General features: G+C 71.9%; 49 protein-coding genes and 1 pseudogene (1 of these 50 only partly in view). 28 read left to right on the top strand and 22 right to left on the bottom strand.

Annotated features, from left to right (window positions below; genetic code table 11):
- Positions 1-328: 328 nt before the first annotated feature.
- Both ACX27O_RS20890 and ACX27O_RS20885 read left to right on the top strand, forming a co-directional pair.
- Entirely contained in the window at positions 329-1,081 is a 753-nt protein-coding gene (locus ACX27O_RS20890; protein ID WP_030336891.1) for a YebC/PmpR family DNA-binding transcriptional regulator, read from the top strand.
- Positions 1,082-1,196: 115 nt separating this feature from the next.
- Positions 1,197-1,817, top strand: a complete 621-nt coding sequence (locus ACX27O_RS20885) for a ribonuclease FAU-1 family protein (protein WP_358126484.1) — start codon at positions 1,197-1,199, stop codon at positions 1,815-1,817.
- A 116-nt stretch (positions 1,818-1,933) separates the two neighbouring features.
- Here ACX27O_RS20885 and ACX27O_RS20880 read toward each other — a convergent pair whose 3' ends face one another.
- From ACX27O_RS20880 to ACX27O_RS20850, 7 genes are all read right to left on the bottom strand, one after another.
- The gene (locus tag ACX27O_RS20880; RefSeq protein WP_030336895.1) at positions 1,934-2,995 is read right to left on the bottom strand and encodes an ABC transporter permease; all 1,062 of its coding nucleotides are present in this window, start codon (positions 2,993-2,995) and stop codon (positions 1,934-1,936) included.
- Positions 2,992-3,885: an ABC transporter ATP-binding protein gene (locus tag ACX27O_RS20875; RefSeq protein WP_030336897.1), complete on the bottom strand. Its 894-nt coding sequence runs from the start codon at positions 3,883-3,885 to the stop codon at positions 2,992-2,994. Before ACX27O_RS20875 ends, ACX27O_RS20880 begins: the two co-directional genes overlap by 4 nt.
- 81 nt (positions 3,886-3,966) lie before the next feature.
- On the bottom strand, positions 3,967-4,683 hold the full coding sequence (locus ACX27O_RS20870; protein ID WP_030336898.1) for a response regulator: 717 nt from the start codon (positions 4,681-4,683) through the stop codon (positions 3,967-3,969).
- Positions 4,680-6,005 (bottom strand): sensor histidine kinase, encoded by a 1,326-nt coding sequence (locus ACX27O_RS20865; RefSeq protein WP_030336900.1) that lies wholly within the window; start codon positions 6,003-6,005, stop codon positions 4,680-4,682. Before ACX27O_RS20865 ends, ACX27O_RS20870 begins: the two co-directional genes overlap by 4 nt.
- 114 nt (positions 6,006-6,119) lie before the next feature.
- A complete protein-coding gene (locus ACX27O_RS20860; RefSeq protein WP_210866838.1) occupies positions 6,120-7,067 on the bottom strand; it encodes a permease prefix domain 1-containing protein in 948 nt (315 codons plus the stop codon).
- Entirely contained in the window at positions 7,064-7,405 is a 342-nt protein-coding gene (locus ACX27O_RS20855; RefSeq protein WP_030336904.1) for a PadR family transcriptional regulator, read from the bottom strand. The genes ACX27O_RS20860 and ACX27O_RS20855 overlap by 4 nt, the downstream gene beginning before the upstream one ends.
- Positions 7,406-7,536: 131 nt before the next feature.
- Entirely contained in the window at positions 7,537-8,136 is a 600-nt protein-coding gene (locus tag ACX27O_RS20850; protein ID WP_030336907.1) for a hypothetical protein, read from the bottom strand.
- Between the two features lie 133 nt (positions 8,137-8,269).
- On the opposite strand from ACX27O_RS20850, the gene ACX27O_RS20845 reads away from it, so the two are divergent.
- Positions 8,270-9,691: a serine/threonine-protein kinase gene (locus ACX27O_RS20845; RefSeq protein ID WP_458939933.1), complete on the top strand. Its 1,422-nt coding sequence runs from the start codon at positions 8,270-8,272 to the stop codon at positions 9,689-9,691.
- Positions 9,692-9,705: 14 nt separating this feature from the next.
- Here the strand turns inward: ACX27O_RS20845 and ACX27O_RS20840 are convergent, their stop codons facing one another.
- From ACX27O_RS20840 to ACX27O_RS20830, 3 genes are all read right to left on the bottom strand, one after another.
- Positions 9,706-10,251, bottom strand: a complete 546-nt coding sequence (locus tag ACX27O_RS20840; RefSeq protein WP_030336911.1) for a hypothetical protein — start codon at positions 10,249-10,251, stop codon at positions 9,706-9,708.
- Positions 10,248-10,787: an RNA polymerase sigma factor gene (locus tag ACX27O_RS20835; RefSeq protein WP_030336913.1), complete on the bottom strand. Its 540-nt coding sequence runs from the start codon at positions 10,785-10,787 to the stop codon at positions 10,248-10,250. The genes ACX27O_RS20840 and ACX27O_RS20835 overlap by 4 nt, the downstream gene beginning before the upstream one ends.
- 116 nt (positions 10,788-10,903) lie before the next feature.
- On the bottom strand, positions 10,904-11,524 hold the full coding sequence (locus ACX27O_RS20830; RefSeq protein WP_030336914.1) for an L-threonylcarbamoyladenylate synthase: 621 nt from the start codon (positions 11,522-11,524) through the stop codon (positions 10,904-10,906).
- A 145-nt stretch (positions 11,525-11,669) separates the two neighbouring features.
- Between ACX27O_RS20830 and dnaE the strand changes: the two genes are divergently transcribed.
- The gene (dnaE, locus tag ACX27O_RS20825; RefSeq protein WP_458939932.1) at positions 11,670-15,200 is read left to right on the top strand and encodes a DNA polymerase III subunit alpha; all 3,531 of its coding nucleotides are present in this window, start codon (positions 11,670-11,672) and stop codon (positions 15,198-15,200) included.
- An 85-nt stretch (positions 15,201-15,285) separates the two neighbouring features.
- On the opposite strand, the gene abc-f is transcribed toward dnaE, so the two are convergent.
- From abc-f to ACX27O_RS20810, 3 genes are all read right to left on the bottom strand, one after another.
- Positions 15,286-16,923: a ribosomal protection-like ABC-F family protein gene (gene abc-f / locus ACX27O_RS20820; RefSeq protein ID WP_358136383.1), complete on the bottom strand. Its 1,638-nt coding sequence runs from the start codon at positions 16,921-16,923 to the stop codon at positions 15,286-15,288.
- Between the two features lie 386 nt (positions 16,924-17,309).
- Complete coding sequence (locus tag ACX27O_RS20815; RefSeq protein WP_030336918.1) at positions 17,310-18,005, bottom strand: response regulator transcription factor; 696 nt, start codon at positions 18,003-18,005, stop codon at positions 17,310-17,312.
- Positions 18,002-19,588, bottom strand: coding sequence for a sensor histidine kinase (locus tag ACX27O_RS20810; RefSeq protein WP_358126493.1), 1,587 nt, complete (start codon positions 19,586-19,588; stop codon positions 18,002-18,004). The genes ACX27O_RS20815 and ACX27O_RS20810 overlap by 4 nt, the downstream gene beginning before the upstream one ends.
- Positions 19,589-19,685: 97 nt before the next feature.
- On the opposite strand from ACX27O_RS20810, the gene ACX27O_RS20805 reads away from it, so the two are divergent.
- The gene (locus ACX27O_RS20805; protein ID WP_358126496.1) at positions 19,686-21,065 is read left to right on the top strand and encodes a cation:dicarboxylate symporter family transporter; all 1,380 of its coding nucleotides are present in this window, start codon (positions 19,686-19,688) and stop codon (positions 21,063-21,065) included.
- 281 nt (positions 21,066-21,346) lie between these two features.
- Here the strand turns inward: ACX27O_RS20805 and ACX27O_RS20800 are convergent, their stop codons facing one another.
- Entirely contained in the window at positions 21,347-22,219 is an 873-nt protein-coding gene (locus tag ACX27O_RS20800) for a DUF4231 domain-containing protein (RefSeq protein ID WP_051708814.1), read from the bottom strand.
- A gap of 322 nt (positions 22,220-22,541) precedes the next feature.
- Here ACX27O_RS20800 and ACX27O_RS20795 point away from each other — a divergent pair, with 322 nt between their 5' ends.
- Entirely contained in the window at positions 22,542-22,862 is a 321-nt protein-coding gene (locus tag ACX27O_RS20795; RefSeq protein ID WP_245233747.1) for a hypothetical protein, read from the top strand.
- 32 nt (positions 22,863-22,894) lie between these two features.
- Here ACX27O_RS20795 and ACX27O_RS20790 read toward each other — a convergent pair whose 3' ends face one another.
- Positions 22,895-23,539 (bottom strand): hypothetical protein, encoded by a 645-nt coding sequence (locus ACX27O_RS20790; protein ID WP_358136390.1) that lies wholly within the window; start codon positions 23,537-23,539, stop codon positions 22,895-22,897.
- A gap of 183 nt (positions 23,540-23,722) precedes the next feature.
- Between ACX27O_RS20790 and ACX27O_RS20785 the strand changes: the two are divergent.
- The 5 genes and pseudogenes from ACX27O_RS20785 to ACX27O_RS20765 all read left to right on the top strand — a co-directional run.
- Positions 23,723-24,964, top strand: a pseudogene (locus ACX27O_RS20785) (serine/threonine-protein kinase); the annotation flags it as partial.
- A complete protein-coding gene (locus tag ACX27O_RS20780; protein WP_458940013.1) occupies positions 24,965-26,032 on the top strand; it encodes a ricin-type beta-trefoil lectin domain protein in 1,068 nt (355 codons plus the stop codon).
- A gap of 73 nt (positions 26,033-26,105) precedes the next feature.
- Positions 26,106-27,518, top strand: coding sequence for an FAD-dependent oxidoreductase (locus ACX27O_RS20775; RefSeq protein ID WP_030336931.1), 1,413 nt, complete (start codon positions 26,106-26,108; stop codon positions 27,516-27,518).
- Positions 27,519-27,604: 86 nt separating this feature from the next.
- The gene (locus ACX27O_RS20770; protein ID WP_036412408.1) at positions 27,605-29,794 is read left to right on the top strand and encodes an FUSC family protein; all 2,190 of its coding nucleotides are present in this window, start codon (positions 27,605-27,607) and stop codon (positions 29,792-29,794) included.
- A gap of 58 nt (positions 29,795-29,852) precedes the next feature.
- A complete protein-coding gene (locus ACX27O_RS20765) occupies positions 29,853-30,890 on the top strand; it encodes an aminotransferase class V-fold PLP-dependent enzyme (protein ID WP_357638467.1) in 1,038 nt (345 codons plus the stop codon).
- A gap of 63 nt (positions 30,891-30,953) precedes the next feature.
- Here the strand turns inward: ACX27O_RS20765 and ACX27O_RS20760 are convergent, their stop codons facing one another.
- Complete coding sequence (locus ACX27O_RS20760) at positions 30,954-32,126, bottom strand: acyl-CoA dehydrogenase family protein (RefSeq protein ID WP_030336937.1); 1,173 nt, start codon at positions 32,124-32,126, stop codon at positions 30,954-30,956.
- Positions 32,127-32,244: 118 nt separating this feature from the next.
- Here ACX27O_RS20760 and ACX27O_RS20755 point away from each other — a divergent pair, with 118 nt between their 5' ends.
- Genes ACX27O_RS20755 through ACX27O_RS20745 form a run of 3 tightly spaced genes read left to right on the top strand, consistent with a single transcriptional unit; the run spans position 32,245 to position 35,554 of the window.
- Positions 32,245-32,901: a TetR/AcrR family transcriptional regulator C-terminal domain-containing protein gene (locus tag ACX27O_RS20755; RefSeq protein WP_210858711.1), complete on the top strand. Its 657-nt coding sequence runs from the start codon at positions 32,245-32,247 to the stop codon at positions 32,899-32,901.
- Between the two features lie 56 nt (positions 32,902-32,957).
- Complete coding sequence (locus ACX27O_RS20750) at positions 32,958-34,415, top strand: aldehyde dehydrogenase family protein (protein WP_458939931.1); 1,458 nt, start codon at positions 32,958-32,960, stop codon at positions 34,413-34,415.
- Positions 34,412-35,554, top strand: a complete 1,143-nt coding sequence (locus ACX27O_RS20745) for an alcohol dehydrogenase catalytic domain-containing protein (protein WP_081884075.1) — start codon at positions 34,412-34,414, stop codon at positions 35,552-35,554. The genes ACX27O_RS20750 and ACX27O_RS20745 overlap by 4 nt, the downstream gene beginning before the upstream one ends.
- Positions 35,555-35,560: 6 nt before the next feature.
- Here ACX27O_RS20745 and ACX27O_RS20740 read toward each other — a convergent pair whose 3' ends face one another.
- Positions 35,561-36,307, bottom strand: a complete 747-nt coding sequence (locus tag ACX27O_RS20740; RefSeq protein ID WP_458939930.1) for a phosphotransferase family protein — start codon at positions 36,305-36,307, stop codon at positions 35,561-35,563.
- Between the two features lie 197 nt (positions 36,308-36,504).
- Between ACX27O_RS20740 and ACX27O_RS20735 the strand changes: the two genes are divergently transcribed.
- Both ACX27O_RS20735 and ACX27O_RS20730 read left to right on the top strand, forming a co-directional pair.
- On the top strand, positions 36,505-36,870 hold the full coding sequence (locus ACX27O_RS20735) for a PadR family transcriptional regulator (protein ID WP_030336945.1): 366 nt from the start codon (positions 36,505-36,507) through the stop codon (positions 36,868-36,870).
- Complete coding sequence (locus tag ACX27O_RS20730) at positions 36,867-38,243, top strand: permease prefix domain 1-containing protein (RefSeq protein ID WP_387222531.1); 1,377 nt, start codon at positions 36,867-36,869, stop codon at positions 38,241-38,243. Before ACX27O_RS20735 ends, ACX27O_RS20730 begins: the two co-directional genes overlap by 4 nt.
- Before the next feature lie 62 nt (positions 38,244-38,305).
- Here ACX27O_RS20730 and ACX27O_RS20725 read toward each other — a convergent pair whose 3' ends face one another.
- A complete protein-coding gene (locus tag ACX27O_RS20725; protein ID WP_030336949.1) occupies positions 38,306-39,163 on the bottom strand; it encodes an SPFH domain-containing protein in 858 nt (285 codons plus the stop codon).
- A 235-nt stretch (positions 39,164-39,398) separates the two neighbouring features.
- Between ACX27O_RS20725 and ACX27O_RS20720 the strand changes: the two genes are divergently transcribed.
- From ACX27O_RS20720 to ACX27O_RS20710, 3 genes are all read left to right on the top strand, one after another.
- Positions 39,399-40,070 carry a transcriptional regulator gene (locus ACX27O_RS20720; protein ID WP_458939929.1) on the top strand — a complete coding sequence of 224 codons (672 nt, stop codon included), beginning with the start codon at positions 39,399-39,401 and terminating at the stop codon, positions 40,068-40,070.
- Positions 40,071-40,154: 84 nt separating this feature from the next.
- A complete protein-coding gene (locus tag ACX27O_RS20715) occupies positions 40,155-41,723 on the top strand; it encodes an MFS transporter (protein WP_030336952.1) in 1,569 nt (522 codons plus the stop codon).
- 11 nt (positions 41,724-41,734) lie between these two features.
- Positions 41,735-42,343 carry a TetR/AcrR family transcriptional regulator gene (locus tag ACX27O_RS20710; protein ID WP_030336954.1) on the top strand — a complete coding sequence of 203 codons (609 nt, stop codon included), beginning with the start codon at positions 41,735-41,737 and terminating at the stop codon, positions 42,341-42,343.
- A 183-nt stretch (positions 42,344-42,526) separates the two neighbouring features.
- Here the strand turns inward: ACX27O_RS20710 and ACX27O_RS20705 are convergent, their stop codons facing one another.
- Positions 42,527-44,446 carry a helix-turn-helix domain-containing protein gene (locus ACX27O_RS20705; RefSeq protein ID WP_030336956.1) on the bottom strand — a complete coding sequence of 640 codons (1,920 nt, stop codon included), beginning with the start codon at positions 44,444-44,446 and terminating at the stop codon, positions 42,527-42,529.
- A gap of 14 nt (positions 44,447-44,460) precedes the next feature.
- On the bottom strand, positions 44,461-45,243 hold the full coding sequence (locus ACX27O_RS20700; RefSeq protein WP_030336958.1) for a 3-hydroxybutyrate dehydrogenase: 783 nt from the start codon (positions 45,241-45,243) through the stop codon (positions 44,461-44,463).
- Between the two features lie 676 nt (positions 45,244-45,919).
- Between ACX27O_RS20700 and ruvC the strand changes: the two genes are divergently transcribed.
- From ruvC to ACX27O_RS20660, 8 genes are all read left to right on the top strand, one after another.
- Positions 45,920-46,447, top strand: a complete 528-nt coding sequence (gene ruvC, locus ACX27O_RS20695) for a crossover junction endodeoxyribonuclease RuvC (RefSeq protein WP_030336959.1) — start codon at positions 45,920-45,922, stop codon at positions 46,445-46,447.
- Positions 46,444-47,046 (top strand): Holliday junction branch migration protein RuvA, encoded by a 603-nt coding sequence (gene ruvA / locus ACX27O_RS20690; protein WP_030336961.1) that lies wholly within the window; start codon positions 46,444-46,446, stop codon positions 47,044-47,046. The genes ruvC and ruvA overlap by 4 nt, the downstream gene beginning before the upstream one ends.
- A gap of 114 nt (positions 47,047-47,160) precedes the next feature.
- Positions 47,161-48,228: a Holliday junction branch migration DNA helicase RuvB gene (gene ruvB, locus ACX27O_RS20685; protein WP_030336964.1), complete on the top strand. Its 1,068-nt coding sequence runs from the start codon at positions 47,161-47,163 to the stop codon at positions 48,226-48,228.
- Between the two features lie 140 nt (positions 48,229-48,368).
- Positions 48,369-48,707: a preprotein translocase subunit YajC gene (gene yajC, locus ACX27O_RS20680; RefSeq protein ID WP_030336965.1), complete on the top strand. Its 339-nt coding sequence runs from the start codon at positions 48,369-48,371 to the stop codon at positions 48,705-48,707.
- Positions 48,708-48,985: 278 nt separating this feature from the next.
- On the top strand, positions 48,986-50,905 hold the full coding sequence (gene secD / locus ACX27O_RS20675) for a protein translocase subunit SecD (RefSeq protein WP_030336966.1): 1,920 nt from the start codon (positions 48,986-48,988) through the stop codon (positions 50,903-50,905).
- A gap of 1 nt (position 50,906) precedes the next feature.
- Positions 50,907-52,103, top strand: coding sequence for a protein translocase subunit SecF (secF, locus tag ACX27O_RS20670; protein ID WP_030336967.1), 1,197 nt, complete (start codon positions 50,907-50,909; stop codon positions 52,101-52,103).
- Positions 52,104-52,181: 78 nt separating this feature from the next.
- Positions 52,182-52,748, top strand: coding sequence for an adenine phosphoribosyltransferase (locus ACX27O_RS20665; protein ID WP_030336968.1), 567 nt, complete (start codon positions 52,182-52,184; stop codon positions 52,746-52,748).
- A gap of 197 nt (positions 52,749-52,945) precedes the next feature.
- Positions 52,946-55,468 carry a RelA/SpoT family protein gene (locus ACX27O_RS20660; RefSeq protein WP_030336970.1) on the top strand — a complete coding sequence of 841 codons (2,523 nt, stop codon included), beginning with the start codon at positions 52,946-52,948 and terminating at the stop codon, positions 55,466-55,468.
- Between the two features lie 67 nt (positions 55,469-55,535).
- Here ACX27O_RS20660 and ACX27O_RS20655 read toward each other — a convergent pair whose 3' ends face one another.
- A complete protein-coding gene (locus tag ACX27O_RS20655; protein ID WP_030336971.1) occupies positions 55,536-56,375 on the bottom strand; it encodes a peptidylprolyl isomerase in 840 nt (279 codons plus the stop codon).
- Positions 56,376-56,434: 59 nt separating this feature from the next.
- Complete coding sequence (locus tag ACX27O_RS20650; RefSeq protein WP_030336973.1) at positions 56,435-57,319, bottom strand: peptidylprolyl isomerase; 885 nt, start codon at positions 57,317-57,319, stop codon at positions 56,435-56,437.
- Between the two features lie 270 nt (positions 57,320-57,589).
- Between ACX27O_RS20650 and ACX27O_RS20645 the strand changes: the two genes are divergently transcribed.
- A protein-coding gene (locus ACX27O_RS20645) for an MBL fold metallo-hydrolase (protein WP_030336975.1) crosses the window boundary here: on the top strand, positions 57,590-57,671 show its start. 629 nt of this gene lie beyond the right edge of the window; the window shows 82 of its 711 coding nt (coding positions 1-82); its start codon is at positions 57,590-57,592; the stop codon falls past the right edge of the window.

The raw sequence follows: 57,671 nt of genomic DNA, 5'->3' as shown, positions 1-57,671 counted from the left end.
ACGCGCCCGGCACCCATCCCAAGATCGTGCTTGAACATGGATGTAGTGGTGTCGGCGTGCCGGGGAGGCCACTACTTCCTGGTTCGAGCAAGATCTTGGCGTGGGGTCTGCACCGGTCGTCATCCCCGCTGGAGGCGCACCCGGTGCCCCGGGCAGTCCCGGGTGTGACATGGCGGGGTGTGGCCTCGGTAAGATTGCCGCGGTTCGGCAGGGCCGTCGCCCGGCGCGGGCACTTCCCGCGGGGCCGATCGGCCGCCGGATCGCCGGATGCGGCGCGGAATCGGTGCGGCAGTCGACGCAGGCGTGCAATGACAGACGGAGGTAGAAGATGTCCGGCCACTCAAAGTGGGCGACGACCAAGCACAAGAAGGCCGTCATCGACGCCAAGCGCGGCAAGATGTTCGCCAAGCTGATCAAGAACGTCGAGGTGGCCGCGCGCACCGGCGGCGGTGACCCCTCGGGTAACCCGACGCTCTTCGACGCCATCCAGAAGGCGAAGAAGAGTTCGGTGCCGAACGACAACATCGATCGCGCCGTCAAGCGCGGCTCCGGCCTGGAGGCCGGCGGCGCCGACTGGCAGACGATCATGTATGAGGGGTACGGCCCGAACGGCGTGGCCATGCTCATCGAGTGCCTCACCGACAACCGCAACCGGGCGGCCACCGAGGTACGGACCGCGCTGACCCGCAACGGCGGCTCGCTCGCCGACGCCGGTTCGGTGTCGTACATGTTCTCCCGGAAGGGCGTGGTGATCGTCCCCAAGGAGGGCACCACCGAGGACGACGTGATGCTCGCCGTCCTGGACGCCGGTGCCGAAGAGGTCAACGACATCGGCGAGGCGTACGAGGTGGTCTCCGAGCCGACCGACCTGATCCCGGTGCGGACGGCCCTGCAGGATGCCGGCATCGAGTACGAGTCGGCCGAGTCCTCCCTGATCCCCAGCGTCAACGTGCCACTTGACGAAGAGGGCGCGCGCAAGATCTTCAAGCTGATCGACGTGCTGGAGGACTGCGACGACGTCCAGAACGTCTACGCCAACTTCGACGTCAGTGACGACGTGATGGCGGCGGTCGACGCCTGAGCCCGCCTCCGCCCGCCGCGATCGGGCACTGTCTGCCCCGACCGGGCCGGACAGGACAGATCGCTGGTCGAGAGTGCACGATCGCGGTGGGGTTGGTGGGCGGTGAGGAGGTGCCGTGGTGGTGCAGCGGTTCGCGGCCGGCGACACGGTCATCCGGCGTGAGGTGCTGCGCGGGGAGGTCTGGTTCGGCTGCCCGACGATCTGCGTCGAGGACTCCGCCGACCTGCTCGTCCTCTATCTCCCGCCGGGGGCCGAGTTCGGCTTCCCGGCCGACGGGGTGTTCCCGTGCGGGCGGCACCCGTGGGAGGCCGCCGGGCACCACTCCTGGTCGGGGCACGGCAAGCTGATGCTGCAACGCCCCGGTGAGGCGCACTCGATCGACGTGTTCTGGTCGGGCCCGGGGCGCGACTTCGCCGGCTGGTACTTCAACCTTCAGGACCCGGTGCGGCGTACGTCGATCGGGGTGGACACCCTGGACCACGAGTTGGACCTGTGGTGGGCCGCGGACGCCGACCGGTACGTCTGGAAGGACGTGGAGATGTTCGCCCAGCGCCTCGTCGAGGGGCGCTACCCGGGAATGGGGGACGCCATCCAGGCCGAGGGTGACCGGATCGCCGCCCTGCTCGACGCGGGTGAGCGCTGGTGGGACCCGGCATGGGCCAGGTGGCAGCCCGACCCCGCCTGGTCGGCCCCGCGGCTGCCCGCCGGCTGGGACCGGGTGCCACCCGCGCGCTGAGCGGCCCGCCGGGACCGTCAGGTCGCCGGCGTCCGATCGCGCGGAACGGTGTCGCACGGCGACGGGCGCCGGCATCCGATCAGGACACCGACGCCCGCACCGGCGAACCGTACTGCTCAGCCGATGGTCTCCCGTTCCCGCCAGGCGGTACGCAGGGAGGTTCGGCCGTTGGTGCGCAGCAGCGACCCCTCGTACACCCGGGCCCCGGCGACCACGAACGCGCCGGCGGCGAGCAGCAGGATGACCAGCGAGACGATCGGTTCCCAACCGGCCGCGTCACCGGTGAACAGTCGCAGCGGCATGGCCGTGGGCGACGAGAACGGCAGGTAGGACAGCACCCGCATCGCGGTGTCGTTGTCGTTCAGGAAGATCACCGCGAAGAACGGCAGCATCACGGCGAACTGCACCGGTGTCGACACGGCGGCGATGTCCTCCTGCCGGTTGGCCAGCGCGCCGGCCGCCGCCCACATCGCGGCGAGCAGCACGAAGCCGAGCAGGAAGAACGGCACGAACCAGCCGATCGCCGGGGCGAGCAGGGTGAGCAGGCCCCCGCTGTCACCCATCTGCAGCCCGATCACCGCCACCACCGCGATCAAGGCGATCTGCGCGAACGCCAGGATCGCGCCGGCCACCACCTTGCCGGCCAGCAGGGCCCGGACCGGCACGGCGGCCACCAGGATCTCCACGATCCGGGTCTGCTTCTCCTCGGTGACGCTCTGCGCGATCTGCAGGCCGAAGGTCTGCGAGGTGATGAAGAAGACGAACGCGAAGACGAACGGCACCAGGAACGCCACCACGGGGTTGACCGCGTCCGGGTCGAGCAGGCGTACGGTCGGCTGGCTGCTCAGGGCCCGCACCACGTCGTCGGGGGCCTCGTCCATGGCCACGACGGCGGGTCCGCCGACCACCGCTGCGTCCACGTCGCCGTCGCGGACGGCCCGCTCGGCGGCCCGGTCGTCGGGGACGACCTGGACCTCCAGCCCGGCGGCGCGCAGCGGCGCGGCCACGCTCTCGGTCGCCGCGACGGTGGACGGCCCGCCGGCGAGCAACGGCGGCAGGATGGTGCCGGCCGCCGCGATCAGCAGGAAGAAGAGGGTGCCGAACAGGAAGGTGCGGTCGCGGAGCTTGACGCGGATCTCGCGTTCGGCGACCAGCCGGGTGGCCTGGGTGACGTTCACTGGGTGACCTCTCGGAAGATCTCGGTGAGCGAGGGGCTGACCGGGCGGAAGGCGCGGACCGGGCCGCGGGCCAGAGCCGCCTGGAGGACGGGCTGCTCGTCGGCGCCGGCCGGCAGGTCGAAGACCACCCGGGGGCCGTCCAGCTCGACCACTGTCACCCCGGGGTGGTCGCGTACCCAACCGGCGTCGGCGGCGACCACCAGCTCGTAGCGGGGCACCGTGTACGAGTCGCGCAGCTGCTGCCGGCTGCCGGCGGCCCGGATCACCCCGTCCCCGATGATCACCAGGTCGTCGCAGAGGCGCTCCACGACGTCGAGCTGGTGACTGGAGAAGAGCACGGGCGCGCCGGCCGACGCCCGTTCCCGCAGCACGGCGACGACGGTGTCGACGGCCAGCGGGTCGAGCCCGGAGAACGGCTCGTCGAGCACCAGCACCTCGGGGTCGTGCACCAGCGCGGCGGCGATCTGCGCGCGTTGCTGGTTGCCCAGCGACAGCGTCTCCAGCAGGTCGTTTCCGCGTTCACCGAGCCCGACCCGCTCCAGCAGGGCGTCGGTGGCACGGCGTGCCGCGGCGGCGTCCAGGCCGTGCAGCCGGCCCAGGTAGGCGACCTGCTCCCGGGTGGTCATCTTCGGGTAGAGGCCGCGCTCCTCCGGCATGTACCCGAAGCGTCGGCGGTCCTGCCGGGTCAGCGCCGTGCCACCCCAACTGACCTCGCCCGCGTCGGCGGAGAGCACCCCCAGGATGATCCGCATGGTGGTGGTCTTGCCGGCGCCGTTGGCGCCCACGAAGCCGGTCATCCGCCCGGCAGCCACCTCGAAGGACACGTTGTTGAGCACCTGCCGGTCGCCGAAGCTGCGGTCGACGCCGTCGAGGCGAAGCGTTCTGGTCACGCGCTGATGCTAGATCGAGTACGCCGTTGCGCCGTCCGCCCGGCGGCGGAGCGGGCGGGTCCGCCGGGCGGTGGACGCCGGTCACCCGCCGGGGCGGACCACCCCGTTCTCGTACGCGAAGACCACTGCCTGCACCCGGTCACGCAGGCCGAGTTTGGCCAGCACCCGACTCACGTGCGTCTTCACCGTCGCCTCGCCCAGGTGGATGGTCGTGGCGATCTCGGCGTTGCTCGACCCGGCGGCGAGCAGCATCAGCACCTCCCGCTCGCGCGGGGTCAGCTCGGCCAACGCGGCCTCGGCGTCCGGGCCCCGGTGGGCGGTGCCTGTCGGGTCGCCGGGTCGGGCGAAGGTGGAGATCACCCGGCGGGTGATCTCCGGAGCGAGCAGACCGTCGCCCCTGGCCAGCACCCGGATCGCCTCGACCAGCTCCTCCGGCGTGCCGTTCTTGAGCAGGAAGCCGCTGGCCCCGGCCCGCAGCGCGGCGAAGAGATAGTCGTCGCGGTCGAAGGTCGTGAGGATCAGCACGGCCGGCCCACCGGGCCCGTCGGCGGTGATCTGCCGGGTGGCCTCCAGGCCGTCCATCCCGGGCATCTCCACATCCATGAGTACGACGTCCGGGCGGGTGGCCCGGGCCATCGCGACGGCCCGTTCGCCGTCGGCGGCCTCACCGACCACCTCGATGTCGTCCTCCACCTCCAGGATGACCCGGAAGCCGGTACGGACCAGGTGCTGGTCGTCGGCGAGCAGGACCCGGACCGTCGGGCCGGTGTCCGGTGTGTGGTGTGCCGCCGCGCTCATGCCGACGGCCCCGCGCCGGCTGCCGCCTGCTGCCTGTCGCTCGGCCTCGGCTGCGGGCTGATCGGGGCCGCCAGGGGGAAGCGGGCGCGTACCCGCCAACCGCCGCCGGCCCGCGGCCCGGCCTCCAGGTCGCCGTCGTGGGCGCCGACCCGTTCGCGCATCCCGATCAGTCCCAACCCGACGCTGTCGGCCCGGCCGCCGCCCCGTCCGTCGTCGGTCACGTCGACCTCCACCTCGCGGGCCAGGTAGCGGACCCGCACGTCCAACAGGTTCGCTCCGGCGTGCTTCAGGGTGTTGGTCACCGCCTCCTGCGTCACCCGGTAGGCCGCCTGCGAGACGGACGCGGGCAACGTGACAGCGTCGCCGTACACCCCGAGGGTGGTCGTCAGCCCGGCGGCGCGCGCCCGCTCGACGAGTTCGTCGATCCGCTCCAGGCCGCCGGCCGTCGGCGGCGCGGCGTCGGTCCCGGCGGTGGTCCGCAGCACGCCGAGCATCCGACGCAGCTCGTCGACGGCGGTGCGGGCGCTCTGCTCGATGGCGGTCAGTGCCGTGCGGGCCTTGCCCGGGTCGCGGTCGAAGACCCGGCGGCAGGCGGATGCCTGCACGCCCATCACCGACACGTGATGGGCCACCACGTCGTGCAGCTCCCGCGCGATCCGGACCCGTTCGCCGAGCACCGCCCGCTCCCGGGCCTCGGCCTGCGACCGGCGCAGGTCCTCGGCCTGGGTGCGCAGTTCGTGTTCGCGCCGCGCGGCCACCCACGCGGTCTCGCCGAAGAAGTACGCGAAACCGAACACCAGCACGTTGAGCAGGACGCCGGTGACCATCGCGGCGAGCACCGGCGGCACCGGTCCGACCGCACCGGCGAAGGCATCCGCCGGAATGTGGTCGATCATCACCGCGTAGTAGACCCCGAGCCAGGCGAACATCGTGGCGATCACCCCGACTCGCAGTCGGCGCGACAGCTGGCGGTCCTGCCCCCAGGCGCCGACGGTGTAGATGGCGCAGAACAGGGCCCAGGGGGAGAACTGCGTCTCGGGTGCCGATCGTGCCTGCGCGGCGATGAACATCACCGCGACGACCAGCAGGGTGGCGGCCGGCCACCGTCGTCGCCAGATCAGCGGCAGGGTCACCGCGACGGTCCAGAACAGTTGCTCCGGCCCGGACGGCGGCGGGCCCAGCAGGAACGCCCCAGTGCTGCGGGCCAGGGTGAGGCTCACCAGGGCCAGCCCGGTCATCCCCAACCCGAGCCACAGGTCGTTGCGGCGCTGCTCGGCCGTTGGACCGGGGCGGTGCCATTCCCCCTGCGGTGCGGCGGTCATCCGAGAACGATGCCACGTGCCCGCCCGGGCGGGGTCGGCGGGCGGGTCACTGCCGGCCAACGGGCGGGCGGCCCGGCGCGGGGTACGCGCCGGGCCGCCGTCTGAGGGTGTCGCTCACGCCGTCTGGCGTCGGGTCTTGATCGCGGTGTCGATCAGGTCCCAGACCACCACCACTGCCGTTCCCACCGCGATCGCCGCGCCGAGGAGGTTTCGGTTGTCGGCGTCCGCCAGCCAGCTCAGCCGCTCGCCCAGGGCCGGGTTGAGCAGCCGGTCGGAGAGCGCCAACCACACCAGCGGCACGGAGAACGCCAGGTTGAGCAGCACCTTGGTGCCGAAAAGAGGCCAGGTCCAGCGTCCGATCCGGTACTTGACGATCTCGAAGATCACGCTGGCGACCAGCACGACGATCAGCGCCGGCAGCCAGAACGACCAGAGAGCCGGGTCGAGGATCGCGATGTTCTCGCCGTCGGTGCCGCGCACCCAGGACTGGAAGTGCTGGATGGGCAGGTACGCGATGGTCGCCACCAGCATGACCACCGAGGCGATGGTGTCGGCGAGCGGGATGCCCCGGTGCACCGGGGCGTCGGGCAGCTGGTCGACCGTCCAGTCCGGCAGGTTCACCGGCGTTTGGGAGCGCTCGATGATGGCGAAGGTCAGGGTGAGCCAGAAGGCGATCTGCACCGCCACCTGCAGGGCGACGACGAGGCCCGGACCGATGGCCCCGAAACCTTTCCCCTCGGCCGCCTCGACGATGGTGACGATCGTGCCGACGAGCGCCGGGATGAAGCTGAGCAGCAGTTTCAGCAGCCGCAGCCAGACCAGGTAGTAGGTCGGGCCGATGAGCTGGAGTCGACGGTCGGCGTACCGGGCGGCCAGCACGTCCGGGTTGCCCAGCTCGGTGAGCACCTCCCGCTCGGCGGTGGTGGCGTCCTGCCCGCCGTCGGTCCGACCCTCGATCATGTCCTCGATGGAGGCCCGCAGCTCGCTGGCGATCTCGTCGCGGCGCTGGGCGGGCACCGAGCGCAGGGTGGCGGCGAGGTAGCGGTCGGTCAGGGTGTTCATCGGTCCACTCCTTGGATCAGCCCGGTGATGGAGGTCTGCACGGCGGCGAGGTCGTCGAGCAGCCGGCTCAGCATCGACTCGCCCTCGTCGCTGGTCCGGTAGAACTTGCGCGGCCGGCTCTCCGCGGTGTTCCACTCGCTGGTCAGCAGCCCCTGGTCCTCCAGGCGGCGCAGCAGCGGGTAGAGCGTGTTGGCGTCGACCGGGAAGCCGTGGTCGGTGAGCCGTTGCAGCAGTGCGTAGCCGTAGTCCGGCCGGCGGAGCGCGACCAGGCTGGCCACCACGACGGTGCCTCGACGCAACTCCTGCAGGTGCGTCCGTAGAACATCCTCGCTAACCATGTGTCACACCATACTGTGTGCCACACACTAATGTCTAGCCCGACATCATCGTGTCCGCCCAACCTCCGAATCGGGCCGAGCGGCGACGCGGGGCGCCCGGTCGACACCGGACGCCCCGCGGGTGGGTCGAATCAGCAGGATCCGCCCTGCCGGAAGTTCCGCTCGACGAAGCTGGCCGGGCCGACCTGGAAGTAGCCCACCCCCGGCCGGATCGGGTGCCCGGTGAACAACTCCACCCGCGACCCGACCCGCACCAGGTACGCCTCGGCGTCCCCCGCGTCGTTGCGGATCAGCGACCCCCGTCGGCCGTAGATCGCCTCCAACTCGGCGAACGACATGCCGACACCGGCGCCGGCGGGAGATCGCGGCGGGTTGGTGGCCGTACCCACCTCCACCAGGCGCCCGTCGCGGAAGGCCAGCAGGAGCACACCCGCCCAGGAACCGGTGGCTCCGGCGTGCACCACCGGGCCGCAGCCCGACGCGGTCCAGTCGATGTGCCCGTTCGCGGTGAGCGCCGCCAGGCTGGCGCCGATGCGGTACACACCGGCGCCACGCACGCTGAGCACCTGCGGGTGGCTGTGTCCGACGGCGGCGGCGAGCGGACCGCGCGCCGACGCGGGCGCGGTGCCGCCGACCGGGGGCGCGGCGGTCGCCGGACCGGCGACCGTCGCCGGGACGAGCGTGCCGAGCGCCAACGCGGCGGTGGTGAGGAGGATCGCGGGACGGTTCATGACGGCTCCTTCGGTGCGGGGTCTCCTGCCCTGTTAGTCACCGCGCCCGGGCCAACGGTTCGTCGAGATCGCGAACCGCCCGGTCTACTGTGCAGAGAAACGCCGACCGACCGCGCTGGCCGGGGGTGAGACGGTGACGGCTCCACTGCGGATCGGGCCCTACGCCATCGAGCGACTGCTCGGCGTCGGTTCGTTCGCGACGGTCTGGCTGGGTTACGACCGGGCGCTCGACGCGCACGTGGCGATCAAGGTGCTGGCCGAGAACTGGAGCCACGACCTACGCGTCCGGGAACGCTTCCTCGACGAGGCCCGGTTGCTGCGCCGGTTGGAGCACGAGCGGCTGATCCGGGTGCACGCCCTGGGTGAACTGCCCGACGGTCGGCCGTACGCGGTCCTGGCCTGGGCGGACGGGGGCAGCCTGCGGGACCGGCTGGCCGCCGGCGAGATCCCCGTGCCGGCGGCGTTGCGGCTGCTCGGCGAGGTCTGCGCCGGGGTCGCCGTGCTGCACCGGCACGGCGTCGTGCACCGCGATCTCACCCCCGGCAACATCCTGTTCCGCTGCGCCGGCCCCGACGGCGCGGAACAGGTGCTGATCGCCGACCTCGGTCTCGCCAAGGCGCTCGCCGCCGCCTCCGGGCTGACCGCCCGGGCCGGCACCCCGGGATACATGGCCCCCGAACAGGACGATCCGGGCGCGGTGGTCGACACCCGCGCCGACGTGTACGGGCTCGGCCGCCTCGGCATCCGGCTGCTGGCCGCCGACCCGACCGGAGCGAACCCGACCAGCCCCGATCCGCACCGGCGCACCCCGGGGCTCCGACTGCGGCACGACGTGCCCGCGGCGGTCGCGGCAGTGCTCGCCCAGGCCACCGCCCACCGCCCGACCGACCGCTACCCCGACGCCGCCACCCTGCACGCCGCGTTGACCCGTGCGAGCGACCCGGCGCGGTTGACCATCGCGACCGGTCCCGTACCGCGGCAGCCGCCACCGCGACCGGGGGCCCGCCGCCGGTTGCGGCTGGCCGGGGCCACGATGGTGGCCGTCGTCGCGGTGGGCGCGGTGGGCGCCGAGTCGGGTGGCGCCGGGTCGGCTCGGCCGGTCGGCGGCACGTACACGGCCGGGCCGCTGACCGTGGCGTTGCCGCCCGGCTGGTCCGCCACGGGTGCCACCTGGGCCGGTCAGTACGGTGCCGACGGCGAACCCGAACCAGCCCTGGTGATGTCGCCGCAACCGCGCCGGTGGGCCGTCGACCCTCGCCTGCCCGGCGCGTTCGTGGGCCTCTCCGCCAGCACGGCGGCACGCACCACGCCGGCCGGTTTCCTGGCCGAGCGGACGCACGGCGACTGCACGCCGGCACCGGCCCGGACCACCCGGCAGGCGGGCATCGAGTGGATCGTGGTGGCGTACCGCTGCGACCGGGACCGGCCGCAGATCATCGAGTCGGCCGCCCTGCACCCCGGCCGGGCCGCCCTGGTGTACGTGCAGCTCACCCCGCCAGCGCAGAGCGGACCCACCTTCGTGGACACCCTGCTCGCCGGGGTACGCCTGCGGTAGGTGCCGAACGCGCCCTAGCGGACCACCACTGTGACGGTGTGCTCCCGGTCGTTTTTGGGGATCGTCACGGCGACGGTGCCGGGGCGGACGAAGCGGATGTCCACCACGCCCGCCTCGTACTGCTGGGAGACCAACTCCGGGCGGTCCACGGTGACGAGGCCCGGCCCGATGCCCTGGATCCGCAGCACCGCGCCGGTGGCGAAGCAGAGCGACTTCAGCAGCTCGATCTCGGTCTCGGCGAGCGGCAGGTCGTAGCGGACCGCGCCCAGACAGGCCGGCGTCGTGTCGGTCGGCGGGGGAGTCGTTCGGGGCGTACCCATGGTCCTGCTGGGGGTTGGCGGTGCGGCGGCCGGGCGCGTGCTGGTCGGCGGCGGTCGCGACGGCGACCCGGTGGGCGCGGGGATCGCCGTGCTCGCCGGGATCGGGGAGGGGGTCGGCGTCGAGCGGGTCGGGGCGGGCGGTTGGACGGGCAGCGGCGAGACGGCGTCGGTGCCGCAGGCGGCGACCCCCACCGTGGCCGTGAGGATCACGACGAGCCGGCGCAGCGATCGCGGGTTCATTCGGCGTCGAGTCGTTGGCGGACCTGCCGCCGGGCCAGGTGCAACCGGGACTTCACGGTGCCCACCGGCACGTCGAGCAGGGCGGCGATCTCCGGGTAGCTCAGCCCCAGGACGTCGCGCAGGGCGACCACCTCGGCGAGGTCGGGGTGGACCGCGTCGAAGGCGTCGAGCAGGTCGAGGCGGGTGCCCGCGATCACGCTGGTCCGCCGGGGGTCGGCCTGGTCGGGCAGCGGCACGCCGCCGGCCTCCAGTCGGCAGCGGCGGCGCAGCGTGCGGTACGTGGAGCGGGCCCGGTTGGCGGTCAGCCGGTGCAGCCAGGTGCGGAACGAGGAGCGCCCCTCGAACCGGGTGATGCTGCCGGCCAGCGCCAGCAGGGCGTCCTGGCAGGCTTCCTCGGCGTCCTCCCGGTTGGGCAGGAACCGGGCGCACAGCCGCAGCACCTCCGGGCGCACCGCGACCAGCAGGGCGTTCAGCGCGGCCGGGTCGCCGTGCGCGGCGGACCGGGCCAGCGCGTCGATGTCGTCCGCGTCGGGCATGCCGGGTGTCCAATGCTCGCCGGTGCCGATCCCCGGAGCGTACGACCGCCGCCGCCGTAGTGGCCCCGTACCGTCCGGCACCCGACGCGAACCGGCACCCGACGCGAACCGGCGCCCTACTCGAAGCGGGACACGTCCCCGGCGCCCCGGCGCAGAATCTCCGGCTCGGGCCCGGACAGGTCGATCACCGTCGTCGGCTCCATGCCGCAGTCGCCGGCGTCGAGCACCGCGTCGAGCTGGTGGTCGAGCCGTTCCTTGATCTCCCAGCCCTGCGTCATCGGCTCCTCGTCGCCGGGCAGGACCAGCGTGCTGGACACCAGCGGCTCGGCCAGCTCGGCCAGCAGCGCCTGGGTGACGACGTGCCTTGGCACCCGCACGCCGACGGTTCGCTTCTTCGGGTGCAGCATCCGGCGGGGCACCTCGCGGGTGGCCGGCAGGATGAACGTGTAGCTGCCCGGGGTGGACGCCTTCACCAGCCGGAAGACCGAGTTGCTGATCTGCACGAACTGGCCGAGCTGCGCGAAGTCGTGGCAGACCAGGGTGAAGTGGTGCCGGTCGTCGAGGTGCCGGATCTGCCGGATGCGGTCGAGTCCGTCCTGGTTGCCCAGCTGGATGCCGAGCGCGTAGCAGGAGTCGGTCGGGTAGGCCACCAGCCCACCGCCGCGGATCAGGTCGGCGACCTGGCCGATGACCCGGGGCTGCGGGTTCTCCGGGTGCACGTCGTAGTACCTCGCCATCCTGGAGAGCCTAGGCCCATCCGGGGACGATCAGGAGACGAGGGCCACCCTCGGCGCGGACGGTGGAGCCGCCGAGATCACCTCGGTAGGGTAGGTCCCGGTCGGCTCCGACCAACAAGATCCACACCGCCGGGGGGCGCCACGCATGGCTGATTCGTTCGCGCATCTGCACGTGCACACCGAGTACTCGATGCTCGACGGAGCGGCCCGACTGAAGGACCTGTTCGCCGAGGCCAAGCGGCTGGGCATGCCCGCTGTGGCGATCACCGACCACGGCAACATGCACGGCGCGAACGACTTCTACAACCAGGCGATGGCCGCCGGGATCACCCCGATCCTGGGCGTCGAGGCGTACGTGGCGCCGGAGTCGCGCTACCACAAGGCGCGGGTCAAGTGGGGTCGCCCGGAGCAGAAGAGCGACGACATCTCCGGTAACGGCGCGATCACCCACAAGACGATGTGGGCGAAGAACGCGCAGGGCCTGAAGAACCTCTTCACCCTCAACTCGCGCGCCTCCATGGAGGGGCACTACGTCAAGTGGCCCCGGATGGACATGGAGCTGATCGCCGAGCACGCCGAGGGGATCATGGCCACCACCGGCTGCCCGTCCGGCGCGGTGCAGACCCGGCTGCGGCTGGGTCAGTTCGACGAGGCGCTCAAGGTCGCCGCCAGCTACCAGGACATCTTCGGCAAGGAGAACTACTTCCTGGAGATCATGGATCACGGCCTCTCCATCGAGAGCCGGGTCCGCGAGGGGCTCACCGAGATCGCCCGCAAGCTGGACATCCCGCCGGTGGTCACCAACGACTCGCACTACACCCACGAGGCCCAGGCCACCGCCCACGACGTGCTGCTCTGCGTGCAGACCGGCAGCAACATCGACGACCCCAACCGGTTCCGGTTCGAGGGCGGCGGCTACTTCATCAAGAGTGCCGACCAGATGCGCGCCGTGGACTCGTCCGAGCTGTGGCAGGAGGGCTGCCGCAACACCCTGCTGGTCGCCGAGAAGGTCGACCCGAAGGGCATGTTCGAGTTCCACAACCTGATGCCGCGCTTCCCGGTGCCCGAGGGTGAGACCGAGGAGTCCTGGTTCCGCAAGGAGACCTTCGCCGGCCTGGGCCGCCGCTACCCGAACGGCATCCCGGAGGGGCACGTCGTCCAGGCGGAGTACGAGCTGGGCGTCATCAACCAGATGGGCTTCCCGTCCTACTTCCTCGTGGTCGCCGACTTCATCCAGTGGGCGAAGAACCAGGGCATCGCGGTGGGTCCGGGCCGTGGTTCGGCCGCCGGCTCGCTCGTGGCGTACGCACTGGGCATCACCGACCTGGACCCGATCCAGCACGGCCTGATCTTCGAGCGGTTCCTGAACCCCGAGCGGGTCTCGATGCCGGATGTCGACATCGACTTCGACGAGCGCCGGCGCGGTGAGGTGATCAAGTACGTCACCGACAAGTGGGGCGAGGACAAGGTCGCCCAGATCGCGACCTTCGGCACGATCAAGGCGAAGGCCGCGATCAAGGACTCGGCCCGGGTCCTCGGCTTCCCGTACGCGGTCGGCGACCGGATCACCAAGGCCATGCCGCCGGCGGTGATGGGCAAGGACATCCCGCTCACCGGCATCTTCGACAACAAGCACCCCCGCTACGCCGAGGCGGGCGAGATCCGCGGCCTGTACGACTCCGACCCGGACGTCCGCAAGGTGATCGACACCGCCAAGGGCATCGAGGGGCTGATCCGGCAGACCGGTGTGCACGCCGCCGGCGTCATCATGTCCGCCGAGCCGATCATCGAGCACATCCCGTTGATGCGCCGCGACGCCGACGGGGCGATCATCACGCAGTTCGACTACCCGACCTGCGAGTCGCTCGGGCTGCTGAAGATGGACTTCCTCGGCCTGCGCAACCTGACGATCATCGACGACGCGGTCAAGAACATCGAGCTGAACCACGGTCTCAAGCTCGACCTGCTGGCCCTGCCGCTGGACGACAAGGCCGCGTACGAGCTGCTGGCCCGCGGTGACACCCTCGGCGTGTTCCAGCTCGACGGTGGGCCGATGCGGTCGCTGCTGCGGTTGATGAAACCGGACAACTTCGAGGACATCTCCGCCGTCCTGGCCCTGTACCGGCCCGGCCCGATGGGTGTCGACTCGCACACCAACTACGCGCTGCGCAAGAACGGCCTGCAGGAGATCACCCCGATCCACCCGGAGCTGGAGGAGCCGCTGCGGGAGATCCTGGCGCCCACCCACGGCCTGATCGTCTACCAGGAGCAGGTGCAGCGGGCCGCGCAGATCCTCGCCGGTTACAGCCTCGGTCAGGCGGACCTGCTGCGCCGGGCGATGGGTAAGAAGAAGAAGGAGATCCTCGACAAGGAGTTCATCCCGTTCCGGGACGGCTGCCGCGAGCGCGGCTACTCCGACGAGGCGATCCAGGCCGTCTGGGACGTCCTGGTGCCGTTCGCCGGCTACGCGTTCAACAAGGCGCACTCCGCCGCGTACGGCCTGGTCTCCTACTGGACCGCGTACCTGAAGGCGCACTACCCGGCCGAGTACATGGCCGGGCTGCTGACCAGCGTCGGCGACGACAAGGACAAGATGGCGCTCTATCTGGCCGAGTGTCGCCGGATGCGCATCCAGGTGCTGCCACCGGACGTGAACACCTCGGCCGGGCCGTTCACGCCGGTCGGCAAGGACATCCGCTTCGGTCTGGCCGCGGTGCGCAACGTCGGCGCGAACGTGGTCGCCTCGATCATGCGCTGCCGGGAGGAGAAGGGCGACTACACCGACTTCTACGACTTCCTGTCCAAGGTGGACGCGGTGGTCTGCAACAAGAAGACCATCGAATCGCTGATCAAGGCGGGCGCGTTCGACTCGATGGACCACCCCCGCAAGGGCCTGCTCGCGGTGCACGCCGACGCGATCGACGCGTACGCCGACGTCAAGCGCAAGGAGGCCGTCGGCCAGTACGACCTGTTCGGCGCCGGCTTCGGTGACGCCGACACCGGCAGCACCACTGTGATGCCGACCATCGGCGACAGCGAGTGGGACAAGCGCGACAAGCTGGCCTTCGAACGGGAGATGCTCGGCCTGTACGTCTCCGACCACCCGCTGTTCGGCCTGGAGCACATTCTCAACGCGGCGGCCGACACCACCATCGCCTCGCTGGCCGAGGAGGGGGCGGTGCCCGACGGGGCGGTCGTCACCCTCGCCGGCATTCTCTCCGGGGTGCAGCGCCGGGTCACCAAGCAGGGCCGGGCCTGGGCGTCGGCCACCCTGGAGGACCTGGCCGGCGGGGTGGAGACGCTGTTCTTCCCCAACACCTACGAGGTGATCGGGCAGTACATCGCCGAGGACGCCATCGTGGTGGTCAAGGGTCGGGTGGACCGCCGCGACGACACCCCACGGATCATGGCGATGGACATGTCCATGCCGGACGTCAGCACCAGCGCCACCAACAAGCCGGTCACCCTCACCATCCCGGTGCACCGGTGCACACCACCGCTGGTGGAGAAACTCAAGGAAACCCTGGTGCTGCACCCGGGTGACACCGAGGTGCACGTCAAGCTGCAGAACGGCGGGCGTACCACCACCCTGCGGCTGGGGCCGTTCCGGGTGGCGCCGACGACCGCCCTGATGGGTGACCTGAAGAGCGTCCTCGGCCCGGCCAACGTGAGCTGACCGGGCCTCGGCCCGCCGGCGTGAGCTGACCGGGGCCTCGGCCCGGCCGGGCGTTCGTCCGACCGGGCCGGGGACACCGCCGGGCTCAGCCCCGGTCGGGGGCGCTGATCTCCCGCAGTTGGCCGTCGGCCAGCCGCAACCAGCGCTGCACGCCGATCTCCGCGAGGAACCGTTCGTCGTGGCTGACCACCACGAACGCCCCCTGGTACGCGGCGAGCGCGCTCTCCAACTGACCGACGCTGACCAGGTCCAGGTTGTTCGTCGGCTCGTCGAGCAGCAGCAGTTGCGGTGCCGGTTCGGCGCAGAGCACACAGGCGAGGGTGGCGCGTAGCCGCTCGCCACCGGAGAGCACCCCGACGGGCAGGTTGACCCGGGCGCCCCGGAACAGGAACCGGGCGAGCAGGTTCATCCGCCTGGCGTCCGGCAGGCTCGGCGCGTACGCGGCGAAGTTCTCCGCCACCGTACGGTCGAGGTCCAGCAGGTCCAGCCGCTGCGACAGGTACGCGATCCGCCCGTCGGCCCGCCGGATGTCGCCGCCGGCCGGTTCCAGGTCGCCGGTGACCAGGCGCAGCAGGGTGGACTTGCCGACGCCGTTCGCCCCGGTGAGCGCGATCCGTTCCGGCCCCCGGATCACCAGGTCCGCGCCGTCGCCGCCGAACAGGTCCCGGTCGTCGAAGCGGGCCCGCATCCCCTGGCCGGAGAAGACAGTGCGCCCGCCCGGGACGCTGGTGTCCGGCAGGTCGACCGTGATCCGGTCCTCGTCGCGTACCGCCCGCCCCGCCTCGTCGAGTCGGGCCTTGGCCTGCCCGAGCCGGCCGGCGTGCGTCTCCTGCGCCCTGCCCGCCGACTCCTGCGCGCTGCGCTTGAGACCGCCGGCCACGATCCGGGCCAGACCGGCGTTCTTCAGGTTCTTGGCGGCGTTGCTGGCCCGCCGGTCGGCGCGCTCCCGGGCCTGCTGCATCTCCCGCTTCTCCCGCTTGACCTCCTGCTCGGCGTTGCGCAGGTTGCTCTCGGCGACCTCCCGCGCCGCCTGCACCGCCTCGGTGTACGCGGTGAAGTTGCCCCCGTACCAGCGGATCTCGCCCCGGTCCAGCTCGGCGATGCGGTCCATCCGGTCCAGCAGTTCCCGGTCGTGGCTGACCAGCAGCAGGCATCCGGACCAGCCGGTGAGCACGTCGTAGAGCTTGTGCCGGGCGTCCAGGTCCAGGTTGTTCGTCGGCTCGTCGAGCAGCAGCACGTTCGGGCGGCGCAGCAGTTGCGCCGCCAGGCCGAGGGAGACCACCTGACCGCCGCTGAGGGTGTGCAGCCGCCGGTCGAGCGACAGTTCACCCAGGCCGAGCCGGTCCAACTCCGAGCGGGTGCGCTCCTCGATGTCCCAGTCGTCGCCGATGGTGGCGAAGTGTTCCTCGCTCGCGTCGCCGGCCTCGATGGCGTGCAACGCCGCGACCCGCTCGGCCACGCCCAGCACCTGCGCCACGCTCAGGTCACCGGCCAGGGGCAGCGTCTGCGGGAGGTAGCCGAGCAGGCCGTCGACGGTGACGCTGCCACCGCTGGGCCGCAGCTCCCCGGCGATCAGCCGCAGCAGGGTGCTCTTGCCGGCGCCGTTGGGCGCGACCAGGCCGGTGCGACCGCCCGGCACCGTGAAGGACAGGTCCGAGAAGACCGGGGTGTCGTCCGGCCACGAGAAGGACAGATTCGAGCAGACGATGAAGGCATCAGACATGGCGAGTGACCTCAGAGGGTGGGCTGGGCGTGCGTAAGCCGCCCGACGACGAACGGGAACGGTGGAACGACGTCATGGCCACCGCGGCTGCGGCTTACGCGCGCCGAACCGATGGCCGAACACATCCGGTCTCACCCGGAGATGTCGTCGTCACCCGCCATGTCTGGTCTCCCTGGTCGTATCGCCAACCTAACTCCGTCGAGTCTAACAACGGATCTTCCGCGCGCCACCGGGTTCCCGGGCCGCCAAGCCCGGTGGCGGCGCGCCTCGCCAAGATCCGCGCAACATCGGGGATGTTGCTGCTTCGCGCCCGCCGGAGGCAGCAATATCGGGGAACTTGCTCGGATCTTGGCGAGGTCTGCGGTCCCGCGGATGCGCGGCCATGTTCAGCGGGGTCGGTATTCGACCTCGGGGCGGCCGGGGGTGCCGTATCGGGGGGTGCGCGCGGCCCGGTCGACGGTCACCAGGTACTCCAGATAGCGGCGGGCGGTCACCCGGGAGATGCCGGTCAGCGCGCTCACCTCGGTCGCGGACAGCCCGGCCGCCGCGCGGGTGCCGTCGGTGAGGGCGGCGCGTACCCGATCAAGGGTCTGCGCGTCGAGCCCCTTCGGCAGGCTGTGCCCGGCGGTGCCGCGCAGGGTGGCGAACATCTGGTCCACCTCGTGCTGGGCGGCGACCTCGCCGTCGGCGAGCGCCTGGGCGCGGTAGTCGGCGTAGCGCTCCAGCTTGTCGCGGAACGCGGCGAACGTGAACGGTTTGAGTAGGTAGTGGGTCACCCCGAGGGACACGGCGGTGCGCACCACCGCCAGGTCCCGCGCGGACGTCACGGCCAGCACGTCCACGCTGCTGCCGGCCGCCCGCAGCGCCCGGCACACGTCCAGGCCGTGCAGGTCGGGCAGCCGAAAATCCAGGAGTACGAGGTCCACGCCGCCGCCGTGGTCGGCGCGCAGGGCCGCCATCGCCGCCCGCGCGGTGTGCGCCACCCCGACCACCACAAAACCCCGAACCCGTTCGGTGTACGCGGCGTGCGCCTCGGCCAGCAGCGGCTCGTCCTCGACGACGAGCACCCGGATGTCGGTCATGACCGCTCGATCCGGCTCGGCAGCCGGACGGTGAACCGGCTGCCGCCGTCGTCCGAGCGATCCACCTCGGCGCTGCCGCCGTGCCGGCGCACCACCTGCCCGACCAACGCCAGGCCGAGGCCGCGGCCGGTGCTCTTGGTGGACCAGCCGCGCCGGAACGCGTCGGCGACCCGCTCCGGTGCCAGCCCGGGGCCGCTGTCGGCGACCCGGACCACCAGTTCGTCGTCGGCCGCGCCGACGAAGACGCGTACGCGGCGGGGCGCCGGGGTGCCGGCCACCGCTTCGAGCGCGTTGTCGACCAGGTTGCCGACCACGGTGAGCAGGTCAGCGGTCGGCAGCGGGCTGTCGTCGAGGCGGCAGTCCGGTTCGACGATCAGGTCCACTCCGCGCTCGCCGGCCTGCGCGGACTTGCCGAGCAGCAGGGCCGCGAGCGCCGGTTCGGTCACCGCGCCGACCACCCGGTCGGTCAGTTGCTGGGCGAGGGCCAGGTCGCGGGTGCCGAGCCGGACGGCCTCCTCGGTGCGGCCCAGCTCGACCAGGGTCAGCACGGTGTGCAGCCGGTTGGCCGACTCGTGGGTCTGCGCCTGCAACGCCTCGGTCAGCGCCCGCACCGAATCCAGCTCACTGGCCAGGGTGCGCAGCTCGGTCTGGTCGCGCAGGGTCAGCACGGTGCCGAGCGCCGAGCCCTCGAAGCGGGCGGTCCGCTGGTTGGCGACGAGCACCCGGTCACCGGCGAGGATCGGCTCGTCGCGGGCGTCGCGCCCGGAGTCGAGCAACTCGGCCGCCGCGGGCGGCAGGTCGATCCCGGCCACCGGCTGATCGATCACCGGCGCGTCCGCGTCGAGCCCCAACAGTCGGCGGCCCTCGTCGTTCACCAGCGCCACCCGACGATCGGTGGTGAGCACGACGAGACCTTCCCGCACCGAGTGCAGAACGGCGTCGTAGTACTCGTACATCCGGGTCATCTGCGCCGGCCCCAGACCGTGCGTCTGGCGACGCAGCCGGCGGCTGAGCAGCCAGGAGCCCGTCGCGGCGAGCGCCAGAGCCGGCGCGGCCACCCCGAACAGCACCGGCAGTTGGCCGAGCAGCTTACGGTCGATGGCCCGGGTGGTGATGCCCACCGAGACCAGACCGACGATGTTCCGCTGCTCGTCGTACACGGGAACGACAGCGCGCACCGACTCGCCGAGCGTGCCGACGTTCGTGGTGGTGAAGGGGTGGCCGGCCAGGGCGGGCCCGATCTCGCCGACGAACGGCTGGCCGATGCGCTCGCGGGTGGGGTGTGAGAAACGGGTGCGGTCGGGGGCCATCACCACCACGAAGTCGGTGCCCGTGGCCAGCCGGGTCGATTCGGCGTACGGCTGCAGGATGCTGGCCGGATCGGCGGTGGTGAGGGCGGCGCGGACGTCGGGGGAGCGCGCCACCGTCTGCGCCACCGCGAGCACCTCCTCCTGCGCGGCCTGGCGGGAGTCGCTGCGGGCCAGCCAGACGGCGCCCGCCGCGCCGGCCAGCACCAGCAACGTCACCACCATCGCCTGGAGGGCGAAGAGTTGCCCCGCGATGCTCCACTGGCGTCGGGCCACCTCCACCACCTCCTCGTCGCGCCGCCGTTGCTGCCATCGCGGTGAACAGAATGACCGCAAGGCTGTCAACGGGTGAGACGCGCTTCACATTGTCGACATGGACACCACCACATCCGCCACCACCCCGGCGCCGGCGGTCCGCCGGGACCGTACCCGTTACCTGTATCTGGCCGTCATCGTGGCCGTCGTCGCCGGCATCGTGGTCGGCCTGGTCGCCCCCGATTTCGGCAAGGAACTCAAGCCGATCGGCACCGGCTTCGTCAACCTGATCAAGATGATGATCAGCCCGGTCATCTTCTGCACCATCGTGCTCGGCGTCGGCTCGGTCCGGCAGGCCGCGAAGGTTGGCAAGGTCGGCGGCCTGGCCCTCGGCTACTTCCTGACCATGTCGACGGTCGCGCTCGCCATCGGCCTGGTCGTCGGCAACCTCATCCACCCCGGCTCCGGCCTGAACCTCGGCCCGGACCTCGCCGGCTCGGGCAAGGCCGCCGCCGGTGACGAGGCCGCCGGTACCGCCGACTTCCTGCTCGGGATCATCCCGACGACGCTGCTCTCCGCCCTCACCGAGGGCAAGGTGCTCCAGACGCTGCTGGTCGCCCTGCTGGTCGGGTTCGCCGTCCAGGCCATGGGACAGCGGGGTGAGCCGGTGCTCAGCGCCATCACCGTCATCCAGCGGGTCGTCTTCAAGGTCCTCGCCATGATCATGTGGCTGGCGCCGATCGGCGCGTTCGGCGCGATGGCCGCCGTGGTCGGCGCGACCGGCATGGACGCCCTCAAGAGCCTCGCCCAGATCATGGTGGGCTTCTACGTCACCTGTCTGATCTTCGTGCTGGTCTTCCTGGGCGCGCTGCTGTGGTTCGTGGCCCGGATCTCGATCTTCTCGCTGCTGCGTTATCTCGGCCGGGAGTTCCTGCTGATCCTGTCCACCTCGTCGTCGGAGTCGGCGCTGCCGCGGCTGATCGCCAAGATGGAACACTTCGGCGTGAGCAAGCCGGTCGTCGGCATCACGGTGCCGACCGGCTACTCGTTCAACCTGGACGGTACGGCGATCTACCTGACCATGGCGTCGCTGTTCATCGCCGACGCGCTGGGCAAGCCACTCGCTGTTGGCGAGCAGATCTCGCTGCTGCTGTTCATGATCATCGCCTCGAAGGGCGCCGCCGGAGTCACCGGTGCCGGGCTGGCCACGCTGGCCGGCGGCCTCCAGTCGCACCGACCGGACCTCGTCGACGGGGTCGGACTGATCGTCGGCATCGACCGGTTCATGTCGGAGGCGCGGGCGCTGACCAACTTCGCCGGCAACGCGGTGGCGACAGTGCTGGTGGGAACCTGGACCGGCGAGTTCGACCGGGACCGGGCGGTCGGGGTGCTGAGCGGCAACGACCCGTTCGACGAGGCCACGATGGTCGACGAGCACGACGACGCGGCGCCGCGCCCCGACGAGAGGGAGACCGCGCCGGCCGGAGCGTCGGCCTGATGCACGGACGTGGACCGGGCTTCGCGGTGGCCCCGGCCGCCGTGATCCCGGTCCGCGCCGTGTTCTCCGGTCCGCGCCGTGATGCCGGTCCACCCCGTGATCTCGGTCCACGTCGTGATCTCGGTCCGCGCCGTGATCCACTCCGCTTTCTGAATATCGGGGTATCCGAACGGCCCCGACACCGCGCTTTCCTGAAATCCGAGTCGATCTCCGGGCGGCGGGCGGCGATCTCCGGGCGGCGAGCGGCGGGAGCGGGCGGCAAGGGCTGGATGGCGGCGGTGTCAGCGTCGGCGTGCGCGCCACATCGTGTGTTCCCGGGAAATCGCCGTCTCCGTGTCATTCACGAACCGCGACAGTTCGGCTTCCGTACTGATCCGGGTGGCCAGTGACCCCATGGCGGCAAGCTCCTGGCTGGCCAGCGCGTAGGCGGTCGCCACCGCGCCGTGTTGCCGCGTCTGGGTCCAGGCCGCGCCGGCCGCGACCGCCGCGGCGGCCACCCCGAGCAGGTCGAGGTCCGTCAGTCCGGCAGCCCTCGACACGGCCAGGGTCACCCCGACGATCTCCAGCACGAGCATGGTCACCGACCAGCGGGTCGCCCGCGCCCGGTTCGCCAGTGACCGTTCGGCGTACCAGGCCCGCTGGGCCTCGAGACGGCCGACCAGGTACGCGGCGCGGCGCTCCTCAAGGGGGGTGGCGCGCAGCGCACGCATTCCGTCAGTGATCTGTTGCCCGGCCACCGCGGGAGCCGCCAACCCGGCGGCCGACATGTCCCCGGTCAGGCCCAACAATCGGTTGGTGAATTCCTGAACGCTGTCCGATTCGCTCTGCGATCGGGGAAAAGGGTCAGCCGCGACGGTGAATCGCCAGGTGAGTGATTTGATGGATTCGGAGAGGGCCCTGCCGACGTACCACCGTTCATTCGGACGATTGGTGAGGAGAAAGACCTCGACGATCGAGGTGGCGGCGAACGCGCCCGCCGCCAGCGCCGGGCCGAGGGCGAAATTGTCGAGCTTCCAGGTGGCGACTCCCGCGACAGCGGCCACCAGGAGCAGGGACAGCCGCAGCGCGACAAGGGTGGCGTACACGCGTTGGCCGCGCTGCGACTCATCGGACACGGCGCGCTGAAACGGGGGAAGATCCTCGGCCTTCAGCATGTCGTTGACCCTCTCGACAGAACATCCAGGACATCGACAGTCGGACGCCAGCCGCTGTAGACAGTAGACACCCCTGTCCACCCCCACTCCCACCCCCCACTCCCACCCGTCACCCCTGGTGATCAAGAGGTTTGCGTCACGACACACCGGGATGGATGACGGAAAGCTCTTGATCACCAGGGCGGTGGACGTCGATCCGGGTGGGGGCGGGGATGATGTGGGGGTGGAGATTGGGGAGGCACTGAGGTTGGCCCGGTCGCAGTTGTGGTCGGACCGGGCCCGCGCCGGGCGTCACCTGAGCGCTGTCGTTGGGCGGGAACCGGTGGACACCGTGGTGCGGAGCCTGCTCCTCGACAGCGCGAACACCGCGGTCACCGACGCCACCGCCGAGGAACTGCTGCGGCGTCGTGACGCAGCCGGCCTGCGTCTCATCGCGGCAGCGTGGCATGTCGCTGAGCCGGAGCAGGGGGATCATCTCACCGGTTGCCTGAGCGCCGCCTTCTTCGAGCTCGCCTGCGCGGAGCCGGAGGACCGGATGCGTTTTCGCGCCGTGCTCCGGAGTCTGCGGGACGATCCCGACCCGGATGTTCAGGCCGGTGCCCGAGACCTGCTTGATCGAGTCGCACAAGCGCTACCGGACTGAGAGGCAGCAGGCGGCGCCGGGCCGTTCGGGGTTCATGAGGTGACGGGGTGCGGCGTGGCGGTCGTGTCGCAGGGGGTGCCGATGCCGAGGTTGACGCGGTCGGTCCGGCCGTCCGACGTCACGATCAGCGGTACGCAGGCGACCTGCGCGACCCAGGCGCCGCCGACGAAGGCCAGCCACTGCGCCTGCCCACCCTCGGGAGGGCAGGCGTGCACCGTGACGGTCGCCGCGGGTGCGCCGGTGCCGCCCCACCCGAGCCGGGCCCTGTCCTGCCAGCCCGGTGCCACCCGCAGGTCGACGACGGTGCCGGCGCGGACGACGAGCCCCCATTTGGCGAACAGCCGCGCCGCCGGATCGGCCTCCCCGGAATCGCCCGCCGACAGCACCGGGGTGTCGGGCACCGCCACATCCTCGCCCACCAACCGGTAGCCGGCCGGCGGCGTCGGCAGCGCGTCGACCGATGGCGTGCACGGCAGCCCGGCACCGCTGGCACCGGTGGCCGGCGCCGACCGGTCGGCCGGAGTTGCCCGATCAGCCGGCGCCCGGTCGGCCGGCGCTGAGGTGGGCTGGCGCGGGTCACCTGCCGACGTGCAGGCGGACAGGACCACCGCCAGGCACAGGCCGGCCACCCCGGCCGCGGCGCGTCCGGTCCGGCGCTCCGCAGAATTCGAATTCATTCGATATTTATAGCAGGAGGCCGATATACGCGTTGGTAACATCGCGGTGGGCGACACCGCTCGTACCAATAGCGGAAATGAACGATCGGTAACCAGTCGATCTTGCGTGTGACATATCCAACTGTCGCTTTTCCAGCCGCCAGAAGAATTGGGTACGTAAACCAGGGCAGGTACCTTCCTGTCGTGCCAGACGCCTCTCGACAGTTGATTGCCGATCGCTATCGGCTGGTCCGTCCGCTCGGCCAGGGCGGGATGGGCCGCGTGTGGCAGGCCCGCGACGAGATGCTGCAGCGCGACGTCGCCATCAAGGAGTTGGTGGCACCGCCCGGCCTGCACGACGACGAACGTCGGGAGATGCGCGAACGGTCCATGCGTGAGGCGCGGGCCGTCGCCCGTCTGGGCCACCCCAATGTGGTACGCGTCTTCGACGTGCTGCACTCCGGCGGCGACCCCTGGATCGTGATGGAGCTCGTGCCGTCCCGGTCCCTGCAACAGGTGCTCGAAGCTGAGGGGCCGATGTCGGCGGACCGCGCCGCCCGGATCGGGCTGGGCATCCTGGGCGCGCTGCGGGCCGCCCACCGCGCCGGTGTGCTGCACCGGGACGTCAAGCCGGCCAACGTGCTGCTCGCCGACGACGGCACTGTGGTGCTGACCGACTTCGGTCTGGCCACCCTCCCCGGCGACCCACGGATGACCCAGACCGGAATGGTGCTCGGCTCGCCGGCGTTCCTCGCACCCGAGCGGGCCACCGACGGCGACGTGGGGCCGGCGGCCGATCTGTGGTCGCTGGGCGCCACCCTCTACGCGGCCGTCGAGGGACGTACCCCGTACCACCGCTCGTCTCCGATCGCCACGCTGGCGGCCCTGGCCACCGAACCGCCACCGCCGGCGCGACGGGCGGGTCCGCTGACCCCACTCCTGGAGGGACTGCTGCGCCGGGAGCCGGGTCAACGGATCAGCGCCGAGGAGGCGGACCGGCTCCTGCGCCAGGCCGCCACCCCGGATGTGCCGGCGACTGAGGTGAGCGGGGCCGACGGCGGACCGCTGACCCGGATCACCACCGCCACGGCCGACCTGCCCCGTCCGACGATCGTGCCCGAGTTCGTCCCCGCCGAACCCGGTCCGCCCGCGTCGCCGGCCGTTCCCGACGCGTCCGACGCCCCCGCGGCACCGACTGTCAATGCCGCGCGGGCTGCCCCAACGTCGCCCGCCGCGCCGGCTGCCCCAACGTCGCCCGCCGCGCCGGCTGCCCCAACGTCGCCCGCCGTCGCTGCCGCGCCCATGTCGCCGGCGGTGCCCCCGTCACCCGCTGCCGCCCCGGTGCCCGGGAAGGGTCGTCAGCGTCGGGCGCGGCTGATCGGGTCGATCGGGGCCGCCGTGCTACTGGTCGTCCTGCTGGTGGCCGCGTCAGTGCTCAAGGGCGGGATGTTCGGTGACCCGGGTGCCGACGACGTGGCGGCGCCGGACGTGCACCCGTCGCCGGTCGCCGAGACGCCGGTGTCCAGGGTGCTGCCACCGCCGCCGGCGGGTTGGCGCTACTACCGTGACGATCCGCGCTTCCTCGTACCGGTGCCGGACGGCTGGCAGGCCCGGCGCGACGGTGAGCGCGCCGTGTTCCGCGAGCCGGACGGCAGTCGCGTGCTCGTCGTCGACGAACTCCGGTCCGTCCCCGCGGACCCGCTCGCGCAGCTGCGGGCGCGGGAGACGGCACAACGCGGCCGGTACGCCGAGTATCGGCAGGTCCGGCTCGACGCGCTGCGCTACCAACTGCGGGCCGCCGAGTGGGCGTGGACGTACACCGACCAGGACGGCACGCCGATGCACACGTCGAGCCGGGTGTTCGTCGGCCACAACGGGCACGCGTACTCGATCGACTGGACCACCTCGGCGGCCGAATGGTCCGCGAGCGAGGCCGTCCTCGCGCTGATCACGGATGGTTTCCAGGGCCTACCCGTCGCGGGTGCCCCGCCGTCGCGCGCCGCCAGCGCGCCGCCGTCGGCCAGTGCGCCGCCGCCGTCGCCGAGGACGGGCAGCGGAACGACCACCGCTGGGGGAAACCAGGCGCCGCCGTCCGCTCCGCCACCGTCTCCGACGAAGAGCAGCCCGCCCGCCGGCAAGCAGATCTCCAGCTTCGCCAGTGACCGCTGCATCGACATTCCGGAGGGCAACGCCTACGCCGGCGCGCGACCGCAGATCTGGGACTGTCGACGGACCGCGAAGCAACTGTGGACGTTCCCGTCGGACGGCACCGTCCGCTCGATGGGGATGTGCCTTGATGTCGCCGGCCACTCCACCCAGGACGGGGCGTACGTCATCCTGGCCGAGTGCTCCGGCGCGTCGTCGCAGAGGTTCACCCTCAACAAGGCGTACGACCTGGTGAACACCAAGGCGGACAGGTGCGTCGACGTGGTCGACTCGAACCCGGACAACGGCGCCCGGTTGCAGATCTGGCAGTGCACCGGCAACGCCAACCAGAAGTGGCGGGCCAGCTGAGCGCTGACGGCGGGGGCGGCGGTGGTTACGGTCGTGGATGCCACGCCTTCCCGACCGTCCGAGGAGTGATCGCATGCCCCCCTCTCCGTCCCGGCTCTTCGCGGAGATAGCGACCGCCGAACGACCGGCCGAGACCAGAGTCGTCATGCGACGTGCGGTGGTGCTCGGTGGCAGCATGGCCGGGTTGCTGGCGGCCCGGGTGCTCAGCGATCACGCCGAGGAGGTGCTGATCGTCGAACGGGACCCGTCCGACGTCGACGCCGGGCCACGGCCGGGGGTGCCGCAGGGCAGTCAGGTGCACGCGTTGCTGCCCGCCGGTCAGGTCCAGTTGGAGCGCTGGTTTCCCGGCATCGCCGACGAGGCGCTCGCGCTCGGCGCTCCGCCGCCGCCGCGCGACCCGGGCACGGCGAAGGTCTTCGTGAACGGCATGTTGGGCCTGCCACCCGCGGCGACCGGCACCGGGCCGGCGCTGATCACCACGCGTCCGTTCCTGGAGGCGCTGGTCCGGCGGCGCACCCTCGCCGTCGACAACATCCGGATGGTGTACGGCCGGGCGGAGGGCCTGCTCTTCGACGAGCGGCGGGTCACCGGCGTCCGGTACGTGCCCGAGGGCGGCACCGAGCCCGTCGTCGAGGCGGCCGACCTGGTGGTCGACGCGATGGGACGGTCCAGCCGGTTGAGCGACTGGCTGGCCGAGCACGGGTGGCCGCGTCCGCCCATGCAGCGCATGCCGATCAAACTGAACTACGCCACGGCGCTCTTCAGGCGCGACGAGAAGGTCAGCGACGCGTGGGTGGCGGTCTTCCACACCATGGCGGGCAGGGGGCGTACCGCCCGGATCGGTGGCATCAACTCGGTCGAGGGGGACCGCTGGATCATGCTGGTGGCCGGCTACGACGGTGACCGGCCCAGCCGCGACGTCGCCGACTTCACCGCCCGCTGCCGGGAGCACTACCCACAGATGTTCGGTGACATCGCCGAACACGGGGAGATGCTCGGCGGGGTGGTCACGTACCACCAGGCCGACAGCCGACGCCGCGACTTCCACAAGCTCGACCGCCTCCCCGCCGGGCTGGTCGCCGCGGGCGACGCGGTCGCGTCCTTCAATCCGGTGTACGGCCAGGGCATGACCTCCGCGACGCTGCACGCCTCCTGCCTGTCCAGGTACCTGCGATCCGGGCCGAGGCCGCACGACGAGCCGGCGCGGGCGTACTTCGACCAGGTCCGGGTGGTGGTCGACGCGGCCTGGCAGATCTCCACCACCGCCGACATCGAGCTGCCGCACGTCGACGGGCCGTACCCGCCCGGCTACAAGGTCACCAAGTGGTTCGGGGACCTGCTCTTCCGGGCGTCGCTGACCGACCCGGTGCTCAACGCCCGGCTGGGTCGGGTCACCACCATGCTCGACCATCCGGCCGCCCTGAGCCGCCCCGGCACCCTGTTGCGGGCTCTCCGGCTCGGTCTGCTGGGCAGCTCCCGGCGATGATTCGCCGGTAACCCGCCGCCCGTGGCGGGGCGCGGTGGAGAATGGTGGGCCGGGGAGGGCTGCTGCGACGGACCGGGGGAGCGGTAGTGCTCGGAACCAGCCTCCTTGGCCGGCTTCGCCGCCGTGACCCGGGTGACGTCATCCTGCGACGCGCGGCACGACTGACGCTCGTCGCGTCGGTCGTCTTCTTCGGCTGCCGCTACGGTGCGGGCAACTCCACCCTCGCCACGTACGGGTTGTTCGGCACGATCGCCGCCGGGTCGTTCGCGAAGCTGCCGGGTCCGGCGCCGCAGCGGGCGCGGATCCTCGTGCTGTCACTACCGGTGGTGTGGGCGCTGATCGCGGTGGGCTCGTTCCTGGCGTGGAGCACGTGGGCGGCCGCCGGCGGCATGCTCGTCGTCGGGTTCGTGGTGGCGTTCGCCGGGGTCGGCAACCCGCGCCTGGTGGGGTTGGCGAGCGCGTTCCAGCTCTTCTACATCCTGGCGTCGTTCCCGCCGTACCAGCCGGGCACCCTGCCGGCCCGACTCGGCGGGGTGACGCTCGCCGTCGTGCTGCTCGCCGCGGCGGAGGTCGTCCTCTGGCCCGACCCGGTGCCGGTCTCCTACCGGCAGCGCCTCGCCGCGGCGGCGGACGGCCTCGCCGCCTTCCTCGACGACACCGCCGCCACGTTGACCGACCCGCACACCGCCGGGGCCGACCGGGACACTCGGCGCGCGCGGGCGTACGACGCGATGGCGGCGATCGAGCTGGGCCGTACCCCCGCGACGTGGGCGCCCACCGCGGCGGGCGCGCAGGACCGGGCGTTGCGGATCTGCGCCGCCGCGCTGCGGGAGGCGCTCGTCGAGGCGGACCGGCTGGCGGCGGACGCCCCGCCGGAGCCGATTCCGGACCTGGCGGCGGCGCGTCTGCTGCGCTCGTGCGCGGAGACGACCCGCGTCGCCGGCCGGAGCCTGTCGCCGGGTGCGCCGGCGGTGACCCTCGCCGACCTGGACGTCGCGGTCGCACGGGCCGAGGCGGCGTACCCCGTGGGAGCGGGCAGCGTCCGCGACACGCCGGACGTGCAGCGGTTGTGCCGCGACGCCACGGCGCTGGCCCTCGCCGACCAGGCGCGGGTCTTCGCCGTCGGTTGCCGGGTGGCCGCCGGGGCGCGGCTCGACGACCCGCACGCCTCCTCGGGGCTGTTCGAGTACGCCCGGCACAGCCCGTGGACGCTGTACTGGTGGCAGTTCCGCTCCCACCTGGCGCCGCGCTCGGCCCACCTGCACAGCTCACTGAGGCTGGCCGTGGCCCTGGCCATCGCCCGGGTGGCGGCCGGGGTGTTGCACCTGAACCACGGCTTCTGGGTGCTGCTGGCCACCCTCACGGTCCTGCGCACCTCGGCCGCCGACACCCGCACCGAACTGCGGCCGGCCGTGCTGGGCACGATCATCGGGGCGGTTGTCAGCGGCGGGGTGATGCTCGTCGTCGACGAACCGGTCGTCTACGCCGTCGTCCTTCCGATCACCCTGCTGCTGGCCCTGGGGGTTGGCCGCCTGCTCGGTCCGGTGTGGCAGCAGGCGCTGTTCACGGTCCTGCTGACTGTCGTCTTCGCCCAACTCGGCCCGGAAGGCTGGCGGCTCGCCGAGGCCCGCCTCGTCGACGTGCTGCTCGGTACGGTGATCGGCGTGCTCGCCGGGGTGGCGATGTGGCCGCGCGGCGCGGGCCACGACCTGCGGCACAACGCCGCCCGCTACCTGGCGGTCAACGCTGACGCCGTCGATCAGACGGTCCAGGCGGTGCTCGGCGCTTCGCCGCCACCCGACGCCGCGCTCGACCGGGTCCGCCGCCGGATGGTCCTGGTCGACGCGTCGTACTGGCAGTACCACTCCGAGCGGCACGATCCACGCCGGCGGCAGGTGAACTGGGGTGCCGTCCTGAGCGCCGGGCACCACGTCCTGCCCGGCGCACAGTCGCTGCTGCGCCGCAACCCGCCCGGCTGCCTCGCCGGCTGGCCCGAGGCGGCGGCGCTGCTGGCGGACTCCGCCGGCCGCCTGCGCTCGGCGTACGACACCCTCGCCGACGAGGTCGCCCACGGCCGGACAGCGGGCCCGGCACCGGTCTCGATGACCTGTGTCGACCAGCTGGACCGGATCCGTCCGCTGCTGCGCGGGGCCGACCTGCAGTCCGTCCGGCACCTGGTGGAGGTCGATCGGTGGCTCGCCGCTCTCGCCGACAGCCTCAGCCACATCCAGCGGCCCACCGCCGACGAGTCGGCCGGACGCCGCCGGGAGCCGTGAGGCCGCGGGTCGCGGATTGGCAGTCCCCGTCGCGCCGGGCTCGACATAGCGTCGAGGCATGGAGATCGAGCAGGCGCAGAAGCTGTGGCAGCCGGAGCCGGGCTGGTTGAACACCGCCAGCTACGGGCTGCCGCCGGAGCCGGCGTGGGCGGCGGTGCAGGAGGCCCTTACCGCCTGGCGGGTTGGTCGTACGTCGTGGGAGGGCTGGGGCGAGTCGACGCACCGGGCCCGGGTAGCGTTCGCCGGCCTGATCGGGGTGCCGGTCGGTGACGTGGCGGTCGGCGCGGCCGTGTCCCAACTCCTCGCGCCGGTCGCGGCGGCGCTACCGGCCGGTGCCACGGTGGTGGTCCCCGAGGTCGAGTTCACCTCGAATCTCTTCCCCTGGCTGGTGCAGCGGGAGCGGGGTGTCACGGTCCGTACGGTGCCGCTGGAGTCGCTGGTCGACGCCATCGACGCCGACACCGACCTGGTCGCGTTCAGCCTGGTGCAGTCGGCCGACGGGGCGGTCGCGGCGTACGACGAGATCGTGGCCGCGGCCCGCGCGCACGACGCGCTGGTGGCGGTGGACGCGACGCAGGCGTGCGGGTGGTTGCCGTTCGACGGCAGCCGGGCCGACGTGGTGGCGGTGGGCGGCTACAAGTGGCTGATGAATCCGCGGGGGACCGGGTTCGCCTATCTGGCGCCCGCGCTGCGGGAGCGGCTGCGCCCCGACGCCGCCGGCTGGTACGCGGGCGGCGACCCGCACGCCTCCTACTACGGTCCGCCGCTGCGGTTGGCCGACGACGCCCGCCGGTTCGACATCTCACCGGCCTGGTTCAGCTGGGTCGGCGCGGCGCCCGCCCTGGAGGTGGTCGCCGAGATCGGCGTGTCGGCGATCGGGGCGCACAACGTGGCACTGGCCAACCGGTTCCTGACCGGGCTGGGTCGGCCACCGGGGGAGAGCGCCATCGTCAGCGTGGACGTGCCCGACGCGCAGCAGCGCCTCGCGGCGGCCGGCATCCGGGCGGCGGTGCGCGCCGGCCGGGTCCGGGCCTCCTTCCACATCTACTCCACCGAGGCCGATGTGGACGCCGCTCTGACGGCGTTGACCGGCTGAGATCCGCCGTCGGGGACGACCGGGCGCGCACCCGGCCGTCCCCGACGGCGTACGGCATCCGGCTCAGGCCAGGTGGCCGCCGATCTTCGTGTAGCCGCGCAGCAGGTCCCGGGAGATGATCAACCGTTGCATCTCGTCGGTGCCCTCGAAGATCCGGTAGAGCCGGACCTGCCGGTACCAGCGTTCGATCGGCAGCTCCCGGGTGTAGCCCATGCCGCCGTGGATCTGAAGCACCCGGTCGACCACCCGGTTGACCATGCCGGCGCCGTAGAGCTTGCCCATCGACGAGGCGTGCCGGGGGTCCAGCCCTTGGTCGACCGTCCACGCGGAGCGCAGCACCAGCCAGCGTGCCGCCTCCAACTCGGTCTCCGAGTCGGCGATCATCCACTGGATGGCCTGGTTGGTGCCGATCGTCGCGCCGAACGTCTCCCGGGTGTTGGCGTAGTCGATGGCCATCTGCAGGACCCGCTCGGCGATGCCGATGGCGTGCGACGGGATGGTGTAGCGGCCCTTGCCGATCCACTCCATGCCGAGCGTGAAGCCCTGCCCGATCTCGCCGAGGATGTTGCGGTGCGGCACGCGGACGCCCTCAAAGATCAGCGACGCCGGCCCGCCCTCGCCCATCGTCTGGATGAACTCCGAACGCCAGCCCATCGACCGGTCCACCAGGAACGCCGTGGCGCCGCCGTTGCGGGCGCCCTTCTCCCGGTCGGTCACCGCGACCACGATGGCGAAGTCGGCGTCGTGGCCGCCGGTGATGAAGGTCTTCTCGCCGTCGAGGATCCAGTCGTCGCCGTCGCGGCGAGCGGACAGCCGGATGTTGGCCGCGTCCGAACCGGCGCCCGGTTCGGTGATCGCGAAGCAGGAGCGGCGCTCGCCCTCGATGGTCGGGATGAGAAACTCCCGCTTCTGCTCCTCGGTGGCGTGGAACAGGATGTTGTCCGCCTCGCCGCCGAAGCGGAACGGCACGAACGTGCGGCCCAGTTCGGTCCAGATCAACGACTGGAGGACGGCCGGCAGGTTCATCCCCCCGTACTCTTCCGGTGTGGCCAGGCCCCAGAAGCCGAACTTGCGCGCCTTGAGTTGCAGTTCCCGCACCTCGGAGTGGTCCAGGCCCGGCTGGTGCGCCCGTTCCCGGCGGAGCACCTCCGCCTCCAGGGGCATCACCTCGCGGGTGATGAACGCGCGCACGGTGTCTCGGACGGCGCGTTCCTCGTCGGACAGTGCGAAGTCCACGGTTCCCCCTCGGTCGGCGTGGCGGTGCGCCGCTGCGGGACGCAGCGGTCACACCTAAACTAGCGGTGTAAGTTTTCATTCGTCCAGACCCCACGACCCGAGACCCTCAAGGAGCGCAGTGCCCCGACCCCGCCAGCCCCGGCTCACCCGGCAGCTGATCGTCGAGAGCGCCACCGCGCTCATCGACGCCGAGGGCCTGCCCGCCTTCTCCACCCGCCGGCTCGCCGCCGAACTGGGCGTACGCGGGCCGTCGCTCTACAACCACTTCGCCACCAAGGACGAGATCCTCGACGCGGTCGCCGACACCGTCACCGGTGCTGTCGACACCAGCGGCTTCGTCAGCCGGGACTGGGTCACCGCGCTGCGGGACTGGGCCTGGTCGTACCGGCGGGCGCTCACCGCGCACCCGAACATCGTGCCGTACCTCGCGCAGGGGCCGGGTCGTCGACCGGCCGCCCTCGCGATGGCCGACGCGGTCTACGGCGGGCTGGTCCGGGCCGGCTGGCCGCCGGCCCGCGCCACCCACATCGGCGCGGCGTTGCGCTACTTCGTGGCCGGGTCGGCGCTCGGCTCGTTCGCCCGCGGTTTCGTCGAGGACCCGGAGTTGTACGCGGCGCACTACCCGCACCTGCGCCAGGCGCACCGGCTCGCCGAGCATCAGCAGAGCGTCGACGAGGGCGCCTTCGCCCTGGGCCTGGACGCCCTGCTGCACGGGCTGGCCGCCGAGTACGCCCGCACCGTCGACCCGGTGGAGTCCGCCGGGCCCACCGGGTAGCGTCCAAACTCCCAGCGCTAGTTTCATCGCCCATCGCCCACCCTCGAAGGGACGACATGGACCTCGCCGCCGCCCCGCCGTCGCAGTTGCCCGACCCCCTGCGCCTGCGGCGCCACCTGCACGTCGACGGGGAGTGGACGTCGCCCGCCGGCACCGACCTGATCGACGTGGAGAACCCGAGCACCGGGGAGCTGATCGGGCAGGTGCCGGCCGGCACCCCGGCCGACGTGGACCGCGCCGTGGCCGCGGCCCGCGCCGCGTTTCCCGGCTGGTCGGCCGCCGCCCCCGCGCAGCGCTCCGCTCACCTCGACCGGCTGCACACGGCGCTCGCCGCCCGGGCCGACAATCTCGCCCACACCATCGCCGGGGAGCTGGGCGCGCCGCTCAAGCTCGCCACCCGGGTGCAGGTCGGGCTCCCATTGACAGTGCTGCGCGACCATGTGGCGCTCGCCGCCCGGGAGCCGGTCGAGGAGCACATCGGCAACTCCCTCGTCGTCCGCGAGCCGATCGGCGTGGTCGGCGCGATCACGCCGTGGAACTACCCGCTGCACCAGGTGATGGCGAAGCTCGCCCCGGCCCTGGCCGCCGGTTGCACTGTGGTGCTCAAGCCCAGCGAGCTGACCCCGTTGACCGCGTACCTGCTCTTCGACGCGGTCACCGAGGCCGGTCTGCCGCCGGGGGTGCTGAACCTGGTCCCCGGCACCGGGCCGGTGGTCGGTGAGGCGCTCGCCGGGCACCCCGACGTCGACCTGGTCTCCTTCACCGGCTCCACCGCCACCGGCGCGCGGATCATGCGGCTCGCCGCCGACCGGATCGCCCGGGTCGCGCTGGAGCTGGGCGGCAAGTCCGCCAACGTGATCCTCCCGGACGCCGACCTGGCCACCGCCGTCAAGGTGGGCGTCGGCAACGCCCTGCTCAACTCGGGTCAGACCTGCACCGCGTGGACCAGGATGCTGGTGCACCGCGACCGGTACGACGAAGCCCTCCACCTGATCGCCACGGCGGTGGCCGGCTACCGGCTCGGCGACCCGTTCGACCCGGCGACCCGGCTCGGCCCGTTGGTCTCCGCCGCCCAGGCGCAGCGGGTGCGTGGCCACATCGACCGGGCCGTCGCCGACGGCGCCCGGCTGGTCGCCGGTGGACCGGACGCGCCGGTGCCGGCCCGGGGGCACTTCGTCGCCCCTACCGTCTTCGCCGACGTGCACCCCGACAGCGCGCTCGCCCAGGAGGAGGTCTTCGGGCCGGTGCTCGCCGTCATCCCGTTCGCCGACACCGACGAGGCGGTCGCCATCGCCAACAACTCGAAGTACGGGCTGGCCGGCGCGGTCTGGTCCGCTGACACGGACGCGGCGCTGGCGGTGGCCCGGCGACTGCGCACCGGCGCCGTCGACATCAACGGTGCCCCGTTCAACCCGCTCGCCCCGTTCGGTGGCTACAAGCAGTCCGGCCTGGGCCGGGAGTTGGGCGTGCACGGGCTGGCCGAGTTCTGCGAGCTGAAGGCGATCCAGCGATGACCGGCGGCGAGCTGTCCCCGGCCGCGCCGGGCGGCGGCACCGAAGCGGCGTCCGCGCCGGTCACGGTTCGCGCGCTGGTCGCGCGCGGGTCGGGTGCCGAGCTGCGGGTCGAGCGGGTACGCCTGCCCGCGCCCGGCCCCGGCGAGGTGCGGGTGACGATCACGGCGGCCGGTGTCTGCCACTCCGACCTGTCCATGGTCAACGGCACCCTCGCGGCGAGGTTCCCGCTGGTGCTCGGGCACGAGGCGACCGGTGTGGTGGCCGAGACCGGGCCGGGCGTGCAGGTGGCCGTCGGCACCCCGGTGGTGCTCAACTGGGCACCGGCGTGCCGGGCCTGCTGGTGGTGTCGGCGCGGCGAGCCGTGGCTCTGCGCCGCCACCACGGCCCCGACGGTGGCGCGTGGCGAGACCGACGACGGGGTCCCGCTGCACCTGACCCTCGGCCTCGGCGCTCTCGCCGAGGCGGTGGTGGTACCCGAGCGTGCCGTCATCCCGATCCCGGCCGGGCTGCCACCCGAACAGGCCGCACTGCTCGGCTGCGCGGTGCTCACCGGCGTGGGTGCGGTCCGGAACACCGCCCGGGTGACGCCCGGCGAGTCGGTGGCGGTCGTCGGGCTCGGTGGCGTCGGGCTCGCCGTGCTCAGCGCGGCCCGCCGGGCCGGTGCCACCACGATCCTGGCCGTCGACGTCGCGGAGGCGAAGCGGGATCTGGCGCTGGCCGCCGGGGCCACCGACTTCCTGCTCTCCGACGATCGGCTCTCCAAGGAGGTACGGGCGCGCACCGAGAGCCGTGGCGTCGACCACGCCTTCGAGTGCGTCGGCCGGGCGGCCACCATCCGTGCCGCCTGGCGGCTCACCCGTCGCGGCGGAGCGGTGACAGTGGTCGGGATGGGCGCGAAGGACGACATGGTCAGCCTCGGCGCGCTGGACATCTTCCACTCGGCGCGCACGCTGCGCTCCTCGGTGTACGGATCGTCCGACCCGGATCGGGAGGTGCCGATGCTGGCCGCCGAGCTGGCCGACGGCGCACTGGATCTGGGGGTGCTGGTCAGCGGCACGATCCCGTTGGACGAGGCGCCCACGGCGTTCGACCGGCTGGCCCGGGGCGAGGGCGCCCGCTGGGTGGTCACCCTCAGCTGACGCCGGTCACAGCCGGGATTTCAGGACGTCGACCTCGCAGCCTGGTGCGAACGGGTCGAAGCCGTGCGCGACGAGCCAGCGGATCGCCAGCAGGCTGCGCGCTGACCACCAGCCGCGGATGACGTCGAGGTCGACGTCGGCGCGGTAGCCGGCGAGGACGTCGGCGAGGCGTTCCTCGTGCCCGAGCGTCAGGGTGGCGAGGTCGAAGAGGGCGTCGCCCCGGCCCGCCTCGGACCAGTCGATCACACCGGTGATCTCGTCGCCGTCGACGAACACGTGGGTGATCTGCAGGTCGCCGTGCGTGAACACCGGGGTCCACGGTCGGAGCGCCGCCTCGGCGACCCGACGGTTGCGGGCGACCAGGTCGGTGGGGAGGACGCCGTCGCGGACGAGCCACTCGCACTCGGCGTCGAGCTGTGATGTCAACTCGGCGCGGTCGCGACCGGGCCACGGCGGTAGCGGCGCGTCGTGCAGCTTTCGAACGGCGGCGCCCACTGCGGTCCACGCCGCCGGCGACGCGGTCGACGGCTCGCCGAGGCGGCCGAGTGCCGTACCGGGCAGGGCGGCGAGCGCGAGCACTGGCGGCTGGCGCCAGAGGACCTCGGGAGTCGGGACCGGCGCGATGGCCATCGCCTCGACCTCGACGTCGGTGCGCCCCGAATCAGCGTCGATCTTCAGGAACACGTCGCCGATGCGCAGGGTGGCGCGTTCCTGATGGGCTACGACCACCTTGACCTCCGGCACACCGGCCATTGTGGTGACCCGACCATCGGGATTCGACTGATTTTCCACGGGAGGCGGTGGTGGCCAGGTGCCCGGGGCCGACCCGGCGACCGCGGTGACGAGAGTCGTGCGACTGGTCGGAAGTCCGCGCCGGCGCTGAGGTTGCATCAGGCGCTATACCTAGCAGTACTATGCATCGTACTTCTAGGTTTGGGGCGGGAGGTTTCATGAAGGTCGCCAAGGACCTGGTCGCCGCCTCGGCGACCCCGATGGTGCTCGGCATCCTGGCCGAGGGCGAGAGCTACGGCTACGCCATCCTCCGGCGGATCAACGAGCTGTCCGGGGGTGAGCTGGACTGGACCGAAGGGCTGCTGTATCCGTTGCTGCACCGACTTGAGCGCCTCTCCTATCTGGAGTCGAGCTGGCAGTCGGTCGCCGGTGAGCGCAAGCGCAAGTACTACCGCATCACCGACAGCGGCCTGGCCGAGCTGGCCGAGCAGCGCCGGCAGTGGGACACGGTGGTGGGCGCGCTCAAGGAGATCTGGCAGGACCGCGCGCCGCTGACGGTGCCCCCGTTGGGGGGCCTGGCATGACGGCACCCGACGGCCCGCAGGAGTTGGAAGCGCAGTTCGCCCAGTGGCGCCAGTACGTGCTCCGCCGCCGGGAGTTGCAGGCGGTGGACGCCGACGAGTTGGAAGACCACCTGCGCGGCTCCGTGGACGAACTCGTCGCCGCCGGCCTGAGCCCCGACGAGGCGTTTCTGGTCGCGGTGAAACGGATGGGCAGCCTCGACGAACTCTCCCGCGAGTTCGCCCGGGAACACTCGGAACGGTTGTGGAAGCAGTTGGTGCTGACCGGCGACTCCGCCGGCCCGGCCGACGGCCCCCGCGCCCGGCGGGACCTGTGGGTGATGCTCGCCTGCGCGGCGGGCGCGCTGGTGTCGGTCAAGGTGCCGGTGCTGTTCGGGCTGAGCTTCGGCGAGGACGGCGCGTTCTACGCGCGGAACTTCACACTGTTCGCGTTGCCCTGGCTGGCGGCGTACCTGGCCTGGCGTCGCAGCGCCCGACGGCCGGTGATCGCGGCACTCGCGGTCCTCTTCGCTCTCGGCGCGGTGGCGGCCAACGCCTACCCCCTGGCGGACGACTCGCAGTCAGTGGTCGTCACCAGCGTCCACCTTCCCATCGCCCTGTGGCTGGTGGTCGGCCTGGCCTACGTCGCCGACGACTGGCGCTCGTCGCGTCGGCGCATGGACTTCATCCGGTTCACCGGCGAGTGGTTCATCTACCTGGTGCTGATGGCGCTCGGCGGCGGCGTGCTCGCCGCGTTCCTGTTCAACACCTTCGCGGCCATCGGCATCGTCCCGCAGGAGTTCGTCTCGCAGTGGCTGCTGCCCGGTGGCGCCGCGGCCGCCGTCGTGGTGGCCGGGTGGCTCGTCGAGGCCAAGCAGAGCGTCGTCGAGAACATCGCGCCGGTGCTCACCCGGTTGTTCACCCCGCTCTTCACTGCCGCCCTGCTCGCCTTCCTCGTCGCTGTCGTCTGGACCAGCCACGGCATCGACGTCGAGCGTGAGGCGCTGCTCCTCTTCGACCTCCTGCTGGTCGTGGTGCTGGGGCTGCTGCTCTACTCACTGTCGGCCCGCGATCCGTCGGCCCCGCCCGGCCCGTTCGACAAACTCCAACTCGCGCTCGTGGTCAGCGCGTTGGCCATCGACGTGCTGGTGCTGATAGAGATCACCGGGCGCATCACCGACGACTACGGCGGCACGCCCAACCGGGCGGCGGCGCTCGGCGAGAACGTGATCCTGCTGGTCAACCTCGCGTGGTCGGCGTGGCTCCTGCTGACCTTCATCCGCCGGCGTACGCCGTTCGCGGCGCTCGAACGGTGGCAGACCGGTTACCTGCCGGTGTACGCGGCGTGGGCCTGGATCGTGGTGCTGGTGTTTCCGCCGCTGTTCAGCTTCGCCTAGTCGGCGAGCGACCAGCCGCGAACCGGGGCCGGCCCTCCCGCCACGGGTGGGCCGGCCCGCTGTCACTTGCCGGTGACGATGCCCGGGTTGATGCACAGCCCCGGGTTCGCGCCGTTCTTCTCCGCGATCTCCAGGCAGCGGGTCACCTTGTCCACCTTCGCGTTGGTCTCGGTGATCTGCTTGGAGATCTCGGCGTTCTTGCGGTCCTGCTCCAGGTTGCGGGTCTGGGCCAGCTTGTCCTGGAACGCCTTGATGTTGCCCTCGGTCTTGTCGTCGTGGTTGACCCGGGTGATGGTCACCGAGAGGATGTCCACGTCGCTGGCGAGGCGGGTCTCCGCGCTGGTCTTGATGTTCGCGGCGAACGGCTTCAGGTCGACGTTGAGGTCACCGGTCTGGGCGTCGATCTTCTCCAGCGGGTTGTACGCGGCGAAGGCGTCGTTCACCGCGCTGTCGAGCTGCACCCCCACCCGCTGACCGCGGAAGCTGCCGAAGTCGCCCTTGTAGTCCATGAACTGCTTCGGCGCGTTCTCCGGCTTGACCTGCCATTCGACGAGCACCTCGACGCAGGCGTCGGCGAGGGTGCCGGTGCGCACGCGTACGCAGTTGTTGCCGCCGATGTGGTCGTACTTCTGCCGGCCCGCGTCCCACTCGCCGACCTTCTGCCAGGGCGCCACCCACTTCAGGCCCGATCCGGTCACCTCGCCGGTGGGCTTGCCGAAGCTGGTGACGATGCCGACCGAGCGGATGGGCACCGAGTGGGCGCTGGAGGCGATGCCGACCACCAGGGTGAGGGCGAGAAGGCCGAGCGCCGCGAGGGCGGCCGTCCGCTTCAGCGGCTTGGCCGAAGCGACGAGGGCGACGACGGCGCTGACCGCCAGGGCGACGGCGAAGACGATCGCCATGGTGAAGCCGACAGGCATGGGGTGAGGACCTTCCGCTGAGCTGTGTGGATCATCAACGTACGAGGGCAGGTCAAGCCGGTGGTCCGGGGGGACCGGCCTGGTGACCGGCCTCGCCGTGCCGCCGTCGCGGGGCGACGCGGCCGATATCCCTCCGGCCGGATGCCCGTCGCCGGCGAATCCCACGACAGCGCATCCACCGCGCGCCGTTTCAGCGAACCATCGGGTAGGAAACGTCTACCCGGGGGTACGTGTGGTGCTGAGCGCTCCGATGCCGGCGGATGCCGTGGAGGTCGCGTACAAGCGCGTCTGTCTGGCGGCTGAGGACCTGGACAGTAACCGTGTCGCCACTGTGCTGCTGGAGATGGCGCACGCGTGGGGCGTCGAGGCGCTCTGGGAGCAGGTCTGCGGGCCGCTGCTGGCCCGGATGCCGGGGCGGACCGCCGCCGAGATCGCCGTCGAGCACGCCCTGAGCGAGGGTGTCCGGGTTGGGATGGACGTGTACCGCCGGGAGCCCGGCCGGTCCCTGCCCGCGGGCGGGGTGTTGCTGGCCGGCGCCGAGCAGGAGGCGCACTGCCTCGGGCTGCACGCCCTCGCCGCCGCGCTGCGCGAGCAGGGTCGCGGCTGTCTGAATCTCGGCCCCGCGCTGCCCTGGGGTGCGCTGGCCAGTGCGGTGCACCGGGCCCGACCCCGCACCGTCGTGCTCTGGTCGCAGACGCCGCTCACCGGCCGCGCGTACCGCCTGCTGCGCTTCGCCCGGGACTTCCCGCGCCTTCGGGCGTACGGCGCGGGGCCGGGCTGGATCGAGCCGCTCGGCAAGCCGGCCGTGCGGCTCGGCACGTTGGCGGACGCCGTCGCCGCCTGCCTGGCTGTCGCGCCGGGACGTGACGCCCACCACATACGATACGGATCGGTCCCGTATCGTTAATGCGCGTCGTAGGCTGACTCGCGTTACGAGTCTGACCCGTATCGTATTTCGTCGCGGGTGACCAGCGTGGGGGGAAAGCCAGGAATGGAACTACAGAACAACACCGGACACCCGAGGCGGTGGGCGATCCTGGGGGTGCTGGTGATCAGCCTCCTCGTGGTCGTCCTCGACAACACGATCCTCAACGTCGCCCTGCGCACCCTGGCCGACCCGGTGCACGGCCTCGGCGCCAGCCAGGGTGAGCTGGAGTGGTCCATCAACTCCTACACCCTCGTCTTCGCCGGGCTGCTGTTCACCTTCGGCGTGCTCGGCGACCGCGCCGGCCGCAAGCGCTTCCTGATGATCGGTCTGTTGGTGTTCGGCCTGGCGTCGCTGCTCTCCGCGTACGCCCAGAGCCCCGGACAGCTCATCGCGGCCCGCGCCCTGATGGGGGTCGGCGGCGCGGCCATCATGCCGGTGACACTGTCGATCATCTCCAACGTCTTCGACCCGCGTGAGCGCGGTCGGGCCATCGGGGTCTGGGCCGGCGCTGTCGGCCTCGCCGTGGCGATCGGCCCGATCCTCGGCGGCGCGCTGCTGGAGCACTTCTGGTGGGGTTCGGTCTTCCTGATCAACGTGCCGGTGGTCGCCGCGGGCGTGGTGCTGGTGGCGCTGCTCGTCCCCGAGTCGCGTGACCCGCGCCCGGGCCGCATCGACGTGCTCGGCGTTCTGCTCTCCGTGGTCGGCCTGGTCGCCCTCTCCTACGGCATCATCGACGGCGGCGAGCACGGCTTCGGCCGCCCGCTGGCCTGGGGCTCGATCCTGGTCGGCGTCGCGGTGCTGGCCTGGTTCGTGCAGCACGAGCGGCGCAGCGACCACCCGTCGCTGGACGTCCGGCTGTTCAAGGTGCCCCGGTTCGCCGCTCCGGTCGCCATCGTCGGCCTGGTGTTCTTCGCCGCGATGGGCTCGATGTTCTTCGGATCGTTCTACCTGCAGCTCGTGCGTGACTACAGCCCGTTGCAGACCGGTCTGCTCTTCCTGCCCTTCGCCGGCGCCCAGCTGGTCTTCGCGCCGCGCAGCGCCACGATGGTCCGCCGCTACGGCGGGAAGGCCGTCGCCGCCGTCGGGTTGGTGCTGACCGCTGTGTCACTCGGCGCCTTCGTCTTCATCGGCGCCTCCACCCCGATCTGGATCGTGCTGCTCGTCTTCCTCATCCAGGGCGCCGGGATGGCCAACATCATGCCGCCGGCCACCGAGTCGATCATGTCGGCGCTGCCCCGGGAGAAGGCCGGGGTGGGCTCCGCGGTCAGCAACACCATCCGCCAGGTGGCCGGCGCGCTCGGCGTTGCCGTCCTCGGCTCGGTGCTCTCCGCTGTCTACCGCAGCGACATCGGTGACGCGCTGACCGGCCTGCCCACGCAGGCCCAGGACGCGGCCAACGAGTCGATCTCCGGGGCGTACGCGGCGGCGGGCCAGCTCGGCCCGGCGGCGCCGGGGCTGATCTCGGCGGCCAACGACGCCTTCGTCACCGCCATGCACTGGGCGGCCGGGCTCTCCGCGGTGATCGCCGCGCTCGGGATCATCGTGGTGCTGCGCTGGATGCCGGGCAAGGAGGAGACCAGTGTCGCCCCGGTGACGCCGGTCGCCGAGCCCGAATTGGCCGGCACGGCCTAGGTGCGGGAAGAATGGCGGACATGACGTCCACTGCTGATGCTCCGCGGTCGCCCGGGCGACCGCGGAGCATCCGCGCCGACGAGGCGATCATCGAGGCGACCCTCGACCTGCTCGCCGAGGGCAGCACCATCGAGGCGCTCTCGATCGAGGCGATCGCCGCCCGCGCCGGGGTCGGCAAGGCCACCATCTACCGCCGCTGGGCCGGCAAGGACGCGTTGCTGCTGGACGCGTTGCGGCGACTCAAGGGCGTCCTGGCCCAGCCGGCCGGGCACTCGGTCCGCGACGACCTGGTGCTGCTGGTCGGCGCGATCGGCAAGAACGTCGACCCACGCGCGGCGAAGATCATGCCCTGTCTGGTGCCCGCCGTGAACCGCAGCGCGGACCAGTACCAGCTCTACCAGAACATCATCGCGCCCCGGCGAAAGCTGATGCGCGAGGTGCTGCGACGCGGCATCGACGAGGGCGCGCTCCGCGCCGACATCGACGTCGAGGTGACGATGGCGCTGCTCACCGGCCCGATGCTGATCCAGCGGGTGCTGCAGTGGAATCCGGACCTGGACGAGCAGACCCTGCCCGAACGGGTCGTCGACGCGGTGCTGGAGGGCATCCGGGCCCGCTGACGTCGGCGGCCCCGGTGCCCGCCGGCCGGGTGGCGGTCAGCGGGGTGCCCGCTGACCAGGCGTCTACGGCTCGGGCTGCACGGCGGCGCGGCGGTCCGGGCTGCACGGCGGTCCGGGCTGCACGGCGGTCCGGGCTGCACGGCGGCGCGGCGGTCCGGGCGGCACGGCGGCCCGGCGGTGCGGTCAGCCGGCCGGCGCGCGCAGGCGGTGCAGACGCAGCGCGAGCTGCACCTCCAGCGCCCGCTCGGGGCGCTGCCAGTCGACGCCGAGCAACTGCCCGACCCGCTCCAACCGCTGGGTCACCGTGTTGACGTGCACGTGCAGTTGCTCGGCGGCCCGGGCCAGGCTGCCACCCACCCCGAAGTACGCCTCCAGCGTCTTCACCAGCGCCGTGCCGCGGCGGGCGTCGTAGTCGAGCACCGGGCCGACCGTGGCGGTGAGGAACTCCGTCACGTCCTTCTCACCGCGGTCACCGACAGTGCCCAGCAACAACCCGACGAAGCCCAACTCCACGGTGCTCGCGCCCTGCCCGGCACGGCCCAACGCACCCAACGCCGTCAGGCACCGGTCCGCCTCCTGAAACGTCACCGCCAGCGCCGCCGGCGTGTTCGCCGGGCCACTCGCCCCGGCGGTCACCGGGCGGCCGGTCACCCGGGACAGGTCCCGGGCCACCGCGCGGGCACTGCCGCCCGCGTCCGAGCCCGGCAACATCAGCACCACCCGGCCGTCGCGGGCCGCCGCCAGTCCGCCGCGCGCCGAGGCGTACGTGGTGGCCCAGGAGAGCACCCGCTGCCGAGCCGAACCGGTCGCGGCGATCGCGTCGTCACCCACCGCCACCAGCACGTGCGGCGCGTCCAGGTCCACGCCGAGCCGACGGGCCCGGCTGCGCAACGCGTCGGTGTCGCGCAGCGGGCGGGCGATCAGGTCGTCCAGCAGCTCGCCCCGCACCCGCCCCTCCGCCTCCGCGACCGTCCGGCGGAACAACAGCAGCAGCGCGGTCACCAACGCGGCCCGCTCCAGGATGCGCTGGTCGGCGTCGACCAACTCGTCGTCCGGGCGCAGCACCAGGGCGCCCAGGTTCTCCGCGCCGGCCACCACGGCGGCGTACCAGAGCGGGCCCCGGCGGACGCTGCGCCCCTCGGTCCGGGACGCGGCCACCGCCTCCACGATGTCCGCGCGGTCCGGCTCCTCGATCTCACCCACCCGGGCCAGCAGGCGGCCCTCGGCGTCCAACGCCAGCAGCGCGCCGCCCAGCACCTCGGTCACCGCCGCCGCCACGTCCTCCACCCCACCGCCGCGCAGCACCAACGCGGTCATCCGGTCGTGGGCCGCCGCCGCCCGCTCCACCGAGCTGCTGTGCGCCCGGATGGTGGTGTTCGCCGCCGACAACTCGGCCAACGCCGAACGGGTCTCGGCCAGCAGCCGGGCGGTGTCGATCGCCACCGCGGCGTGCGCGGCCAGCGACACCAGCAGCGTCACCTCCTCCCGGACGAACGGCCGGGCCGAACGGTTGGCCGCGTAGAGCACCCCGATCGAGGTGGAGCCGAGCCGCAGCGGCACCCCGAGGATCGCCACCAGACCCTCCTCGCCCACCCCCGCGTCGATCTCGCCGGTGTGGTGGAAGCGGGCGTCCTCGCCGTAGTTCGCGGTGACGTACGGGGCGCCCGACTGGGCCACCAGGCCACCGAGGCCGGCACCCATCGGCAGGCGCAGCCGCTGGAAACGGGCCGAGACCGACCCGTCGGTCACCCGCATGTAGGTGTCGCCGCGTTCGTCGTCGTTGAGCGTCATGTACGCCACGTCCGCGCCGAGCAGGTGACGGGCCCGGTGCACGATCGCCCGCAACACGTCGTCCAGGTCGCGCAGCCCGGCCAGGTCGCTGACCGTGTCGTACAGGCCGGACAGCTCGCTCTCCCGGCGGCGGCGGCGCTCCAGCAGCGCGCGGACCCGCAACGCCACCGCCCTGGCCTGCTCCAGCTCGGCCAGGCGCTCCGGCGGCAGCCCGGCCGCCCGCGCGGCCACCAGTGGTCCCTCGAACTCGACGGCCGCGGCCTCTCGGGCGAGCAGCTCCAGGAACTCCACCGGCGATGACATGGTCGACATTGTGCTCAGCCCCACTAGTTGGCCGTCCAGCCCCCGTCGAGGGCGATCGACGCTCCGCTGATGAACGCCGCCGGCGGCGAGCAGAGGTACGCCAGCAGTTCGGCCACCTCCTCCGGCTCGATCAACCGCTTGATCGCGGCCCGGGCCAGCATGATCTTCTCGACCACCTCGGTCTCGTCGATGCCGTGACTGGCCGCCTGATCGGCGATCTGGCTCTCCACCAGGGCGGTGCGCACGTACGCCGGGTTGATGCAGTTGGCGGTGACCCCGTGCGCGGCGCCCTCCAGCGCGACCACCTTCGACAGCCCTTCGAGGGCGTGCTTGGCCGAGACGTACGCGGCCTTGTAGGGCGAGGCCCGCAGCCCGTGCACCGAGGAGATGTTGATGACCCGCCCCCAGCCCTGGGCGTACATGTGCGGCAGCGCCCGGCGGATCAGCAGGAACGGCGCCTCCACCATCACGCGCTGGATGTACTCGAAGCGCTCGACGGGGAAGTCCTGCAACGGCGCCACGTGCTGGAGCCCGGCGTTGTTCACCACGATGTCCACGTCCGCGTCGAGGGAGTCCACCGCCGCGGCGTCGGACAGGTCGACCCCCTCCGCCCGGCCCCCGGCCTCGGCGGCCACCGCCTTCGCCGCCTCCAGGTTGCGGTCCACCACGAGCACCGTGGCGCCGGCCGCGCCGAGCCGCAGGGCACACGCCCGCCCGATGCCGCCGCCGCCCCCGGTGACCAGGGCGGTCCGACCGGTGAGGTCGACCTGTACGACGTGGGGGACCACCACGGGTTCTGCCGTCATGGCGCAAGAAGTTACGAGCTGTGTGCCCCCCGGCACATGGGCCGGCGACACATACTCCGCACCGAAGCTGTGTGGCCCGCCCGCCCCTCCTGACCCACACGCGCCCACCGCCCTCGTCGCGCCGCACTGCGTCAGGCTGCGCCGGGCCGCGCCGGGCCGTGCCGCGCCGGGCCGGGCCGCGCCGTGCCGGGCCGGGCCGTGCGCGCCGGGCCGTGCCGCGCCGGGCCGCGCCGGGCCGCGCCGGGCCGCACCGCGCCGCGCAAGATCGCGCAATATCCAGGATGTAGTGGGCATCCCGGCGTTCCGTTGCCACTACATCCTGGATCGAGCGTGACCTTGCCGGCGTCGACGTTGCGATTCGCGCCCGATCGGCCGCCGAAGCGTCTGAGGCAGCGACATCCGGGAGGTTGCTCGGATCTTGGCGCGTGGCGCGGGGCGCGTGGCGCGGGGCGCGCGCGGTGCGGGGTGCGGGGTGCGGGCTCGCGGCGGCGTGAGTGCGGGGTGCAGGCGTGGGTGTGGGTGTGGGACGCGCGGGGCGTGAGTGCGGGGTGCGGGCGGGCGTGGGGTGCGAGGCGTGGGGTGTGGGGCGCGGGGGGCGTGTCCCGTGGGGCTGGTGGGAAGGGCGCCGGTTAGGGTGTCGAACACACGTACTGCTGACGGTTGGGGAGGGGGCGGCGTGCGCGTGCTCGGTGTCGACCCGGGTCTGACCCGGTGCGGGGTGGGTGTGGTCGAGGGTGTGCCCGGCCGGCCCTGCACCCTGGTCGCCTACTACGTGGTCTACACCGACCCGGCCGACGACTTGGCGCTGCGCCTGTTGCACCTGGACCGGTCGCTGACCGAGTTGGTGGCCGAGCACCAACCGGAGAGCGTCGCCGTCGAGCGGGTGTTCAGCCAGCACAACGTCCGCACGGTGATGGGCACCGCGCAGGCCAGCGGCATCGCCGTGCTGGCCGGGGCGCGGGCCGGGCTGCCGGTGCAGACGTACACCCCGAGCGAGGTGAAGGCGGCCGTGACCGGGTCCGGTCAGGCCGACAAGGCGCAGATGACCGCGATGGTGACCCGGCTGTTGCGGTTGGCCGAGCCGCCGAAGCCGGCCGACGCCGCCGACGCGCTGGCTCTGGCCATCTGCCACGTGTGGCGCGGCGGGACCCGCTCCAAGCTGGCCGCCGCGGCCGACCGGGCACGACGAGGAGGAGCACGATGATCGCCAGCGTGCGCGGCACGGTGACCGCGACGGGTCCGGACCAGGCCGTGATCGAGGTCGGTGGGGTCGGGCTCGCCGTGCACTGCGCCCCGGGGACCCTCGCGGAGCTGCGGGTCGGCCAGGTCGCCCGGCTCGCCACCAGCCTGATCGTGCGGGAAGACTCACTGACCCTGTACGGCTTCGCCGACGACGACGCCAAGTCGCTGTTCGAGCTGTTGCAGACCGCCAGTGGGGTCGGCCCGCGGCTGGCCCAGGCGGTGCTGGCGGTGCACACCCCGGACGCGGTTCGCAAGGCGATCGCCAACGCCGACACCGCCGCCCTGACCCGGGTGCCCGGCATCGGCAAGAAGGGCGCGGAACGCCTGGTGCTGGAGCTGCGCGACCGGATCGGCCCGGTGCCGATCGGCGCCGACGGGTCGGCCGGGGTGACTCGTGGCAGCTGGCCGGAGCAGGTCCGGCAGGCCCTGGTGGGGTTGGGTTGGACGGCCGGCCAGGCCGATCAGGCGGTGGCCGCGGTGGCGGAGTCGATCGAGGGTGAGACCCCGCCGGTGCCGGTGCTGCTCAAGCAGGCCATCCGGCTGCTGGGTCGGACCCGATGAGCGCGAGGAGTGAGCCGGGTTTGCGAGCCCCGCAGTCGCGATTGAAGGCAGCCCGATGAGCGCGAGGAGTGAGCCGGGTTTGCGAGCCCCGCAGTCGCGAATGAAGACGGCCCGATGAGCGAGACCGAGGGGCTCGTCTCGGCGTACGTCAACGACGCCGACCGGGACGCGGAGGCCACGGTACGGCCGAGGCGGTTGGCCGAGTTCATCGCCCAGGACCGGGTCCGCGACCAGCTGGACCTGTTGTTGCAGGGCGCCATGCGGCGGGGTTCGCCGCCGGACCACATTCTGCTCTCCGGCCCGCCCGGATTGGGTAAGACGAGTCTGGCCAATATCGTCGCCGCCGAGTTGGGCGCGGGTATCCGGGTGACCAGCGGTCCGGCGATCGAGCGGTCGGGTGATCTGGCGGCGATCCTGACCAGCCTCGCCGAGGGCGACGTGCTCTTCATCGACGAGATCCACCGGATTGCGCGGCCGGCGGAGGAGTTGCTGTACAGCGCGATGGAGGACTTCCGGGTCGACGTGGTGGTGGGCAAGGGTCCGGGGGCGACGGCGATCCCGCTGGACGTCGAGCCGTTCACCCTGGTCGGCGCGACGACCCGGTCGGGCCTGCTGACCGGGCCGATGCGGGACCGGTTCGGTTTCGTCGCGCACCTCGACTTCTACTCGCCGGCGGATCTGGAGACGCTGCTGCACCGTTCGGCACGGATCCTGGGGGTGCCGATCACCCCGGAGGGCGCGACCGAGATCGCCGGTCGGTCCCGGGGTACGCCGCGGATCGCCAACCGGTTGCTGCGCCGGGTCCGCGACTACGCCGAGGTCCGCGCGGACGGGGTGGTCGATCTCGACACGGCCCGCGCCGCCCTGATCGTGTACGACGTGGACGCGCTGGGCCTGGACCGGTTGGACCGGGCGGTGCTGACCGCGTTGGTCGACTCGTTCCGGGGTGGCCCGGTCGGGTTGTCCACCCTGGCGGTGGCGGTGGGGGAGCAGCCGGACACGGTCGAGGAGGTCTGCGAGCCGTTCCTGGTGCGGGCCGGGCTGTTGGCGCGTACGCCCAGGGGGCGGGTGGCGACCGAGGCCGCCTGGCGGCATCTGGGGCGCACACCACCGAATGGTACATTTGGTGTAGATAGTCCACCTGTGCCCGATCTGTTCTCGCTGGATGCCGAACAGCCGTGATGTGAACGTGATCTGTGCCGCATTCGGCGTTCTCAGGTGCAGGGTTTAGACTTCGCCGCGGTCTGTACAGGACGTGAGAATCCGCCTCCGCTCCGGCACCCACGGTGCCGGGCAGGCGGCCAATGGGAAGGTCAGTAACCGTGCAATTGGCAGCAGCGGGTGGCGGGGCCGGCGGTTTCACGCCGATCCTGATGATCGCCCTGCTCTTCGGCGTCATGTACTTCATGATGATCCGACCCCAGCAGAAGCGCCGCAAAGAGGCAGAGGCGATGCAGTCCAACCTCGGCCCCGGCGACGAGGTCGTGACCATCGGCGGGCTCTACGGCACGGTCACCGGCATCGAGGACGACACCGTCCTGATCGAGGTCGCCCCGGGCGTGCAGACCCGCTACGCCCGCCCGGCCATCGCGCGGGTGGTCACCCGTGCCGAGCTGCCGAGCGAGCCGGTCACCGAGGACGCGGACACCGCCAAGGACTGACCCCTCCCCCCGGGAGCGGCGAGTCCGGCGTACGGCCGGTCGACCCGGCTTCCGGGTCGTCGCGCCCCGACGGGGCAGCGGGCGAGACGTGAAAACTGGATAGTTGGGTCGACGTCGGGCGTCGACACGTTCCGGTGGCCGTCGGCGTTCCGCGCCGGGGGGCCCGGTTCTCGTGTCGGCATCTCGTCGACTCAAGGCAGACCCGTCGGGCGGGACCCCCGGCCCGACACCGCCGCCGCTGCGACAGCGGCGCGACCGTACAGGGAGACAGGACAGCCGTGGCACCACCTCAGGGACAGATGCGCCCCGGGCGGCAGCTCGCCGTGCTCGGGTTCATCTTCGTGGTCCTCTATCTTTTGGTGTTCTTCGCCGGCGCCAGCGGCAGTTGGAAGGACCGGCTCGAGCCCAAGCTCGGCCTGGACCTCATCGGCGGCACGCGGGTGACACTGGAGGCGACCAACAGCGTCGACGGCAAGCCCCCGACGGCGGAGAACCTCGAGGAGGCCCGCGAGATCATCGAGAGCCGGGTCAACGCGTTCGGCGTGGCCGAGGCCGAGGTGGTCACCGAGGGCAACCGCAACATCGTCATCTCCCTGCCCGGTGAGAACCGCAACCTCGACGACGTGGGCGAAGCCGCCGAGCTGCGCTTCCGCAAGGTGCTCAAGGCCGCCTCCGGCAGTGGTGTGGCCGAGGCGCCGCCCGCCGCCACGCCGACCCCGTCCGGCAGCGCCGCCCCGACCGGCAGCGCGACCCCGTCCGGCGCCGCGACCCCGACCCCCACGGGCAGCGCCTCGCCGAAGGTGACCTCGTCGCCCAGCGGTGGTCAGGGCGGGATGGCCCCGGCGTCGCCCAGTGCCACGCCGACTCCTTCCGCGTCCGCCTCGGCCTCGCCGAGCGCCGCCGCGCCCACCGCCAGTTCGGAGCCGGTGCCGGCCAGCGTGGAGGAGCAGCGCAAGGCCGTCGAGCAGAAGGTCGGCGCCGCCGCGTGGCAGGCCGCGAACGGGCTGCAGGCCCCGGCCGACCTGACCGCCGACCCGTCGCTGGCCGAGAAGCTCAAGCCGTTCGGCACGCTGTCTCCGCAGGAGGTCGCGGTGCTGCCGGCGCAGATGCAGTTCAACGTGCCGACGATCGGCTGCGCGCAGCTCGACCAGCGCCCCCCGGCGTCGATCTCCGACCCGAAGCAGCAGGTGGTCTCCTGCGAGGACGGCGCTTCGAAGTACCTGCTCGACCAGGCCAAGGTGCTGGGCACCGACGTCTCCGACGCCGATGCGGTGCTCGACCAGACCAACGCCTGGGTGGTCAGCCTGGACTTCACCGGCGACGGTCAGGGCAAGTGGACCTCGCTGACGCGTGAGGCGTTCAACAACGAGGGCCAGGCCTGTGACGCGACCGCGCTGGGCCAGGACGGCAAGTGCCGGGTCGCCGTGGTGCTGGACAACGAGATCGTGTCCTCCCCGGAGATCCAGGGTGTGCTGACCGGCAACTCGCAGATCACCGGCCAGTTCACCCAGAAGGACGCCAGCACCCTCGCCGGCCAGCTCCGCTACGGCGCGCTGCCGGTGACCTTCGAGCAGCAGGAGGCGCAGAACGTCACCGCCACCCTGGGCGCCAGCCACCTGCGCGCTGGTCTGCTCGCGGCCGGCATCGGCATGCTGCTGGTCATCATCTACGCGTTCTTCTACTACCGGCTGCTCGGCTCGGTCATCTTCCTGAGCCTGATCCTCTCCGCGCTGCTGGTCTTCGGCGCGCTCGTGGTGCTCGGCCGGCAGATCGGCTTCACGCTCACCCTCGCCGGCATCGCCGGCATGATCGTCTCGCTCGGTGTGGCGGCGGACTCGTTCGTCATCTACTTCGAACGACTGAAAGACGAGATCCGTGAGGGGCGCAGCCCGCGTAGCGCGGTGCCGCGCGCCTGGATCCGGGCCCGTCGGACGATCATCTCGGCCAACGCGATCACCCTGCTCTCCGCGGTGGTGCTCTACGTGGTCTCGGTCGGCACGGTCAAGGGCTTCGCGTTCGCGCTCGGCCTGGCCACCGTTCTGGACCTGGTGGTGGTGTTCCTCTTCCGTCACCCGATCATGACGATGTTCGCCCGGACCCGGGCGTTCCTGTCCCCGCGGGTCAGCGGTCTGGGCCGGGCGCTTCCGGCCCGCAACCAGCCGACTCAGCCCCGCAACCCGCGCGCCAAGGAGGCCTGAGATGGCTGAAAACGGTCTGGCGAGCCGCCTCTACAACGGCGAGGCCGGTCTCAACATCGTCGGCCGGCGCAAGCTCTGGTTCGGCGTCGCCGGGGTTCTGATCCTGATCGCGATCCTCAGCTTCTCGATCCGCGGGTTCAGCCTGGGCATCGAGTTCGCGGGCGGCAACTCGTTCCAGGTGCCGGCCAGCGTCGGCACCCTGGACGACGCCGAGCGGGAGGTCAACTCGGCCCTGGCCGCCGAGAACACCGGTGTCACGGTGGCGACCACGCAGAAGGTCGGCGGCCCGGGCGGCGACTCGTACGAGCTGCGCACGCCGCAGCTCACCGCCGAGCAGGCCACCGCGGTCAAGGCCCAGATCGCCGAGGACCTCGGCATCAACGCCGACCAGATCAGCAGCAACCAGGTCAGTGAGGCGTGGGGCAGCCAGGTCACCGAGCGGGCCGTGCTCGGTCTGGTCATCTTCATCGCGCTGGTGATGGTCTACCTGATCCTGCGCTTCGAGTGGCGGATGGCCGTGGCCGCGGTCGCCTCGCTGATCACGAACCTGATCCTCACCGCCGGCATCTACTCGCTGGTCGGTTTCGAGGTCACCCCGTCGACGATCATCGGTTTCCTCACCATCCTGGGCTTCGCGCTCTACGACGTGGTGGTGGTCTTCGACAAGGTCCAGGAGAACACCCGGGGCATCACCGCCAACAACAACCAGACGTACGGCGAGGCGTCCAACCTGGCTATCAACCAGAGCCTGATGCGGTCGTTGAACACCTCCGTCGTCGCTCTGCTGCCGGTCGGCGGTCTGCTCTTCATCGGTGCCGGCCTGCTCGGTGCCGGCACGTTGAAGGACCTCGGTCTGGTGCTGTTCGTCGGTATGGCGGTGGCGTTCCTGACCTCCATCCTGGTGGCCACCCCGCTGCTGGCGCTGCTGAAGAACTACGACCCGCGGATCCAGGCGCACAACAAGCGCGTCCTGAGCCGGCGGGGCGCTGTCGCCCGCGGCGAGGTCCCCGGTAAGGGCGCCGCGAGCCCGGCCGCCCAGGCCGTCGCGTCCGACGAGCCGGTCGACCAGGACGCCGCCGCGCTGGCCGGTGCCGCCCCCAAGGTGGGCGCTCGGCCGGCGGGCAAGCGCCCGACCGGTGCCCGGGGCGGTCGCCCGGGTGGCGGCGGCAACCGGCCGGGTGGCGCCAAGCGGCGCTGACCCGACAGGAAACACCCGAACGGCGTCCGGCATGCTGTTGCCGGACGCCGTTCGTCGTCGAAGGAGAGCGAAACAGCCGTGACGGAGACCCACAGCACCGCAGCGCGCGGGGACAGTGGCCCGGAGGCCGCCCGACTGGTCGCCAGCCGGGTGCTGGACGTGCCCGACTTTCCCAAGCCGGGCGTCTTGTTCAAGGACCTGATGCCACTGTTCGCCGACGGCAAGGTCTTCCGTGAGGTGATCGACGGGATCGTCTCGTATCACGGGCGGGAAGCCTTCGACGTGGTGGTCGGCATCGAGGCGCGTGGGTTCGTGGTCGCGGCGGCCATCGCGTACGCGACGGGGGTGGGCGTGGTGCCGGTACGCAAGGCCGGCAAGCTGCCCCGCCCCGCGCACTCGGTCTCCTACGCGCTGGAGTACGGCGAGGCGACGTTGGAAGTGCACGAGGACGCCTTCACCGCCGGGCACCGGGTGTTGGTGGTCGACGACGTGCTGGCCACCGGTGGCACCGCCGAGGCGACGCTGGACCTGGTCGAGCGGGCCGGTGGGACCGTCGCCGGCTTCACCGTGCTGCTGGAGCTCGGTTTCCTGGGTGGACGTGAGCGACTGGCGCCGCGTCCCGTCCACGCCCTGTTGACTGTTTGAGCCGGTCGGTACCCGGCTGACCGTTTGATCCCGGACCTGTCGGATGGACCCGGCGCCGACCGTCCGGCGGAGCGGCAGGGGACCGTCCGTGCGGGTAGCATTGCCCTTTGCTGACGCCGGCGGTACCCCGTCCGGCGAGCGAGACCAGGTCGGCCGATCTTCGGCCGGCGTGTTTCCGGCGAGCGGTGAGGAGGCCGGTGTCCCACGATGTCGTCCCTCCGGCGGAGGGCACGGTGCACCCGACAGGCGACGCTGACGGCTCGGTGACTGACCGGACAGGCGACGCGCCGGCCCGGGTGACGGGCACCGGCAACGGCTCCGGCAGGGCTTCCGGCGAGAGCCCGGTGCGTCCGACCAGCGGCCCGCCGAGCGCCGAGGCGTCTCCCGGCGCCGACGGTGTCGTGGTGCCGTTCCCGAGCGACGCCGGCATCGACCCGTCGCCCAGCGGTGGCTTCGGGCTGTCCAACGCGCCCACCGGCCGGCGGGTCCGGGCCCGGCTGGCCCGGTTCAACGCGCCCTGGCAGACCTCTCAGGTCAGCGAGGTGCTGGAGCCGCTCATCGCGAGCCACCGGGACAACCACCCCAAGGCGGACGCCCGGCTGCTCCAGCGCGCCTTCGACACGGCCGCCCGGTGGCACTCCGGGCAGTACCGCAAGTCCGGTGACCCGTACATCACCCACCCCCTCGCCGTGGCGACGATCCTCGGCAACCTGGGGATGGACACCACCACCCTGGTCGCCGCGCTGCTGCACGACACCATCGAGGACACCGAGTACACCCTCGACCAGATGCGCGCCGACTTCGGCGGCGAGGTCGCCCTGCTGGTCGACGGCGTCACCAAGCTCGACAAGGTCAAGCTGGGCGACGCGGCCAAGGCCGAGACGATCCGCAAGATGGTCGTGGCGATGGCCAAGGACCCGCGGGTGCTGGTGATCAAGCTGGCCGACCGGCTGCACAACATGCGTACCCTGACCTTCCTGCCCCGCCCCAAGCAGGAGCAGAAGGCCAAGGAGACGCTGGAGATCCTCGCGCCGCTGGCGCACCGGCTCGGTATGAACACGATCAAGTGGGAGCTGGAGGATCTGTCCTTCGGCACGCTCTTCCCGAAGCGCTACGAGGAGATCAACCGGCTGATCGGGGAGCACCAGCCGCAGCGCGAGGCGTTGCTGCGGCAGGTGACGCAGAAGGTGCAGACCGACCTGAAGGCCGCCAAGATCAAGGCGGAGACGACCGGTCGGCCGAAGCACCTCTACTCGATCTACCAGAAGATGATCGTGCGGGGTCGCGACTTCAACGACATCTACGACCTGGTCGGTGTGCGCATCCTGGTCGACACGGTTCGCGACTGCTACGCGGCGCTGGGGGTCATCCACGCCAACTGGCAGCCGGTGCCGGGCCGGTTCAAGGACTACATCGCGATGCCCAAGTTCAACATGTACCAGTCGTTGCACACGACTGTCATCGGGCCCACCGGCAAGCCGGTGGAGATGCAGATCCGCACGTACGCGATGCACCGCACCGCCGAGTTCGGCATCGCCGCGCACTGGAAGTACAAGGAGCACAAGGGCACCCAGATTGTCGGCCCGCCGGCGCACATCGACGAGATGACCTGGCTGCGGCAGCTGCTGGACTGGCAGCGGGAGGCGGCCGACCCGAGCGAGTTCCTGGACGCGCTGCGCTTCGACCTGTCCAGCCAGGAGGTGTACGTCTTCACCCCCAAGGGTGACGTCATCCCGCTGCCGACCGGTTCGACGCCGGTGGACTTCGCGTACGCGGTGCACACCGAGGTGGGGCACAAGTGCATCGGGGCGCGGGTCAACGGCAAGCTGGTGCCGCTGGAGTCGACGCTGTCCAACGGCGATGTGATCGAGATCTTCACGTCGAAGTCCGAGACGGCCGGCCCCACGCAGGACTGGCTGGGCTTCGTCAAGAGCCCGCGCGCCCGGACGAAGATCCGGCAGTACTTCAACAAGGAGCGGCGCGAGGAGGCGATCGAGGCCGGCAAGGACGCGATCGTCAAGGCGATGCGCAAGCAGGGCATGCCGTTGCAGCGGATGCTCACCTCCGACGCGCTCATGTCGATCGCCCGCGACCTGCACCTGGCCGACGTGGCCTCGCTGTACGCGGCGGTCGGCGACAGCCAGGTCTCCGCGCAGTCGGTGGTGCAGAAGCTGATGGCCGCGTACGGCGGCGAGGAGGGTGCGGCGGAGGACATCGCCGAGACCGCCGTCGCCACCCGGCCGCCGCGCAGCCGGCAGAGCAGCAGTGACCCGGGCGTGGTGGTCCGGGGCGTCAGCGACGTCTGGATCAAGCTGGCCCGGTGCTGCACCCCCGTGCCTCCGGACTCGGTGTTCGGCTTCGTCACCCGCTCCGGCGGGGTGAGCGTGCACCGCGACGACTGCGCCAACGCCGAGGACCTGCGCGCGCAGAGCGAGCGGGTGGTCGAGGTGAGTTGGAAGCTCACCTCCGCCTCGACGTTCCTGGTCGCCATCCAGGTCGAGGCGTTGGACCGGCACAAGCTGCTGGCCGACGTCACCCGGGTGCTCTCCGACGAGCGGGTCAACATCCTCTCCGCCACCGTCACCACCACCCGTGACCGGGTGGCGGTGAGCCGGTTCAGCTTCGAGATGGCCGACCCGAAGCACCTGGGCCACCTGCTGGCCACGGTCCGCAAGGTCGACGGCGTCTTCGACGCCTACCGGGTCACCTCGGGCGCCTGACGCCGTACCCCGAACACGACAGCGCCCGCCGGCTCAGCCGGCGGGCGCTGTGTCGTCTGCGCGGGTGTCAGCCCTGCGGGTTGCTCATCGCGAGGTCCTTGATGATGACCTCCTTCTTCGGGTGGCCGCCGCCGGCCTGCTGGGCGAACGCCCCGTCGTCGCCGGCCTTGGCCACGTCCTTGACCAGGTCCAGGCCGCCGGTGATGGTGCCCAGCACCGTGTACGCCGGGTCCAGCGGAGAGTCGCCGTAGACGATGAAGAACTGGCTGCCGGTGCTGCCCGGCTGGCCGGAGTTGGCCATCGCGATGACACCCTCCGGGTACGGCGGGCGCTTGTCGGTGGGCAGGTTCTCCTCGGGCAGGCGGTAGCTCGGGCCGCCCTGGCCGTCGGTGTCCCGCCAGCCGTTGCCGGTGGCGCTGGGGTCACCGCACTGCAACACCTTGATGCCCTCGGTCACCAGGCGGTGGCACTTGGTGTTGTCGAAGAAGTTCTTCTCCGCGAGGTAGGTGAAGCTGCCCGCCGTGCACGGCACCAGCGACCGGTCGACCTTGGCGGTGATCGGGCCGAGGTTGGTGTCGATCGTCATGGTCTGCACGCCGGTGGCGGACTGCTGGTTGCCCGGCAACCCCACGTCCTTGATCTGCGGTGGCCGCTGCTCGGTGGGCACCGCGTTGTACACGCACTCGGACGCGCCGGGCGCCGCGGTGGTGGTGTCGGGCTTGTCGTCGTCGCCGCCGAGGCTCACCGCCAGCCAGACGGTGCCGGCGACCACGAGCACCAGCGCGGCACCCGCGCTGACGATTGCCGTCGTCTGCCGGCGCTTGCGGGCCTTGGCCGCGCGCTCGGCCATCTCCTTCTCGAGCCGGGCGCGGGCCGCCGCGCGCTGCCGCTCTCTGGTGGACGTCACGCCTGGATCCTCCTGGCTGTCTGCTGCTGAGTGCCGCTTGGGTGGGTGGTGGCGCCCGGTCAGCCGGCGCTCGGGCTGCTGGCCGGGGTGCCGGAGGCCGACGGCGCCGGTGCCGCAGCGGAGACCGGCTCACCGACCGTGAGGCTCTGGATCGTCACATCGGTGCTGGGCTTGACCTTCGCCCCGGTCCCATTGTCCACGGTCGGGAGGGCACCGATCTTCTCCACCACGTCCAGCCCGCCGGTCACCCGGCCGATGACCGGGTACTTCGGGTCGGTGGTGGTGAAATCCTTGAAGAAGATCAGGAACTGGCTGCCGTTGCTGCCCGGCGGGTTGGAGACCATCGCCACAGTGCCCTTCGGGTACGTCGGCGGCTGGTCGGGGGCGGGGGTGGCCGACGGTGACGCCGACGGCACGGTCGGCAGTTCCTCGTCGTAGAACGAGTAGGTCGGCCCACCGAGGCCGGTGCCGCTGGGGTCGCCGCAGCGCAGCGCGCCCTCGGCGGTGATCTCGTGGCACTTGGTGTTGTCGTAGAACGACCGGCTCGCCAGGTGGGCGATGCTCGCCGCCGCGCACGGGGAGTTGGTGAGGTTCAGCTCCGCGGTGATCGGCGCGCCCTGGTTGGTGGTCACGGTCATCGGCCGGGTGCCGTCGGTGGGCAGGTCCTTGGTGGCCGGCGTGCCGACGTCCTTGAGGTTGGTGTTGGCCGTCGCGTCCTGTGGCGTCCAGAGGCAGGTTTCCGCCGCGGCCGTGTTCTGCTTCGGGTCGGAGTCGAACGCCCCGAGCGCCCAGGCCGAGCCGGCCACTACCAACACGAGGATCAGAGCGGCGCCGACTCCGGCCTGGATCTGCCGTCGGCGCCGCGTAGCGGCCGCCCGGCGAGCCAACTGCCGGTCGAGCTTGGCCCGTGCCAGTTTGCGCTGCCGGTCCCTGCTGGAAGCCACCAGTGCTCCCCTTTCCTCTACCTGGTCGTCGCCGGCGGCCGGTCGCCCCGGCCCGTCCGGGCGTCACGTGTGCCGCGCCACACGCCCGCCAGAGTGTACGGCTAGTGACTGGGAATGTGGTGTACGAGGTCCGCCCCGTCCCGAGCAGCGCTTATCGGAGATCGTCACTGTGCCCTGCGGGGTGCCGGGGACGGACGCGGCAAACCGGCTGGGCGCGCCCGATAGGCTGCGGGGCAGGACGACAGCTGCTCGACGGAAAGGACAGCGCCAGTGCTCGTGGCCGGCTTTCCCGCGGACGCCTTCGGCACCAACTGCTACGTGGTTGCCACCGCGCCGGGGGAGCAGTGCGTGG

This window comes from Micromonospora sp. SD19 (assembly GCF_054462275.1).
This window is presented reverse-complemented; position numbering and strand designations above follow the sequence as displayed.

Bases quoted from the DNA above. Each gene is read 5' to 3' on its own strand.
- ACX27O_RS20890 (WP_030336891.1), top strand. From the start codon at position 329: ATGTCCGGCCACTCAAAGTGGGCGACGACCAAGCACAAGAAGGCCGTC.
- ACX27O_RS20870 (WP_030336898.1), bottom strand. From the start codon at position 4,683: ATGAGCGCGGCGGCACACCACACACCGGACACCGGCCCGACGGTCCGG.
- ACX27O_RS20865 (WP_030336900.1), bottom strand. From the start codon at position 6,005: ATGACCGCCGCACCGCAGGGGGAATGGCACCGCCCCGGTCCAACGGCC.
- ACX27O_RS20860 (WP_210866838.1), bottom strand. From the start codon at position 7,067: ATGAACACCCTGACCGACCGCTACCTCGCCGCCACCCTGCGCTCGGTG.
- ACX27O_RS20855 (WP_030336904.1), bottom strand. From the start codon at position 7,405: ATGGTTAGCGAGGATGTTCTACGGACGCACCTGCAGGAGTTGCGTCGA.
- ACX27O_RS20850 (WP_030336907.1), bottom strand. From the start codon at position 8,136: ATGAACCGTCCCGCGATCCTCCTCACCACCGCCGCGTTGGCGCTCGGC.
- ACX27O_RS20840 (WP_030336911.1), bottom strand. From the start codon at position 10,251: ATGAACCCGCGATCGCTGCGCCGGCTCGTCGTGATCCTCACGGCCACG.
- ACX27O_RS20835 (WP_030336913.1), bottom strand. From the start codon at position 10,787: ATGCCCGACGCGGACGACATCGACGCGCTGGCCCGGTCCGCCGCGCAC.
- ACX27O_RS20830 (WP_030336914.1), bottom strand. From the start codon at position 11,524: ATGGCGAGGTACTACGACGTGCACCCGGAGAACCCGCAGCCCCGGGTC.
- dnaE (WP_458939932.1), top strand. From the start codon at position 11,670: ATGGCTGATTCGTTCGCGCATCTGCACGTGCACACCGAGTACTCGATG.
- abc-f (WP_358136383.1), bottom strand. From the start codon at position 16,923: ATGTCTGATGCCTTCATCGTCTGCTCGAATCTGTCCTTCTCGTGGCCG.
- ACX27O_RS20815 (WP_030336918.1), bottom strand. From the start codon at position 18,005: ATGACCGACATCCGGGTGCTCGTCGTCGAGGACGAGCCGCTGCTGGCC.
- ACX27O_RS20805 (WP_358126496.1), top strand. From the start codon at position 19,686: ATGGACACCACCACATCCGCCACCACCCCGGCGCCGGCGGTCCGCCGG.
- ACX27O_RS20800 (WP_051708814.1), bottom strand. From the start codon at position 22,219: ATGCTGAAGGCCGAGGATCTTCCCCCGTTTCAGCGCGCCGTGTCCGAT.
- ACX27O_RS20790 (WP_358136390.1), bottom strand. From the start codon at position 23,539: ATGAATTCGAATTCTGCGGAGCGCCGGACCGGACGCGCCGCGGCCGGG.
- ACX27O_RS20780 (WP_458940013.1), top strand. From the start codon at position 24,965: ATGTTCGGTGACCCGGGTGCCGACGACGTGGCGGCGCCGGACGTGCAC.
- ACX27O_RS20775 (WP_030336931.1), top strand. From the start codon at position 26,106: ATGCCCCCCTCTCCGTCCCGGCTCTTCGCGGAGATAGCGACCGCCGAA.
- ACX27O_RS20765 (WP_357638467.1), top strand. From the start codon at position 29,853: ATGGAGATCGAGCAGGCGCAGAAGCTGTGGCAGCCGGAGCCGGGCTGG.
- ACX27O_RS20750 (WP_458939931.1), top strand. From the start codon at position 32,958: ATGGACCTCGCCGCCGCCCCGCCGTCGCAGTTGCCCGACCCCCTGCGC.
- ACX27O_RS20745 (WP_081884075.1), top strand. From the start codon at position 34,412: ATGACCGGCGGCGAGCTGTCCCCGGCCGCGCCGGGCGGCGGCACCGAA.
- ACX27O_RS20740 (WP_458939930.1), bottom strand. From the start codon at position 36,307: ATGGCCGGTGTGCCGGAGGTCAAGGTGGTCGTAGCCCATCAGGAACGC.
- ACX27O_RS20735 (WP_030336945.1), top strand. From the start codon at position 36,505: ATGAAGGTCGCCAAGGACCTGGTCGCCGCCTCGGCGACCCCGATGGTG.
- ACX27O_RS20730 (WP_387222531.1), top strand. From the start codon at position 36,867: ATGACGGCACCCGACGGCCCGCAGGAGTTGGAAGCGCAGTTCGCCCAG.
- ACX27O_RS20725 (WP_030336949.1), bottom strand. From the start codon at position 39,163: ATGCCTGTCGGCTTCACCATGGCGATCGTCTTCGCCGTCGCCCTGGCG.
- ACX27O_RS20715 (WP_030336952.1), top strand. From the start codon at position 40,155: ATGGAACTACAGAACAACACCGGACACCCGAGGCGGTGGGCGATCCTG.
- ACX27O_RS20710 (WP_030336954.1), top strand. From the start codon at position 41,735: ATGGCGGACATGACGTCCACTGCTGATGCTCCGCGGTCGCCCGGGCGA.
- ACX27O_RS20705 (WP_030336956.1), bottom strand. From the start codon at position 44,446: ATGTCGACCATGTCATCGCCGGTGGAGTTCCTGGAGCTGCTCGCCCGA.
- ACX27O_RS20700 (WP_030336958.1), bottom strand. From the start codon at position 45,243: ATGACGGCAGAACCCGTGGTGGTCCCCCACGTCGTACAGGTCGACCTC.
- ruvA (WP_030336961.1), top strand. From the start codon at position 46,444: ATGATCGCCAGCGTGCGCGGCACGGTGACCGCGACGGGTCCGGACCAG.
- ruvB (WP_030336964.1), top strand. From the start codon at position 47,161: ATGAGCGAGACCGAGGGGCTCGTCTCGGCGTACGTCAACGACGCCGAC.
- secF (WP_030336967.1), top strand. From the start codon at position 50,907: ATGGCTGAAAACGGTCTGGCGAGCCGCCTCTACAACGGCGAGGCCGGT.